Below are 57671 nucleotides of genomic sequence, written 5' to 3' on the forward strand. Positions count from 1 at the left end.
TTCAAGATCGTTCTGCAGCTGGACGGCTTTCGCATCGTCGTTACGCAGGGAATCCAGGTAGTCGAGATACTGCTGGTCAACGTCTTTGGTCACGTACACGCCGTTAAACACTGAGCATTCGAACTGCTGAATGTCCGGGTTCTCGGCACGCACCGCGTCGATCAGATCGTTCAGATCCTGGAAAATCAGGCCGTCAGCACCGATGATCTGGCGAATTTCGTCCACTTCACGACCGTGAGCGATCAGCTCCGTCGCGGTTGGCATGTCGATGCCGTACACGTTCGGGAAGCGAATTTCTGGCGCCGCAGACGCCAGGTACACTTTCTTCGCACCGGCTTCGCGTGCCATTTCGATAATCTGCTCAGACGTCGTACCGCGAACGATGGAATCATCCACCAGCAGTACATTCTTGTCGCGGAACTCGGCGCGGTTGGCGTTCAGCTTACGACGTACGGACTTACGGCGCAGATGCTGGCCCGGCATGATAAAGGTGCGGCCAACGTAGCGGTTCTTCACGAAGCCCTGGCGGTAAGGCTTATCCAGAATACGCGCGATTTCCAGCGCGATATCGCAGGAGGTTTCCGGGATAGGGATTACGACGTCGATATCGAGATCGTCCCACTCGCGGGCAATCTTCTCGCCGAGCTTCGTACCCATGTTCACGCGCGCGCTGTAGACGGAAATCTTGTCGATGAAGGAATCCGGACGGGCGAAGTAAACGTATTCGAACAGGCACGGGTTGCTGACCGGATTGTCAGCACACTGGCGGGTAAACAGCTGGCCCTTCTCAGTGATGTAGACCGCTTCACCGGGCGCAACGTCACGCAGGAATTCAAAGCCCAGCGTGTCCAGCGCCACGCTTTCAGAGGCGACCATATACTCCGTACGACCATCGCCGAGCTCACGTTTGCCGAGCACCAGAGGACGAATGCCGTTTGGATCGCGGAAGGCGACCATGCCGTGACCGATAATCATCGCCACGCAGGCATACGCGCCGCGGATCTGACGATTTGTTGCGGCAATGGCGGCAAAGATGTTGTCTGCTTCCAGCGGGTAGTGACGGAAGTTATCCAGCTCGCTGGCGAACACATTGAGCAGGATTTCAGAATCAGAGGTGGTGTTAATGTGGCGACGTTTCTCTTCGAACAGCTTTTTACGCAGCTCGTGCGCGTTGGTCAGGTTGCCGTTATGAGCAAGGGTGATGCCATACGGTGAGTTGACGTAGAAAGGCTGTGCCTCAGAGGCGCTGGAACTGCCAGCAGTAGGATAACGAACGTGACCGATCCCCATATTACCTTGCAGACGCTGCATATGGCGGGCTTCAAACACATCGTTTACCAGGCCATTCGCCTTGCGTAAACGGAAGCAGTTGTTTGCATCAATGGTGATGATACCCGCAGCATCCTGCCCACGGTGCTGAAGCACCGTTAACGCGTCATAAATCGACTGGTTTACCGGCATGAAACCGGCGATACCGACAATACCGCACATTCGTCTTTTCCTCGTTAAGCCACATCTCAGGGTTTATGCCCTGGGCAAAAAACTCGACGAGCTTTGCAGATAGTCAAAGAACCATCTGATGATGAAGCTGAACTCTGGAATGAGCTGCGATTTCTGCCAGTCTTCGCTTTTGGAGAACCCGGTGAAGGTATCCAGGAAGAACAGTATCGCGGCCACAATCAGCACGCCTCGCAACGCACCGAAACAGATCCCGAGCACCCTGTCCGTTCCTGACAGACCGGTTTTCTCGACCAGCTGACCTATCACGTAATTGACGATAGCGCCAACAATCAGCGTCGCGATAAACAGCACCGCGATGGCGATTCCGTTTCGGACCAGTTCATCTTCAAAGCCCGTGAACCAGACAGACAGGTAAGTGTAGTAATGACTGGCAACAAAGAAAGCACAACCCCATGTCACCAGCGATAACGCTTCACGAACAAAGCCACGGATCAGGCTAACCAGACAGGAAAAACCAATCACCGCAATGATGGCGTAATCAATCCAGACCATATGTGTCCCACGATTTAACGCCCTGTCATCCAGTTCGGGGCGAATTCTAACAGAAAAAGAAAACGTTTGCGTAGGGATTTCCTTCCCGCGCGTAAATAAAAAAGGCGCTGAAAAAACGCTCAACGCCATGGGCCTTTTGACGCCTCTGTGGACGTCTGTTCCCCCTCACCCCAGCCCTCGCCCCGTTGGGGAGAGGGTTAAGGTGAGGGGCAAGATCGTGTCAGTTCGCGCTGTAGTTCATCACCACACCGCTCAGCCCGGAGATCTGCTTCAGCTCACCCAGTGACCCTTTCAGCTTGTCTTTCGACGCTTCCGGCCCCACCAGGATACGGGTAATTTTACCCTGCACCGGCGTGGAAGGTGAAGTGTAAACACGGTATCCCGCGCCGCGCAGTTTACTCACCACCTCGTTGACTTTATCGGCGTTTTTCAATGCGCCAAGCTGAACAACGTAGGCTTTACCGGTCGGTGCCGCGTCTTGTTTCGCCGGTGGTGGGGTTTCTGACGCTGCAGCCAGCTGCTCTGCCGCTTTATCCCGCTGCGGCTTCGGCTGCGGTTTCTCGACAGGCTTCGGTTTTTCAACAGCCTTAGGCTGTTCCACCGGCACCGGATCGATTTCGATATTGTTATTCGCAGCCAGGCGAGAAGGGTCGAGCGACGGTGCGGCAGCATCACCTGCGCGCACCTCTTCCGCTGCGCCCTCTGGCGGCTGAGCAGGCAGCGCCTGCGTCGCGGCGGGCAGCATGTCTGGCTCATCGCGATCGCCCGGTTTCGGCACCAGCGGAATGGCCGCAAATTCGTCCTGATAATGCTTTTTCTGCCCGTCGAGCAGTCCCGGAAGAATAATCACTCCGAGCGCGACCAGCACAATGGTTCCTGTTAAACGGTTCTGAAACTTACTCGCCACCGGTTCTCCCCGCGTCCATCACTTCCATGACATGTGCCACCGTGTGGAATGAACCACACACCAGCACGGTATCTTCTGGTTTAGCATCCGCCATCGCAGCATGCCAGGCCTGAGCCACGCTACTATAGATTGCGCCTGTGCCGAGATGTTCCATCAACTGCTCAGCCGTCGCGCCGCGCGGCCCCTCCAGAGGAGCACAATACCAGCTATCGACCACACTCTCCATGCAGGCCAGCGTCCCGCTGATATCTTTATCATGAAGCATACCGATAACCGCCAGCACGCGCCCGGTTTTTGGTAACGATTTGAGACGTCCTGCCAGATACGCCGCCGCGTGCGGGTTGTGAGCCACGTCCAGAATAAGACGCGGCGACTCGCTGACAATCTGGAAACGCCCCGGCAGGATCGCGTTCTGGATACCGTCGCGGATCGCCTGCTCGCTCACCGTCAATCCACTGGCACGCAGTGCCGCCAGCGCGGTGGCGGCGTTCGGCTGCGGTACCTGCGGCAGCGGCAGGTCGTCCAGCGCACCCAGCGCATCGCTAAAGCGCCAGCCGTTGTCCTGCACCTCATAGTGCCAGTCCACGTCGCGGCGCATTAAATCAGCGCCCTTCTCGTTTGCCACGTCGGCGATGGTATGCGGCATGTCCGGCTCGCCGACCACGGCGGGCTTATTGGCCCGGAAAATACCGGCCTTTTCACGGCCAATGCTTTCACGGTCTGGCCCCAGCCAGTCGGTATGATCCAGCGCAATGCTGGTGACGACGGCGACATCCGCATCCACCATATTGGTGGCGTCAAGACGACCACCGAGCCCGACTTCCAGAATCACCACGTCAAGCTGCGCCTGTTTGAACAGCCACAGCGCTGAAAGCGTACCGTATTCAAAATAGGTTAATGAGATCTCACCGCGTGCAGCTTCAATTTCCGCGAATGACGCCGTATGGGCAGATTCCGGCAGTTCGCGGTTCTGCACGCGCACCCGCTCGGTGTAGCGCACCAGGTGTGGAGAGCTGTAAACGCCTACCTTGTAACCCGCCGCCATCAGGACAGATTCCAGCGTGCGGCAGGTTGTGCCTTTCCCGTTGGTGCCCGCGACGGTGAACACGAACGGAGCCGGTTTGAGCACATCAAGACGCGCGGCGACCTGGCTTACGCGTTCAAGCCCCATATCGATGGTTTTACTGTGCAAGTTTTCCAGATAAGAAAGCCACGCGGCCAGGGGCGACGTGGCTTGGGGAATGCTTTTATTTTCCATAATGCCCGGTTGTCATTAACAGATTAGAAAGCAAAAGGGCAGCGCCAACCGGCCCTGCCCTTTTCAGTTATCAGGCCTCGGGTTCCTGATCCGGTACGATCACGCCTTCGCGTGGCTCATCCGGGTTCGGCGCGGGCAGATTCATCAGCTTCGCCAGGACGCTTGCCAGTTTCAGGCGCATTTCCGGGCGGCGAACGATCATGTCGATAGCGCCTTTCTCGATGAGGAACTCACTGCGCTGGAAGCCCGGCGGCAGTTTTTCACGTACGGTTTGTTCGATAACGCGAGGACCGGCAAAGCCAATCAGCGCTTTTGGCTCAGCGATGTTCAGGTCGCCCAGCATCGCGAAGCTTGCAGAGACGCCGCCCATGGTTGGGTCGGTCAGTACAGAAATGTACGGCAGACCGCGCTCCTGCATTTTCGCCAACGCTGCAGAGGTTTTCGCCATCTGCATCAGGGACATCAGCGCTTCCTGCATACGTGCGCCACCTGAAGCGGAGAAGCAGATCAGCGGGCAGTTGTCTTCCAGCGCCTGCTCAACGGCACGCACGAAGCGCGCACCAACCACGGAGCCCATTGAGCCGCCCATAAAGGAGAACTCAAACGCAGCGGCAACAACCGGCATCTCATGCAGGGTGCCTTTCATAACGATCAGCGCGTCTTTCTCGCCGGTCTCTTTCTGTGCAGAGGCCAGACGATCTTTGTATTTTTTGGAATCGCGGAACTTCAGCACGTCTTTTGGCTCAAGTTCGCTGCCCAGCTCTACCAGAGAGCCTTCGTCCAGCAGGCTATGCAGGCGGTTGCGCGCCGACATACGCATGTGGTGGTCACATTTTGGACACACTTCAAGATTGCGTTCCAGTTCTGCACGATACAGAACCTGGCCGCAGCTATCACACTTCGTCCATACCCCTTCAGGAATGCTCGCTTTACGCGTTGGGGTAATGTTGCTTTTAATTCGTTCAATCCAGCTCATTGATAACCTTTCTGCCTGAACCTGGTCGTATGCCAGTTTTGCTATAAGAGGCGAATAATGCCATTTTTGCCTCCAACAGACCATGAATGTTGCACATTAAAACATAACAGCCCGAAACTTTGGATAAAAAAGTGGTCGAACCGCCAGCGTGCATTTACTTCGCTTGTTTAGCTGCCGCCCGTTTGTGACGGATGATTTCGATAACGCCCGGCAGTACGGAAAGCACAATAATCGCTACAATCAGCAACTTAAGGTTTTCCTGAACCACTGGCAGATCGCCAAACAGGTAGCCTGCGTAAGTAAAGAGCAGTACCCACAGCAGCGCACCGACAACGTTATACATCGCAAAATGACGATAGGACATATGCCCCATTCCTGCCACAAACGGTGCAAAGGTACGAACGATGGGGACAAAACGGGCAAGAATAATGGTTTTGCCGCCGTGACGCTCGTAGAAGGCATGCGTTTTATCTAAATAGCTGCGGCGGAAAATTTTGGAATCCGGATTACTAAATAACCGTTCTCCAAACACGCGCCCGATGGTGTAATTGACCGCGTCTCCCACAATGGCGGCGATGATCATCAGCACAACCATTAGATGGACATTCAGGTCATTGGTCGGCAGAGCGGACAACGCACCGGCCACAAACAGCAGCGAATCTCCGGGCAGGAACGGCGTCACCACCAGACCCGTTTCACAGAACAGGATCAAGAACAGAATGGCATATACCCAGACGCCATACTGCGCGACCAGTTCCGCCAGGTGAACATCAATATGCAGAATGAAATCAATCAGAAAACGTATTACGTCCATATTGTCTAAGCCTTAATTGCACCTTTGTTTAGTCCGCTAAAAACAGCGGGCCCATTGGCGGTTTTGGCAGGTCAAACCGATCCGGATAATCCACCGAGACCAGATACAGCCCTTCCGCTTTCGCCGTTGCTGCCGCAAGCGTTCTGTCCTTCGCTGCCAGCAGTTCTGCAATCCAGCTCTCCGGCTGGTGTCCGGCACCCACTTCCATCAGGCTGCCAACAATATTCCGCACCATATGATGTACAAAGGCATTGGCTTTGATATCGACCACCACATACGCGCCATAACGACTGACGTTAATGTGCATGACGTTACGCCACGGCGTACGGGACTGACACTGCACCGCACGAAACGACGTAAAGTCATTTTCTCCAATCAGACACTGCGCCGCACGCTGCATGCGTTCTGCATCAAGCGGCTCATAAAAATGCGTCACGCCCTGGCTTAACACTGCCGGACGCAGACGCTGGTTGTAGATGACGTAGCGGTAACGGCGCGCAGTGGCGCTGAAACGCGCATGAAAATCATCCGGCACAGCTTTCACCCAACGCACGGCAATGTCACCAGGTAAATTCGCATTTACACCCAGCGTCCAGGCAGCATCCTTGCGCACGGCGGTGGTTTCAAAGTGCACCACCTGCCCTGTGCCGTGAACACCGGCGTCGGTTCGGCCTGCGCATAAGACGTTAATCGGCTCATTCGCTACCTGAGAAAGCGCTTTCTCCAGCTTTTCCTGAACGCTGCGCACTTCGTTCTGACGCTGCCAGCCATAATATTTACTGCCATCGTACTCAATGCCGAGGGCAATTCTATGGACCGGCTTTTGTTCCACTTCTGACATCAGTACAGATACTCCTGCACCAGCTTCTCGGCGATTTTAACTGCCATCAGCGCGCCGCCAAAGCGTACGTTATCGGCAACGGACCAGAACTGAACCTGCTCCGGCATGCCGTAATCGTTGCGCACGCAGCCAACGGAAAGATGCGCGCTACCGGTGGCATCGCCCACCTGGGTCGGGAATTCGCTCTCTTCGGAAAGGACGATATCTTCACCGCGGCCAAACGCATCGCGCGCTTCTTCCGCCGCCAGCGGGCGCAGGGCTTCAAAGCCAACCATCTGCGCGTGGCCGTAGAAGACAGGCGACTGCACAACGTTGGCGGAGATCATCAGGCCATCGTCCTGCAAAATTTTACGCACTTCATCGACGATACGACGCTCTTCGCGCACGGAACCTTCACGATCCGGCAGCAGTGGCAGCATGTTGAATGCCAGCTGGCGACCAAAATAATCATCTTCATCAATCGGGATACCGTTCAGCAGCTTCGCACTCTGCCCGGCCAAAGCATCGACCGCTTTTTTACCGTTAGCGGAGGCCGACAGCAGGCTGGTCACATTTATACGAGACAGGCCGCCGTCGTCGATCAGCGGTTTCAGCGCAGTCAGCAGTTGGCTGGTCAGGCTGTTCGGTACCGCGATGACGTTGCGGTTGCGGTAGTCAGCCAGCACGAACGGGTTCACGTCCGGCACCACCAGCGGCACATCCGGCTCCATTGAGAACAGGCCGCTCAGGTCGATTACCAGGCAGCCTGCGTTGGTCGCCTCTTCAACGTACGCAGCAGTCGCTTCAACGCCCGCGGCGAAAAATGCCAGCTGCGCCTGCGTCCAGTCGAACGCTGCCGCGTCCTGGACCATGACGGATTTACCGTTAAAACGCAGATGCTCGCCTGCGCTGTCGGTGCGCGCCAGCGCATAAATGTCGCCCACCGGGAACTGACGCTCAGCAAGGGTTTCGAGCAGGGCTTCGCCCACGGCACCCGTGGCACCTAAAATGGCAATGTTCCAGCCTTCAGACATGGTGGTTTACTCCAGAAATAAAAAAGCGTCCCTGTCGGAGTTTCCGACAGGGAGCATTAAGAAGACATTAACGTGCCGGGTGATGAACGGCGTTAAACCCGAGTTTATGCAGCAGCGTCGCCGCCGACGCATCGTCGCACATCACATACAGGGAAGACCATTCACGGCGCTCAACATAGTTTTTGCGCAGCTTATCAAACTCACCCGGCAAACCCGCTGATTTACGCAGCAGCGCGTCATCGCGGCGCACATCATACACCAAATGCACCAGCCTTTTCAGCGTTGCCTGATCGAGCGGGCCGTGCAGAGTGATGCGACCAAATTCTGGCGCGGGGAGTAAGGTATCCAGCGCTACCTGCTGCAGATGACCGATAAAGGCGCTAAAGGCTTCAAACACCTGCGTCGTGCCGCGCGCTTTGCCTTCAAGCGTATAGCCAGCGATATGCGCGGTGCCCACGTCCACCTTGTTGAGTAGCTCAACGTTGAGTTCCGGCTCGGGTTCCCAGACATCCAGCACCACACTGAGGTTTTGTCCTTCGTTCAGACATGTCAGCAGCGCGGCGTTGTCCACGACCGGGCCACGGCAGGCATTTATCAGAATAGTGCCAGCCTTCAGACGGCGGATCAGCGTTTCATCGGCCAGATGAAGAGACTTATACGGCCCCTCTTTAAACAGCGGCGTGTGGAAGGTGATCACATCACACTGTTCAACCAGCTCATCCAGCGAGCGGAAGTCGCCTTCATCGCCTTTATCTTTGCGCGGCGGGTCGCACAGCAGGGTGCGGATCCCTAACGCTTCAAAACGCTTTTGCAGGCGACCGCCCACGTTGCCCACACCGACAATCCCCACGGTGCGGTCTTTCAGCGCAAAACCATCGCGCTCGGCCAGCATCAGCAGCGAGGAGAAAACGTATTCCACAACGGCAATGGCGTTACAGCCCGGCGCGGCGGAAAAACCGATCCCCGCCTGCTTAAGCCACTTGTCATCCACATGATCGGTCCCTGCCGTTGCGGTGCCGACAAACTTCACCGTTTTGCCGGAAAGCAACGCCTCATTTACTTTGGTCACCGAGCGCACCATCAGGGCATCGGCATCATCCAGTTCATTGACCGGGATTGGGCGACCAGGGACAGCCTTTACGTCACCAAGGCGGCTAAACAGCTCGCGGGCGTAAGGCATATTTTCATCAACGAGGATTTTCACGTCTGAGTACCTGTTTGAGAGGAAGAAAACCTGCCAAGTGTGCCATAATCTCGCCGCCAGGCATATATGTCAGCCGGGTTAACGCTGAGTTTTGACTTTAAGGATTCCGACGATGCAGCCTATTTCAGGTACGCCGCCGCGCCCTCCGGGTGAAGGCCCCTTAACGCCGCCGAGTGTCGCAGGCGAACAGCCGCTCTCCACGCAACAGCGCACCGTGCTGGAGCGACTGATCACGCGCCTGATTGCGCTGACGTCGCAACAAAACGCGGAAGTCTGGGCCGGGGTGAAGCATGACCTGGGCGTGAAGAACGACGTACCGCTGCAGTCGCGCCACTTCCCTGCCGCAGAGCAGAACCTGAACCAGCGAATCAACGCCGCGCAGCAAAATCACACCACTCGACAGATTGTGTCGCAGTTGACCGAGCTCCTGGGCCAGGGGAACAATCGCCAGGCGGTCAGTGATTTTATTCGCCAACAGTATGGCCAGACTGCCCTGAGCCAGCTCACGCCCGATCAGCTCAAAACGGTGCTAACGCTGCTGCAAACCAATCAGCTGTCGATTCCACAGCCTCAGCTGCGCCCGGCGACCGAACGCCCGCTGCTGCCTGCTGAGCACAACACGCTTAATCAGATGGTGACCAAACTGGCCGCCGCCACCGGTGAGTCGACAAAGCTCATCTGGCAATCCATGCTGGAGTTGTCCGACGTGAAAAGCGGCGAGTTGATCCCGGCCAGACAGTTTACGCATCTGGTCACCTGGCTGCAGGCGCGCCAGACGCTCAGCACGCAAACTACCCCGACCCTGCACACGGTTCAGGCAGCACTTAAGCAGCCGCTCGAACCGCACGAGTTTGAGGCGGTGCGGGATTATGCCCAGCAGACCTGGCAGGCCACGCCGCAAACGGTGCTGACCACCGCGCAGGTGCAGGATATATTGAATCAGATCTTTGTTCGTCGCGCCGAGCGCGAAGGCGGCATTCCTGAAGCACGGAACATTCAGCCAATTTACAGCCCGCTGTTTGCGCCCGTCGTGGAAACCTTCAAAACGCTGTCCGCCCGTCCGGGGCTGATGTTCATTGCGTTGCTGATTGTGCTGGCGATTTTCTGGCTGGTTGCCTGACCTTTTTGCCCGGTGGCGCTCCGCTTACCGGGCCTACAACGGCTCGAACCGTAGGCCGGGTAAGGCAGAGCCGCTACCCGGCAATAACAGCTCAAGTCCTGCGAAACGCCACCAGCGTCACCACGATCCCCACCACCGCTGAAACGGCCCCGGCAAGAAATACGGACGGATAGCCAAAGGATGTCGCCACCAGCCCCGCCAGCGGCGCAGTAACCCCGTAGGAGATATCCTGAAACGCGGCATACCCACCGAGCGCCGTGCCGCGTACCTGCGGGGCCACGCGTTTCACCACCTCAACGCCCAGCGCCGGGAAGATCAGCGAGCAACCGCAGCCGGTCAGCGCCGCCCCCAGCAGCGCAACGTAGGCATTGGGTGCCTGCCAGAGCAGCAGCAGACCAATGGTCTCAATGACCAGCGAGGCCACCGCCACCTTCACGCCGCCTAAGCGATCCGGCATCCAGCCAAAAAGCACGCGCATCAGTACGAACGCGCCGCCAAACGCAGTGAGCGTAAAGCCCGCCATTGCCCAGCCACGGCTCATAAAGTACAGGGAGACGAAGGTACCAATCACCGCGAAGCCAACGCCCTGTAGCGCCAGGCCGAGACCCGGCTGCCAGATTTGACCGACCACGCTCCACAGGGATGGGCGTTCGCCTTTATGGGCCGGGACTTTTCGCACCGAACCATTAAATGCCCACGCCAGCAGCGGCAGCACCATGGTGGTACCCGCCAGTGCCGCAAAACCAAAGTGGCTGTGGATCAGCAGACCCAGCGGAGCACCTGCTGCCAGGGCACCGTAGATGGCCATCCCGTTCCAGGACATGACCTTGCCCGAACGCGCAGGGCCAACCAGCCCCATCCCCCAGGTCAGGGTCCCGGTCAGCAGCTGACTTTCACCGAATCCCAGGATTAAACGCCCCACCACCAGCAGCGCAAATTTATACACGGCGTCTACCGGCAGGAGCGCGGCCAGCAGCCATGCGCCGCCCGCCAGACCGCAGGCAAACATGCCCTGCAAAGCTGACCGTTTTGCACCGCGCTGATCCGCCAGGCGTCCGGCATAGCCACGCGTTAACACCGTCGCTAAAAACTGAATACCCACGGCGATGCCAACCAGGGTGTTGCCATAGCCCAACTCCTGGTGAACAAACAGCGGGATCACCGGCAGTGGCAGGCCGACGGTCATGTAGGTAAGAAATACCGCAAAAGCGATGCGGAACAGCGAGGTGTTCCCGGACGTGGCGTTTATATCTGATGTAGCGGCCGTCATGCATAACTCCGAATTCAGGCATAAAAAAAGGGAGCCATCAGGCTCCCTTCTACTATACATTCAAACGCTTATGCTTTCAGCTTACGCATTACCAGCGTGGCGTTGGTGCCGCCGAAACCGAAGCTGTTAGACATAACGGTCGTCAGCGTCGCATCCATTGGTTTGGTTACGATGTTCAGACCAGCAGCCTGCTCATCCAGCTCTTCCACGTTGATGCTTGGCGCGATAAAGCCATGTTCGAGCATCAGCAGAGAGTAGATCGCTTCCTGCACGCCAGCCGCACCCAGAGAGTGACCGGTCATGGCTTTGGTTGCAGAGATCGCCGGGCTCTTATCCGCAAAGACTTCGCGGATCGCACCCAGTTCTTTCACGTCGCCTACTGGAGTAGAGGTACCGTGGGAGTTCAGGTAGTCGATTGGGGTATCAACGCCGTGCATCGCCATCTTCATGCAGCGCACTGCGCCTTCGCCGGATGGAGCAACCATGTCTGCACCGTCGGACGTTGCGCCGTAACCCACGATCTCAGCGTAGATGTGAGCGCCGCGAGCCAGAGCGTGTTCCAGCTCTTCAACCACAACCATACCGCCGCCGCCCGCGATAACGAAACCGTCGCGGTGTGCGTCATAGGTACGGGACGCTTTATCTGGCGTCTCGTTGTATTTGGTGGACAGTGCGCCCATTGCGTCGAACTCACAGGCCATTTCCCAGCCCAGCTCTTCGCCGCCGCCAGCAAACACGATGTCCTGTTTGCCCAGCTGGATTTGCTCAACCGCGTTACCGATACAGTGCGCGGAAGTCGCACAGGCGGAGCTGATGGAGTAGTTCACACCGTGAATTTTGAACGGTGTCGCCAGGCAGGCAGAAACCGCTGAACCCATGGCTTTGGTCACAACGTATGGACCTACCGCTTTCAGGCCGCGCGGGCTACGCATGGCATCCGCACCGAATACCTGCGCTTTAGACGAACCGCCGGAACCGGCAATCAGACCCACGCGCGGGTTGTTCTGATAAACGTCTTCGCTCAGGCCAGCATCAGCAATCGCTTCCTGCATGGAAAGATAGGCGTAAATAGAGGCATCGTTCATGAAACGAACCACTTTACGGTCGATCAAACCGGTGGTGTCCAGTTTGACGTTACCCCATACGTGGCTACGCATTCCCGAATCTTTAAACTCTTCAGAGAAAGTGATCCCGGAGCGTCCTTCACGCAGAGATGCCAGGACTTCCTGCTGGTTATTACCGATGCTGGAAACGATGCCCAGGCCAGTAATCACTGCACGTTTCATTCAATACCTCTGTAAGTCGCACTATAGTAAGTTTCGAGTCGCACAATAGCGTACACTTGTACGCCGAACAAGTCCGATCAGACAATTTCTGAGGAAATTTGCACCGATGGACTCACATCGTTAAGATCGTGCCACTGCCTGTCGGACGAGTAACTTACGTGAAACAAAACGCTATACAACCCGCCAACCTCGAATTCAACGCTGAGGGTACACCTGTTTCCCGAGATTTTGATGACGTCTATTTTTCTAATGATAACGGACTTGAAGAGACACGTTATGTTTTTCTCGACGGAAACCAGCTCGGCGCCCGATTCCCCGCGCATCCGCGCAGCCTGTTCGTGGTGGCGGAAAGCGGATTCGGTACCGGACTCAATTTTCTGACCCTCTGGCAGGCGTTTGATCGGTTTCACGCTGCACATCCAGAGGCTACGCTCCAAAGATTACATTTCGTCAGTTTTGAAAAATTCCCGCTCACTTTGCACGATTTACAGCTCGCACATCAGCACTGGCCGGAGCTGGCAACCTGGGCAGAGCAGCTTCAGGCGCAATGGCCACCGGCCGTGGGTGGCTGCCATCGCCTGATTCTGGACGGCGGACGCGTTACCCTGGATTTATGGCTGGGCGACATTAACGAACTTACCGATCGGCTCGACGATTCGATGAATCAGAAAGTGGATGCCTGGTTCCTGGACGGTTTTGCTCCCGCCAAAAACCCGGACATGTGGAGTCAGCATCTGTTTAGCGCAATGGCGCGTCTGGCCCGCCCGGGCGCAACGCTCGCTACCTTCACCTCGGCAGGTTTTGTCCGCCGCGGGCTGCAGGAAGCGGGCTTTACCATGCGTAAAACCAAGGGGTTTGGCCGCAAGCGCGACATGCTGGTCGGGACGATGGAACAGACGTTGAATGTCCCCGCTCAGGCGCCGTGGTTTTCCCGTCGCGCCAGTGCAACACGCGAGGTAGCACTCATTGGCGGCGGCATTGCCAGCGCCCTGCTCTCGCTCGCGCTTCTCCACCGTGGCTGGCAGGTCACGCTCTACTGCGCCGATGAGGCACCGGCGACGGGTGCCTCAGGCAACCGTCAGGGCGCGCTTTATCCTCTACTGAGCGCGCACGACCCGGCGCTGTTCCAGTTTTTCCCGGCGGCATTTACGTTTGCTCGTCGTCTGTACGATCTTCTGCCTGTTGATTTTGACCACGACTGGTGCGGCGTGACGCAGCTCGGCTGGGATGAGAAGAGCCAGCAAAAAATCGCGCAAATGCTGTCGCTGGGTCTGCCGGAGGCGATCGCCCATGCGGTCACTGCGCAGCAGGTTGCTGAAACCACGGGCGTCGACACGAGCTGTGACGGTATACAGTATCCGCTCGGCGGCTGGCTGTGCCCGGCCGACCTGACGGCGGCGGCGATGACCCTGGCCCAGTCTCGCGGGCTGACGGTGCACTATGCCCACAAGGTTGAATCGCTTAGCCGGACAGAACGCTGGAATCTGCGTTTTGCTGATGGCAAAGCGGCGCAGCACGCAAGCGTAGTGCTGGCAAACGGACATAACATCAGCCAGTTTATTCAGACAGAAACATTGCCGGTTTATCCGGTCGGCGGCCAGGTAAGCCATATCCCAACCGCGCCCGAACTGAGCAAGTTGCGTCAGGTGCTGTGCTATGACGGCTATCTGACGCCGCAAAATCCGTCTAACGGCCATCACTGCATCGGGGCGAGCTATCATCGTGGCGAAACGGAAATGCGCTACAGCGACGCGGACCAGCAGCAGAACCGCCAGCGTCTGATTGATTGTTTCCCGGATGCGGCGTGGGCGAAAGAGGTTGACGTCAGCGAAGGTGAAGCCCGCTGCGGCGTACGCTGCGCCACGCGTGACCATCTGCCGATGGCGGGGAGCGTGCCGGACTATGAGGCAACGCTTGCGGCCTATCAGGATCTCGCTGATAACCGGGACACGGCGGTAAGCGCACCGGTGTATCAGGAGCTGTTTATGCTCGGCGGGCTGGGCTCAAGGGGATTGTGCTCTGCGCCGCTGCTGGCAGAGGTGTTAGCCGCGCAGATGAGCGATGAGCCGATTCCGCTGGACAGAATTACGCTTGCGGGACTCAACCCAAATCGACTGTGGGTACGGAAACTGCTGAAGGGGAAGAAGGTTAAGTAGGGTGCGGTCTGGTGCCCTGACTCCGTCCCTCTCCCACAGGGAGAGGGTGGTGAAACACTTACTTCGCTTTCGCCTGCTGGAACAAATTGTCCCACATGCCCAGCACCAGAGACTGGTCGCGCGGAGAGAGCTCCCCGGCCTGAATGGCTTTTTCAAGGCTGCGAGTCACTTCTTCGTGAACTGCGTCGGCAGAGTGATCGTCACCAGCCTCCAGCTCGGCTACGGCAAGCGTCAGGTGACCACGCAGATAACCGCTGGCGAACAGCTCATCATCACTGGCGTGTTCCACCATGTCATCAATTAACGCCAGAATGCGTGATTCAAATTCTGCGATCATCTTCTTTCCTCTGTTAAAGATCTTCCGGCCAAGGGAAGCATTCCGCCGTGATCTCCGGCGTGTGGTAATAATTCTGTAAAGCCTCGATCAGGCGCGCCGGACGTTCCGGGATGCCCTTCTCAAGATATTCCATCACCTGCTTGTGAACGCGGCGCTGGAAGACGATACGATCCGGCTCGAAGTCGCCTTCCAGGTTGTCGCAGCTCACGTTGAACGGGAAGCCCGCCGCCACGCAGAACAGCCACTCCAGCGCCTGGGGTTTGACTTCAACATCTTCAAACTGGCCCTGAGTTGCGGCGTCACGCCCGTCCGGGCAATACCAGTAACCGAAGTCCACCAGCTCCCGACGTGCTTTCCCCGCGATGCACCAGTGCGAAATCTCGTGCAAACCGCTGGCGTAAAATCCGTGTGCGAACACGATGCGGTTATACGGAACCTCTGCATCAGCAGGAAGATAGATCGGTTCGTCGTCGCCTTTAATCAGACGGGTATTAAAATCGTCAGCAAAACAGCCGTCGAAAATCTCAATCAGCTGCTCGTATTTATGCGTACTGTTCATTAGTGCATCCCCAACCAGGTGAGGATCTCCTGTCCATGGCTGTCATAAAGAAGTTTGGCACTCATCACCGCAGAGACCACAACAATCATCGGACGGATCAGCTTTTGCCCCTTGCTCAATACCAGACGCGAGCCCACGCGCGCGCCTAAAAATTGGCCCACCATCATTACAAAGCCGGTTGCCCAGATAACCTTGCCGCCAATGATAAACAGCAGCAGGCCGCCGACGTTTGAGGTCGCGTTGAGCACTTTGGCATGGGCAGTGGATTTGGCGAGGTTGAACCCGGCCAGCGTCACGAACGCCAGCGCGTAAAACGAGCCTGCGCCCGGGCCGAAGAAACCGTCATAAAAACCTACACAGCCCCCGGCAACCAGCGCGAACGGCAGGCCGTGCAGGCGACGCTGGCGGTCCTCTTCACCGAGCTTAGGCATCAGCAAAAAGTACAGGCCGATGCAGATAACCAGGATCGGCAGGATCTGACGCAAAATATCGGACTGCACGTGCTGAACCAGCAGCGCGCCCGACGTCGAGCCAATAAAGGTCATCAGAATATTGAGCTTCTGATCGGCCAGGCTCACCACCTTGCGGCGGATAAAATAGAGTGACGCCGAGAGCGACCCACCGCAGGCCTGCAGCTTGTTAGTAGCCAGCGCCTGAGCCGGGCTCATGCCGGCCGCCAGCAGCGCCGGAACCGTCAGCAAACCGCCCCCACCCGCCAGCGCATCGATAAACCCGGCGAGCATCGCAACAAAAAAGAGCACCGCCAGCAGCAGCGGTGACACCATAAACAGATCGACGAAATTATCCATTAAAGTACATGCTCATCCAGTAGCGCCTGGCAGGAAGGCGGCAACGGAGGCGGTGTCTTCTTCTCAGGCTTAGAGGTTCCAGGCTTCGCCGGTTCAAACCAGCTTTGCAGTTCATAACCACAGCCATCACCAGGCGGTGGAAGCGGCTGATCTTCACATTCCAGACTGTTCGCCGGGCAGCGCAGACGAACGTGCATATGTGCACGGTGCTGGAACCACGGACGCACTTTGCGCAGCCAGTCGCGATCCGTTCCAGCATCCAGACAGAGCTGTTGCTTGATGGCCGGGTTAACGAAAATCCGCGTGACGTCGTTATCTTCTGCCGCCAGCTTGATCATGCTGGAGACATCCTGCGTCCACAGGGACGGCACTACGCGCTTACCGTCGCTCGCGACCAAATCCAGCGCCTGCGGTTTCAGCAGCTGCGAAGACGTCCAGCGCGTTTTCGGCAGCTGTAAGAAGATATCGACATCCAGTCCGGTCTGGTGGCTGGCATGACCGCCGTTGAAGCGACCCCCGGCAGGCATCCCCATATCGCCGATCAGCATCGTGCCCAGCCCCAGGTTATGCACCTGATTACCAAGGCGCTGTATAAACAGCACCAGATCCGGATGGCCGAAATAGCGGCGCTGATCGGTACGCATCACCTGATAGGTGTCCGACTGAAGCGGAAGTTCCTGCGCGCCCACGATGCAGCCGTTAGAGAAGGCCCCGATGGACTGCGCACTCCCCGCCACCGGATGGGTGATTTTTTGCCACGGCGTGGCGGCCAGAGAGGCTCCACTGGCGAGCAGCGCCAGCAGAGCAATTGCGGTTTTTTTCATGTTTACCAGCGTGGAATGGTGGTCGTCACATCCGCATTCTGCGCGCGCTGGCGCAGGAAGTGATCCATCAACACGATCGCCAGCATCGCTTCTGCGATCGGCACCGCGCGGATCCCCACGCACGGATCGTGACGTCCTTTGGTGATCATCTCAACTTCTTCACCAGAGCGGTTAATCGTGTGGCCCGGCACGGTAATGCTGGAAGTCGGCTTCAGTGCGATGTTGGCAACAATCTGCTGCCCGCTGCTGATACCGCCCAGAATGCCGCCCGCATGGTTGCTCTGGAAGCCCGCTTTCGTGATTTCGTCGCGGTTCTGGCTACCGCGAAGTTGAACCACGTCAAAACCGTCGCCAATCTCGACGCCCTTCACCGCGTTGATACTCATCAGCGCGTGGGCGATGTCAGCGTCGAGACGGTCAAATACCGGCTCGCCCCAGCCAGCCGGGACGCCGTCAGCCACCACGGTGACTTTCGCACCGATGGAGTCACCCTCTTTTTTAAGGCCGCGCATCAGTTCGTCGAGCGCCTCTAGCTTGTCGGCATCCGCGCAAAAGAACGGGTTTTGCTCGACCTGCTCCCAGTCTTTGATCGCCAGTGGAATGTCGCCCATCTGGGTCAGGCAGCCGCGGATAACGATGCCAAATTTCTGCTGCAGGTATTTCTTGGCAATCGCCCCTGCCGCCACGCGCATCGCGGTTTCACGCGCGGAAGAACGTCCACCACCGCGATAGTCACGGAAGCCGTACTTTTGTTCGTAGGTGTAGTCGGCGTGGCCCGGACGGAAAACGTCTTTGATGGCGCCGTAGTCCTGGGAGCGTTGATCGGTATTTTCGATCAGCAGGCCAATGCTGGTCCCGGTGGTGCGCCCTTCAAAGACGCCGGAAAGAATTTTGACCTGGTCCGGCTCGCGACGCTGCGTGGTGTAGCGAGAGGTGCCCGGACGTCGACGGTCGAGGTCGTGCTGTAAATCTGCTTCGGTCAGTTCGATGCCCGGCGGTACGCCGTCGACAATACAACCGAGTGCCAACCCGTGCGACTCCCCAAAGGTGGTCACGCGGAATACCTGTCCAATACTATTTCCTGCCATCACGGCTCCGATGTTGTTGTTTGTGTTTGAGCGTTGTGAAACGGGCCGAAGCCCGCTGGATTAATCTTTATAGATGCTGAAGTGTTCGCGCGCGTCGAGCAGCTGCGCTTTGGTCAGCATAAAGACGCCGTCACCGCCGTTGTCAAACTCAAGCCAGGTGAACGGCACATCCGGGTACTGCTCTATCAGATGTACCATGCTGTTGCCCACTTCACAAATCAGAACGCCGTCGTCGGTCAGGTAATCCGGCGCGCAGGCCAGAATGCGGCGGGTCAGCTTCAGTCCGTCAGAGCCTGATGCCAGGCCCAGCTCCGGCTCATGGCGATATTCGTTTGGCAGATCGGACATGTCTTCTGCATCGACGTACGGCGGATTGGTGACGATCAGATCGTACTGCAGCGTCGGCAGGTCGCGGAACAGATCGGAGCGAATTGGCGTAACGTGATGGATCAGGCCGTGCTCTTCAATATTGTGCTCGGTTACGGCCAGCGCGTCGGTGGAAATATCGACCGCGTCCACTTCCGCTTCCGGGAAGGCGTAGGCGCAGGCGATGGCGATACAGCCGCTGCCGGTACACATATCCAGAATGTGCTGCGGCTGATGGTTAATCAGTCCTTCAAAGTGGTTGTTGATCAGCTCGCCAATCGGCGAGCGCGGCACCAGCACGCGTTCATCAACATAGAACTCGTGGCCGCAGAACCAGGCTTTATTGGTCAGGTAGGCGACCGGGATACGCTCGTTCACGCGGCGGATCACGCGCTCAACGATGCGGTGCTTCTCGCTGGAGGTCAGGCGCGCGGTACGCATGTCTTCCGGAATATCCAGCGGCAGGTAGAGGGACGGCAGCACCAGTTGAACGGCCTCATCCCACGGGTTATCGGTACCGTGACCGTACCAGATGTTGGCGGCGCTGAAGCGGCTAACCGACCAGCGCAACATGTCCTGTATGGTATGCAGCTCGTTTACTGCTTCATCGACAAAAATTTTATCCACTCTTTCCTCCAGGGCATGCTCGCATAATTTTCGGCGGCTAGTTTGCCATGAAGACGGCGATAAATCAGCAATGACGCGTACCGCTTGAGGTTAAAAAATGCGTTTAGTCGGGTACACTATCGGAAATACGAGATGAGAATGCCAAATGAAAAAGAAAACATCGCTCAGCGAGGAGGATCAGACACTCTTCCGACAGCTGATGACCGGGACGCGTAAAATCACGCAGGACACCATCGTTCATCGTCCTCAGCGCAAAAAAATCAGTGAAGTGCCGGTCAAACGACTGCTCCAGGAGCAGGCCGATAACAGCCACTATTTTTCAGATGAATTTCAGCCGCTGCTCAACACGCAGGGGGCTGTGAAGTACGTACGTGAAGACGTCAGCCATTTTGAGCTGAAAAAATTACGCCGTGGGGACTATTCACCGGAACTGTTTCTCGATCTGCACGGGTTAACCCAAATGCAGGCGAAACAGGAGCTGGGGGCGTTGATTGCGGCATGTCGTCGCGAACACGTTTTTTGCGCCTGCGTGATGCACGGTCACGGCAAACATATTCTCAAGCAACAGACGCCGCTGTGGCTGGCTCAGCATCCACACGTGATGGCGTTTCATCAGGCACCGAAAGCGTACGGCGGAGATGCCGCATTGCTGGTGTTGATTGAAGTCGAGGAATGGCAGCCGCCAGAGTTGCCCTGACAGGATGGCGGGAAGCACATTGCACCCCGCCATATCGCACGTCACGTCAGATCGCTTTTGCCATCTTCAGGTTGCACGGACTCATTTGCCAGTTAAAGACACCTTTGCCGGTTTCGTCGAGGGTGACGTTGGCAATGGCGGAGGTCGTGAACATAGGCGGCGTTTCGCCAGGGCACAGCTCAGATACCAGATAGCCGACCAGCGGCAGGTGGGAAATGACCAGTGCGGAAGCGACACCTTCATTGCACAGCGCCTGGAGATAAGCGCTGACAAGGCCTACATCGCCACATGGGGTGAGTTCAGGGAGAACATCCACACTGGAAGGCAGGTTCATACACTCCCCCACCACATCCAGCGTCTGTTCTGCACGCAGGAACGGACTCACCAGAACGCGTTCGATGTCCACTTTTTGACCTTTAAGCCAGGTAGCCATTTGACGGGATTCGTCGCAGCCACAGACTGTCAAAGGACGTACTGAGTCACTGGCGGCATCGAGTGCCGCGTCGCCGTGACGCATGATAAAAACTTGCATATTGCACCGCTTTTGTTAACCAGAATCACCGGCGTTGACTACCCGCGATTAAAGCTGGGAGGTAGAAAACCCGATGGCCGGGCATTGTGCCTGATCCATTCGGTGAATGAAACGCTGTTTTTTACCTCAATGGCGTAAGTATAGTCAATCTCTGTTTACAAATTCGCCAAAACAGGTCTCTTCACCGAAGGATTTACCCTTCTTTGACCTCAGCTTACGAGGACAGTTTCCCTTGCAGGCCAGAATGTCTGGCCCCGTTCCGCCATCTGCAATAATTCGTCACAGGGTGTAAACCGTGGACCATATTGCGAAGCCAGACGTTGCAGAATTGCAACCACTTCACCCGCCCCGAGGGTGTCCATATACCGGAACGGGCCGCCAAGGAACGGCGGGAAACCAATACCAAATACGGCACCGATGTCACCATCACGTGCGCTTTTGATCACCTGTTCGCCGAAACAGCGCGCCGCTTCGTTGAGCATCATCATCACACAACGCTCAGCACACTGCGCTGACGACAGTTTTCCCTGACCGGTAACAGAAATAAGCCCATAAACCGCAGGGTCGACCTGTTTCTTGCTTTTACGCCCTTTTGCCCCGTAAAGATAGAAACCGCGTTCATTTTTTCTGCCTTTGCGATCGTCCTTCAAAATTGCAGAAACAATATTTGCAGGGGGGCTAAAACGGTCTCCGTAAGCAGCTTCCAGTACAGGTATAATTTTAGTGCCGGTATCTATTCCTACCTCATCCAAAAGTTGGATTGGGCCGACAGGGAAACCAAACTTCACCAGCGCCTCATCGACGTGCTCAATCTTCTCCCCTTCCGTCAGCAACCGCATTGCTTCATTAATGTAGGGAGCCAGAATACGATTGACGTAGAAGCCTGCTTTATCTGCCACGACAATCGGCGTTTTGCCCTGCTTTTTCGCGAGCTTGACCACCGTGGCAACGGTTTGCGGACTGGTGGTCGCGTGTGGAATAACCTCCACCAGCGGCATTTTTTCAACCGGGCTGAAAAAGTGCAGACCAATTACCTGCTCCGGTCGTGCGGCTTTCGCCGCGATGTTGCCAATCGGCAATGACGAGGTGTTTGAAGCAAAGATGGTATGCGGGGCGCAATGCTGTTCAACGTCTGCCACCATTTGCTGCTTGAGCGCCAGATCTTCAAACACGGCTTCTATCACCAGATCGCGATGTGCAAAACCGCGGTAGTCCGTGGTGCCAGTGATCATCGCGAGTGTTTTATCGCGCTCGCTTGCTTTGATATGGCGGCGTTTAACCTTCTGATCAAGGTTCTGCCAGCTGTACTGAAGCGCGTGGTTGATTCCCTTAGGATTAATGTCTTTGATACGCACCGGCAATTTGCCTTTGCTGGCAGTGACAAACGCAATTCCACCGCCCATCAGCCCGCCCCCCAGCACCCCAACGGCGCGCAGCGGCGCAGGCTCAGCTTCGCTTCCCGGATCTTTTTTAACGTCAGTGCTGGCAAAGAAGATGCTGCGCAGCGCCTGAGACTGCGGCGTCATTGCCAGTTCACCAAAGGCTTTTGCCTCGGCGGCATAACCGCTGCTGCTGCCCTGTGACAAGCCGATTTCAATCACTTCAAGAATGCGCTTCGCCGCCGGGTAGTTGCCTTTGGTTTTTTGCTCGGTCTTTTTGCTTACCATGTTGAACAGGAGCGCGCGCCCCAGTGGCCCTGCCAGCACGCGCTCACGCACAGGAAGAGGACGTTTTGCCTGACGCCCTTTCAGGGCCAGTTCAACGGCGGCCTCCAGCAAAATCGAGTGGGGAACCACTTCATCGACCAGTCCCACTTTCAGCGCCTGACGGGCGCGCAGCTGCTTGCCGGTTAAGATCATCTCCAGCGCGGTACTCACCCCCACCAGACGCGGTAAACGCTGCGTTCCACCCGAGCCAGGTAACAGGCCTAACTGCACTTCCGGCAGGCCTAACACCGTTTTTGCATCATCGGTACAAATGCGGCTATGGCAGGCCAGCGCCAGCTCTAAACCGCCCCCCAGACAAGCGCCGTGAATGGCAGCAATCACCGGGAACGACAGGGCGTGGATCTCAGCCATCACCTGCTGCCCCTGACGCGCCAGCTCTTCGGCTTCCTGGGCGCTTTGCGCGCGGGCAATCATGTTGATATCGGCCCCGGCAATAAAGTTATCCGGCTTGGCCGAGATAAACACCAGACCGCGAATGGCTTTGTTTTCGCGGAGCTGCTTTAGCATCGCGCGTACCTGAACACCAAATTCGGCCTTCAGGGTATTCATCTTTTCATCAGGCACATCAATAGTGATAACGGCCACGTTATCGAGGCGAACCGTCAGATTGAATGCAGTTGGCATGTCCATTATTCAGCCTCCAGAACCATTGCTGCGCCAAGACCGCCTGCCGCACAGGCGGTAACGAGACCAAACCCACCGCCGCGGCGACGAAGTTCATGTAACGTTTGGGTAATCATACGCGCGCCCGTTGCCGCAAACGGATGGCCGTAAGCGATGGATCCGCCAAGCACGTTAAACTTACTCTGATCCACTTCGCCGGTCGCGTGGGCACGGCCCAGTACATCGCGCGCGAAGCGTTCGCTTGCCAGCAGCTGGATGTTTGCCAGGGTTTGTGCGGCAAAGGCTTCGTGCATATCGATCAGGGTTAAGTCAGCCAGCGTCAGCCCCGCGCGCTCCAGCGCCAGCGGCGTGGACCAGGCTGGACCTAACAACATGTCCTGCCAGACATCAATCGCCGTAAACGCATAGCTTCGCAAATAACCCAGCGGGGTGATGCCCAGCTCCTTCGCACGGGATTCGGTCATCAGGATCACGGCCGCAGCACCGTCCGTCAGAGGCGTACTGTTGGCCGCCGTAACGGTGCCATGTTTACGGTCAAACGCCGGGCGCAGTTTTGCGTAATCCGCCAGCGTCGAGGTGCCACGGATATTGTTATCTTCCACCAGAGGTTCGCGGAAAGGTGGGATGTAAGCCGTCATCACCTCGTCGGCAAGTTTACCTTCCGACCAGGCCTTCGCAGCGAGCTGGTGCGAACGATGCGCCAGGGCATCCTGCTGTTCGCGGGTGATGCCGTAGGTTTTCGCCATCTGCTCAGCGGTATCGCCCATGCGCAGGCCGGTTGAATATTCAGCCACCGCGGGCGGAACAGGCATCAGATCGCGCAGGCGTAAACGCGAGAAGAGTTTAAGTTTCTGGCCGGTCGTGCGGGCTTTGTTCGCATCCACGAGGATACGTGCCAGCTTTTTGCTGACCCCAATCGGCAGAACTGAAGAGGAGTCCGCCCCGCCCGCGATACCCGCGCGAATAGTCCCCGCCATCAGGCTTTCGGCCACGTTAGCCACCGCCTGAAAGCTGGTCGCGCAGGCGCGACTGACGCTGTAGGCATCGGTGTGCACATTCATTCCCGTGCCGAGAACAATTTCACGTGCAATGTTGGGGGCTTCAGGCATCTGCACGACCTGGCCGAAGACCAACTGTTCGATGACCTCAGGCGGAATTTCGCTGCGAGCCAGCATCTCGCCTACGACCATTTTTCCCAGATCGACGGCCGGTATACCATGAAAGGCAGTTGCCTGACGCGCAAACGGCGTTCGCAACCCGCTAACAATGGCAATGCGATCACCTTGTCGGGTGATAAGCGGTAATGCCTGACTCATAACATTCCCCTGTAAAAAACTTTACACAAATATAAAGTGGTCTGACCTGATAACAGTCTTAACCATTTTTTTACATTCAGCCAATCGGGGAAGCATAAAAATGCGAGCTAAAACACAGAGAAGAAAAAGAAAATGCCCCGAGGTAAAAGCAAAACGGTAACCCTGAGGTTACCGTTTTTGATGTTTGCGCCCTCTCCCGTGGGAGAGGGTTGGGGTGAGGGCACCAGACCGCTGGAATTAGCGCAGGCCCAGCTGGAAAATCAGCGTTTCAGCTTCGCACGCAAAAACAAAATCGATGTCCAGCTTCACGCCACCTTCCACTTCGGTAAAGGTCGACTTGATTTCGCACGGATCGGATTCGACTTCACGCGCACGCTGACTCAGCGCGGCCAGGGTTTCTTCCGCTTCGGCACGGCTAGTGAATACACGGCTGTAAGACGCGGTGCAATCGGTGTTGTCCATGATGGTGCCAACATCCATACAGCAGCAAACCGGGGTTTCATCAGCACTGCATTTACTCATAGCTCAATTTCCTCTGTATTCGCGCAAAGCGCGAGATAAACACGATGCTGATATTTTACGCCCCGCCGCTGGCTCTCTCCAGCCGTTAATGACGCAAAATCGGATAAGTGAGCAATATCACACTAAAAAATGATCTAAAACAAAATTCACCCTTTCGGGTGAGTCTCGCTGGTCACAATTTTGCCAACCAGATCTCGTTTCAAGAAACATGTTTGAAAATATTAATAAACAAACTTGCAACATATTGGCTGGTCAGACCTATACTCACGCCACTGGTCTGATTTGTATGTCATACCTCAGACCCTACACTTCGCGCTCCTGTTACGGTATGTAACAATTATTGAATAAAAATAACTCAATGAGGTTATGGTCATGAGCCAGAAAACCCTGTTCAAAAAGACTGCGCTGGCAGTCGCAGTGGCAATCGTCTCAACGTCCGCCTGGTCAGCGGGCTTCCAGTTAAACGAATTTTCTTCCTCTGGCCTTGGCCGTGCATATTCCGGGGAAGGCGCTATTGCTGATGACGCAGGTAACGCAAGTCGTAACCCTGCGCTTATCATGATGTTCGATCGTCCGACCTTCTCTGCTGGTGCGGTTTACATCGATCCTGATGTCAATATTTCCGGCAAATCGCCTTTCACTGGCGCGAGCCTGAAAGCGGATAACATTGCGCCGACAGCGTGGGTACCTAACCTGCACTTCGTTGCGCCGATTAATGAACAATTTGGTTGGGGTGCATCAGTCACCTCTAACTATGGTCTGGCAACCGAGTTCAATAACAATTACCCGGCAGGCGAATACGGGGGCAAAACCGATTTAACTACCCTCAACCTGAACCTGAGCGGCGCGTATCGTCTCAATGACAACTGGAGCTTCGGCCTGGGCTTTGATGCCGTCTACGCTGATGCCAAAATTGAGCGTTATACCGGTGAACAAACTGCCGCTCTGCCGAAAAACAGCAACAAGATCGCCAGCCTGAAGGGCGATGAGTGGGGCTACGGCTGGAACGCGGGTATTCTATATGAGCTGGACAAAAATAACCGCTGGGGTCTGACCTATCGCTCAGAAGTGAAAATTGATTTCGATGGCGATTACAAAAGCGGCATCCTGAGCCCTGTAAACGGCATGGTTCCGGGTGCAGGCACCACCATCCCGTGGGGCACGTCAAACCAGACCGTACCAGGTTCACTGTCACTGCATCTGCCAGAAATGTGGGAAGTCTCCGGTTACAACCGCGTCGCACCACAATGGGCTATTCACTATAGCCTGGCATACACCAGCTGGAGTCAGTTCGAAGAGTTGAAAGCGACCGGCAGCAATGGTCAGACGCTGTTCTATAAGGACGAAAGTTTCCACGACGCATACCGTATTGCGCTGGGTACAACCTACTATATGGACGACAACTGGACATTCCGTACCGGTATCGCGTTTGATGATAGCCCGGTTCCGGCTGATAAGCGCTCCATCTCCATCCCGGATCAGGACCGCTTCTGGCTGAGTGCTGGTGCAACCTATGCATTCAACGAGAATGCGTCAGTCGACGCTGGCGTCTCTTATATGCACGGTCAGAAAGTGACGTTCCAGGAAGGCCCTTACGAGTTCACCTCTGAAGGTAAAGCCTGGCTGTTCGGTACCAACTTCAACTACGCGTTCTAATCGCGCAGGGATCAAAAAAGGTGAGCATCGCTCACCTTTTTTATTTATTCCGAATCGATATCTTTGAGTTCGTTCTCGATGGCTTTCGCGTTCGGATTATCTTCCGGCTTCAGCTTGCCGCCATTGGCGATGAAGTCATGGTTCTGGAAGTACGCCTCACGCACCATGATATACGGATCGGAAGACTGGCGCAGCAGACCGTCAGAGTCCAGCAGTTGCGCACGCGTTTCGATCCCTTCCACCGTCCACTTACCAATCGACAGCGGCCAGGTCAGCCATGACAGCACAGGATAAAGCGTATCCACCATATCGCCGCCATCATCACGCACGGTGAAACTGCCATAGAACGGCAGATGCACATACGGACCATAACCGACACCGTAATGCCCCAGCGTGCTGCCGAAACGGTGCGGCTGTTCACGCTGCAGTTTTGTGTTTGCCATGCCAGCGACATCAATGAAGCCGCCCATACCCAGCAGGGAGTTCAGGAAGAAGCGCGTAAAGTGCACCATCCCCTGATACGGATCACCTTGCAGGAAATAGTTCACCATTACCGCAGGCTCTTCCAGGTTGCTGGTGAAATTGCTTAATCCATTACGCGCAGGTTGTGGAACATAATCGCGCCATGCCACCGCTACCGGGCGGACCACATACGGATCCAGCACGTTATAGTTGAAGCTGTACATCGAGCGGTTAAATCCTTCAAGAGGATCGGAGCGTCCCGTTTGCTCCCCGGAGCTGGCGCAGCCCACAAGCATCGTCGCGCCCAGCGCAAGCGCCGACAGCCGAAGTTTCATAATTATCTCCCTGTTCAGTATGGCTATCGTTGATTGCCATCCGTAACGGAGCATCTGTCGCTCCGTATGAAAACGTGCAAGTGATTGTAACAGCACGTTTCCCGATGTCTATGAGCACAATTACGGGCAGTAACCACCGTCACTCTGATCTCAGCATAGCCTGGCTTTAGGAATTCGTTTCGCTGGCAATTTTATAATGTCTTTGAAAGAGATGTATCACCTTTGTTGCCATTGCCACCAATTTAAGAGCATCCCCACAGGCATCACGATAAAAGCCGCTACGCTTTAAAGAAAGTTCATCCTCCAGGAGCGGTTATGAAAGAAGTGGGCGAAGAAAAAATTGGCGAGAACAATCAGGACGTAGAAATTGAGAGTGAAGAAAAAGAGCGTGGCGAGAAGATAGAAATTGACGAAGATCGCCTGCCCTCCCGTGCGATGGCGATCCACGAACATATACGCCAGGATGGCGAAAAGGAGATGGAACGCGATGCCATGGCCCTGTTCTGGTCGGCGATTGCCGCGGGTCTCTCGATGGGGGCGTCGCTGCTGGCCAAAGGCATATTTCATGTCCAGCTGGAGGGCGTGCCGGGTGGCTTTTTACTGGAGAATCTTGGCTACACCTTCGGCTTTATCATCGTCATCATGGCGCGCCAGCAGCTCTTTACTGAAAACACCGTCACTGCCGTGCTGCCCGTGATGCAAAACCCTACCCTGGGCAATTTCGGCTTGCTGATGCGGCTCTGGAGCGTGGTATTGCTTGGAAATATCATTGGTACAGGCATCGCAGCCTGGGCCTTTGAGTATATGCCGATATTTGATGAGCCCACCCGGGATGCGTTTGTAAAAATTGGCATGGATGTGATGAAAAACACGCCCTTAGAGATGTTCTCGAATGCGATTATCTCCGGCTGGATCATCGCCACCATGGTGTGGATGTTCCCCTCGGCAGGCAGCGCAAAAATTGTGGTGATCATCCTGATGACCTGGCTGATTGCGCTCGCCGATACCACGCACATCGTGGTAGGTACCGTTGAAATTCTCTATCTGGTCTTTAATGGCACGCTACACTGGAGCGATTTCTTCTGGCCGTTCGCCCTGCCAACGCTGGCGGGCAATATTTGCGGCGGGACCTTTATCTTCGCGCTGTTGAGCCACGCGCAAATCCGCAATGATATGTCGAACAAGCGTAAGGCCGAGCTCAAGGCGCAGGAAGATAATGAAAAATCGGCAAAAAAATCGGCCTGAATGGTGACTCTTTGAGCAGTCAGGCGGCAATGCGCTTAACGCAAAGTGTAAATAACGCTATACTCGTGCCGCCTCGTCCCCTTAGTTAAATGGATATAACGAGCCCCTCCTAAGGGCTAGTTGCAGGTTCGATTCCTGCAGGGGACACTTTCGTTCTTCCTGACTTCATAAAAAATCACTGCATTTTCCACAACTCTACACAGTTCCGCCCGCGTCGTTTTGCACCATACAGCGCTTCATCCGCTGCCTGTATCAGACGTTCGTTAGCACAATTAAAAACTCATCGCCACCGTAGCGAAATACGTAGTCGCAGGCGCGAACGTTGTTATAAAACGCACCCGCCACTTTTCGCAGGATTTCATCACCCATATTGTGGCCCCAGGTATCATTGATTTGCTTGAATTTATCAACATCGATCAGTAGCGCCGACAGCGGCGTACCGACACGGGTGGCATGGATGATTTCACGTTCAAAAATGGTCGGCAGGAAGCGACGGGTCAGCAGTCGGGTGAGCCCATCTCATGGCGGGAAACCTCATCAAACAGCTCACGCAGCAGGGTAACGATTTGCGAGAGGGTGTTAAGCACCTGCCGCAAAAATTTGACCTGCCGGGACCTGTCACGAAGCGCATCGTCAGCATGGCGAACCTCATTAAAGGCCTCGTCAAACTACGTTGATGAATGTGTGAGTCAGTTTCATTGAGCAGTTGCACCCACTCATCTTTCACCGTTTGCAGATATGTATCCATCGTCAACGCCCTCAAAAGAGTGACTTTCGCTTATTTATAACAATAGCAAAATCAAGCCTCTCGGAAATCGCCGCTTTTTTAATCAAAAACGAGTAATAGCACATAACGTATAAGGGTGCTACATTATACCGCCCATCCAATGTCAGCTATGGCCAGGTAACGCCGTAAAGATCGGTAAAGCCTGCAACCATGACCTTGCACTACGGTCTAATAGGCACGTGGTATCGCTAAGCGCGCTACTTTTACCGGTTTTACAAAGGTTCCTCTAATTTGTCTGAATCCTCATTCAAACGCGCGTTCTTGCACCCGCGTTACTGGTTTACATGGTTTGGTCTTGGCGTACTTTGGTTGCTGGTTCAGCTTCCTTACCCGGTGATCCGCATACTGGGCTCAAGACTCGGCAGCGCATCGCGCTATTTCCTTAAACGTCGCGAGTCTATCGCACGTAAAAATCTTGAACTTTGCTTCCCGCACTACAATGCGCAGCAGCGCGAAAAGCTGATCGCTGAAAACTTTAAATCTATCGGCATGGCATTGCTGGAAACCGGTATGGCCTGGTTCTGGCCTGATGAACGCGTGCGTAAATGGTTTGATGTAGAAGGTCTGGATAACCTGAAGCGTGCCCAGGCACAGAATCGGGGCGTGATGGTCGTCGGGGTTCACTTTATGTCCCTCGAACTCGGTGGACGCGTGATGGGGCTTTGCCAGCCGATGATGGCTACCTACCGTCCGCACAACAGCGCGCTGATGGAGTGGGTTCAGACTCGCGGCCGTATGCGCTCAAACAAGGCGATGATCAGCCGTAACAATCTGCGCGGCATGGTCGGTGCGCTGAAAAAAGGTGAGGCCGTGTGGTTTGCACCCGATCAGGATTATGGCCGTAAAGGCAGCAGCTTCGCGCCTTTCTTCGCGGTTAAAGACGTTGCCACGACCAATGGCACCTTTGTGATTTCACGCCTTTCCGGTGCCGCCATGCTGACCGTAACGATGGTCAGAAAAGCGGATAAATCAGGTTATCGCTTGCACATCTCTCCGGAAATGGCGAACTACCCGGAAAATGAGTGTGAAGCCGCCACCTTTATCAACAAGGTTATCGAGTTCGAGATCATGCGTGCACCTGAGCAGTATTTGTGGATGCACCGCCGCTTCAAAACCCGTCCGCTGGGCGAAGCCTCTCTCTATATCTAAGCCTTCCAGAAGGTTAGTTTCGCTAAGAAACTAACCTTTTCAATCACCTGTAATTCCCCTGAGTAACCGTCTTTTTTCTGCGTCGCTCAACGGGAATTTATTGCGTACTGAAATCAAACTGTCGCCGTTCCACGACACTCGTAAGTATCGGAAATTATTTAGAAAAATCCCACTTGTCACCCCCCATTTTTAGGCGTACATTAGCGCCGTCTGACAATGGGAAGCGCAGAATTCTGAGGTGGAGTCTGAGGCGTAGCGGGATAATTCCGATTTCCGTTTTAGCCCGATTTCAACTCTCTATAATCAGGTGGACTCTGTTTTTGAATGCGTACCACAAGATACGCGGAGTGATGAAACGTGAAATATTTCTTTATGGGCATTTCGGTGATTGTTTTAGTCTGGGCCGGAACCTTTGCCCTGATGATCTAGCAAAGAACATGCAGTCAAAAAAACAGGCGCTCAAGGCGCCTGTTTTTTTTGTGTCGTCAGGTTTCAGGCTGTTCAGCCACATTTTTTGATGAGAGAAGCCCGTCAGCCCGGAACATGCTCTTAATCCCTCTGACCGCCTGACGAATGCGGTCGCTGTTTTCAATCAACGCGAACCGCACGTGGGTATCGCCATAATCGCCAAACCCGATGCCCGGCGAGACGCACACCTTCGCATCCTGCAGGAGCTTCTTGGCAAACTCCAGCGACCCCATTGCCGCATAGGGCTCAGGAATTTTAGCCCAGACGTACATGGATGCCTTCGGCATTTCCACCATCCAGCCCGCTTCATGCAGACCTTTCACCAGCACATCGCGACGCCGCTTATACTGGGCAGCAATATCCTGTACACACTGCTGATCGCCTTCAAGCGCAGCAATTGCAGCAACCTGTAGCGGCGTAAATGTGCCGTAGTCGTGGTAACTCTTTATACGCGCCAGCGCATTTACCAGCGTCTTGTTACCCACCATAAAGCCAATGCGCCAACCCGCCATGTTGTAACTTTTCGACAGCGTGAAGAACTCGACCGCCACATCGCGTGCGCCCGGCACCTGCATAATGGAAGGCGCCTTCCATCCGTCGTAGACAATATCCGCATAGGCGAGATCGTGAACCACCAGCACGTCGTAACGTTTTGCCAGGGCGACCACTTTCTCAAAGAATTCGAGCTCAACGCACTGGGCCGTTGGGTTCGAGGGGAAACCGAGGATCATCATCTTTGGTTTCGGGTAGCTTTCACGAATCGCGCGTTCCAGTTCGTTAAAGAAGTCTACGCCTTCCACCAGCGGCACAGAGCGAACCTGCGCGCCAGCAATCACCGCACCGTAGATATGGATCGGATAGCTGGGGTTTGGCACCAGCACGGTATCACCGTGATCCAGCGTCGCCAGCATCAGGTGTGCCAGCCCTTCTTTCGAGCCAATGGTGACAATGGCTTCACTTTCAGGATCGATGTCCACCTGGTAGCGATCCTGGTACCAGCGGGAAATGGCACGACGTAATCGAGGAATACCGCGAGACGTTGAGTAACCATGCGTATCAGGGCGCTGGGCAACCGTACAGAGTTTCTCAACAATATGCGGCGGCGTTGGGCCGTCAGGGTTACCCATGCTGAAATCGATGATATCTTCGCCGCGCCGACGCGCAGCCATCTTCAGCTCAGCAGTGATATTGAAAACATAAGGGGGGAGACGATCGATACGCGTGAAACGGCGTTCAGGACTGAATTCAGCCATAGATTCCTCAGATTAACGTTAGCGCCCGGACCGTCCGAGCGACGCTGCCACCGATGTGGCGTGCTTAGAAAATAACCTGAAAAAAAACATGCTGTCGAGAGGGAAAGTAAAAAAAAGATATCGCGTTAAAACAGGAACCCTGCTGTCGCTAAAAGCGGAAGGCTGATGACGTAAAATGGTTTTTTAATACCCGTTATTTAACATGGTGTTATCATAACCATTACCTCGCTGCGCTTCGTTCAGAAAAATTCAGCCGGACAGAAGAACTTTCCGAACAATCCCCTTTGTAAATTGTGGCTTTTCCTCATTTGATAAACCTGACGGATAGCTGGTCAATACGCGCCAGGTTTTTTATCATGGTTCTTTCCCGATTCTCCAGGTTCACTTGTGCACGAAATATTCGATATGCTGCTGGCGGTATTTGATCGCGCAGCGCTAATGCTGATTTGTCTGTTTTTCCTCATTCGCATTCGCCTGTTCCGCGAGCTTCTGCACAAGTCAGCGCACTCGCCAAAAGAGCTGCTGGCCGTCACTGCCATCTTTTCGATGTTTGCCCTTTTCAGTACCTGGTCCGGCGTGCCTGTCGAAGGGTCGCTGGTCAACGTGCGCATTATCGCCGTGATGTCAGGCGGGATACTGTTTGGCCCCTGGGTTGGGGTGATCACCGGATTGATTGCCGGTACACACCGCTATTTGATTGATATCGGCGGCGTGACGGCTATTCCGTGCTTTATTACCAGCATTATCGCCGGGATCCTGTCCGGCTGGATTAACCGTAAATTCCCCAAAAAGCAGCACTGGCGCGCCGGGATCATCGCGGGCATGGTGTGTGAAACCTTGACCATGATTTTGGTTGTGGTGTGGGCACCCACGACCGCTCTTGGGCTGGATATTGTTTCGAAAATCGGTATTCCGATGATCCTCGGCAGCGTCTGCATCGGCTTTATTGTCCTGCTGGTGCAGAGTGTCGAAGGGGAAAAAGAGGCCAGCGCCGCACGTCAGGCCAAGCTGGCACTCGATATTGCCAACAAAACGCTGCCGCTTTTCCGCCACGTTAACGTTGAGTCTTTACGCCAGGTCTGCGATATCATCCGTCGCGATATTCACGCCGATGCCGTCGCCATCACCAATATCGACCACGTGCTGGCCTACGTGGGCGTCGGGGAGCACAACTATCGTGACAACGACGACACCATCAGCCCAACCACCCGACAGGCGATCAACTACGGTAAAATCATCATTAAAAACAATGATGAAGCCCACAGGACGCCCGAAATACATTCCATGCTGGTGATCCCATTGTGGGAGAAAGGGGTCGTCACGGGCACGCTGAAGATTTACTACTGTCATGCGCACCAGATCACCTCCTCATTGCAGGAAATGGCGATTGGTCTGTCGCAAATCATCTCAACTCAGCTGGAAGTCTCGCGCGCGGAGCAGCTGCGCGAAATGGCAAATAAGGCAGAGCTACGCGCGCTGCAAAGTAAAATTAATCCTCATTTCCTGTTTAACGCGCTGAACGCCATCTCCTCCTCCATTCGCCTTAATCCGGACACCGCCCGCCAGCTGATTTTCAACCTGTCACGCTATCTGCGCTACAACATTGAATTGAAAGATGACGAGCAGATCGACATCAAAAAAGAGCTTTATCAAATCAAAGATTACATCGCGATCGAGCAGGCCCGCTTTGGCGATAAGCTCACCGTCATTTACGATATTGATGAAGAGGTCAACTGCGTGATCCCAAGCCTGCTGATCCAGCCGCTGGTGGAAAACGCCATTGTCCACGGAATTCAGCCGTGCAAAGGCAAAGGCGTAGTGACCATTAGCGTGACCGAGAGCGGGAATCGCGTGCGCATTGCGGTGCGCGATACCGGCCACGGTATCGACCCAAAGGTTATTGAACGCGTGGAATCTAACGAAATGCCGGGCAATAAGATTGGCCTTTTGAATGTCCACCACCGGGTCAAACTGCTGTACGGCGACGGGCTGCACATTCATCGCCTGGAGCCGGGCACAGAAATCGCGTTTTACGTGCCGAATGAACGCACCCCCGTTCATGCACCGATATCCCTGATGCCATAGGCCGGAGTTACAGATGAAAGTCATCATTGTGGAAGATGAGGTTCTGGCTCAACAGGAGCTGAGCTGGCTTATCAAAACGCACAGCCAGATGGAGATTGTAGGCACCTTCGAAGATGGCCTGGACGTGCTGAAATTCCTCCAGCACAACCGGGTCGATGCCATTTTTCTCGATATTAATATTCCGTCGCTGGATGGCGTGCTGCTGGCGCAAAATATTAATCAGTTTGCCCACAAGCCCTTTATTGTCTTTGTTACCGCGTGGAAAGAGCACGCCGTGGAGGCCTTCGAGCTGGAAGCGTTTGACTACATCCTCAAGCCTTATCAGGAGTCGCGTATTATCAGCATGCTGCAAAAGCTGGAAGCGGCATGGAAACAGCAAGCCGCACCTGCGACCGCAAGCCCTGCTATCCGGGAGAATGACACCATCAATCTGGTGAAGGATGAAAGGATCATCGTCACGCCTATCGACGATATTTATTACGCCGAAGCACATGAAAAGATGACGTTTGTCTATACGCGACGTGAATCGTACGTGATGGCGATGAACATCACCGAGTTTTGCAGCAAGCTACCTGCGGCGCACTTCTTCCGCTGCCACCGTTCGTTTTGCGTCAATTTGAACAAGATCCGCGAGATCGAACCCTGGTTTAACAACACGTATATTTTGCGTCTGAAGGATCTCGACTTTCAGGTGCCGGTGAGCCGCAGCAAGGTAAAAGAGTTTCGCCAGCTGATGCACCTGTGAGCATTCCCCTCTCCCGCAGGAGAGGGGAATGACCATCAGAGAATGTGTCCCAGAACCTGACGCAAATGCGCACCCGATCCCAGCAGCCCTGGATTATCGTGCACAATCAGGTAAACAGGGATGTCCTGCACGTAGCTTCTGAAGCGCCCTTTATCTTCAAACCCGCCGCGGAAACCAGAGGCTTTAAAGAACTCGAGGAAGCGCGGCATGATACCGCCCGCAATATAGACGCCGCCAAAGGTGCCCAGCGTCAGCGCCAGGTTGCCGCCGAAACGCCCCATAATCACGCAGAACAGGGACAAGGCCCGACGGCAATCGATGCAGCTGTCCGCCAGTGCGCGCTCTGTCACGTCTTTAGGCTGCAGATTTTCAGGCAGACGACCATCAGATTTCACAATCGCACGGTACAAATTGACCAGCCCGGGACCCGACAGCACGCGTTCGGCAGAAACGTGGCCGATCTCAGCACGTAACTCTTCGAGGATAATGCCCTCTTCTTCACTGTTCGGCGCGAAATCCACGTGGCCGCCTTCGCCTGGCAGACTGACCCAGCGCTTATCCACGTGGACAAGGTGAGAGACGCCCAGCCCGGTTCCCGCGCCGTAAACCGCAATTGGCTTGCCTTCAACCGGCGCCGTGCCGCCAAACTGGATCAGGTGTTCCGGCTTCAGCATCGGGATCGCCATCGATACCGCCGTGAAGTCATTGATGATTTCAAGATGCGCAAAGCCGAGGTTTTTTTTCATTTCGGCAATGGAGAAGGCCCAGGTGTGGTTGGTCATCGCCACCCAGTCACCGGTAATCGGGCACGCAATAGCGATACAGCCGTCTTCGACGCTGACCTTATGCTCTTCAAGATAGACGCGAACCACGGCTTCCAGACTTGGATAATCCAGCCCTGAATAGGTTTTCGCCTGGGAAATGTCACCGCTATTTACATCGCAGAGTGCAAGGCGCGCGTTCGTGCCGCCCACATCACCTACCAAAGCATACTTTGTCATTCTTCTACTGCTCCGCTAAAGTCAGAATAAATCTTTGGAACACTGTAAATTCAAGGCGTGATAACAACAACGACCAGAAAGTGAATGCCCCAGGATTATCGATCTTCGTCACAGAATAACTTTACCGTTTCAGCACCTTTTGCACTATTGCCATAAAGCTGATTGTGCAAAGTAACGTTATACCGTTTTGTACAAGGAAATCATCATGCTCCACCCGCGAGCCAGAACCATGCTGTTATTAGCAATACCGGCGCTCGTTATTGGCGTTGCTTCAAGCCTGGTGCTCATCGTCGTGATGAAAGTCGCGTCGGTACTGCAAGCGATGTTATGGACCGCCCTGCCTGCCAATATTGGCTTCAGCCCTGATTCTCCTGTATGGATTATCGTCATGCTGACGCTCACCGGTATTGTGGTGGGTTTGGTGATTCGTTTCAGTCCGGACCATGCCGGGCCCGATCCCGCGCAGGAACCGCTGATCGGCGCGCCCGTCAGCCCGGCAGCGCTGCCGGGACTGATCGTTGCGCTGATCGTGGGTCTGGCGGGCGGCGTCAGCCTGGGGCCTGAACATCCGATCATGGCGGTCAATATCGCGCTGGCGGTTTTCCTGGGTTCGCGCATTTTACCGCGCGTCAACGCGCTGGACTGGACGATCCTGGCCTCTGCGGGCACCATCGGCGCGCTGTTCGGCACCCCCGTCGCCGCCGCGCTGATCTTCTCCCAGACGCTGAGCGGTAATAATGACGTCCCGCTCTGGGACAAACTCTTTGCGCCGCTGATGGCCGCCGCTGCCGGTGCGTTGACCACCAGCCTGTTTTTCCATCCCCACTTCTCTCTCCCTCTCCCCCACTATGGCCAGATGCAGGTCGCGGACATTTTTAGCGGCGCAATTGTGGTCGCCATCGCCATTGCGCTGGGCATGGTCGCGGTATGGTGTCTTCCGCGCCTGCATCGGCTGATGCATAAGCTCAAACATCCGGTGCTAATTTTGGGTATCGGGGGGCTGCTTCTCGGCATTCTGGGCGCTATCGGCGGCAAAGTGACGCTGTTTAAAGGCCTGGAGGAAATGCAGCAGTTGGCATTCAGTCAGGTGTTTAGCGTGTCGGATTATCTGCTGTTTGCGGTGATAAAGCTGGCGGCGCTGGTCGTGGCCGCCGCGTGCGGTTTTCGAGGCGGACGCATCTTCCCGGCGGTGTTTGTCGGGGTAGCGTTAGGTCTGATGTTGCACGAGCATGTGGACGCCGTTCCGGCTGCGATAACCGTTTCGTGCTCGATTCTGGGGCTGGTACTGGTAGTGACGCGGGATGCATGGCTAAGCCTGTTTATGGCCGCCGTCGTGGTGCCTGACTCTACCCTCTTCCCTCTGCTCTGTATCGTGATGTTGCCCGCCTGGCTCCTGCTGGCGGGCAAACCGATGATGATGGCCTGGCGAAACGATAAGTGATCAGGCGCTATTTCGCGCCTCCAGCGCTTTGGTTATCGCGCCCAACAGCGGGGGAATATCCGCTTTGGGCAGCATGACCTCAATGAGCGAAAGCCGCTCATGGTGCGCCACTTTTTCCAGCACGTCCGCCAGCTGATCGACTTCACTGACCCGCCAGCATTCGGCCTGAGGATCCAGGCTCAGTGCCTGCGGGATCTGCGTCCAGTTCCACAGGGCGATATCGTTGTACCGCTGTTCAGGTCCGTGTATGGCCCTCTCAACCGTGTACCCTTCATTGTTGAGCACCAAGATAATCGGGTGCTGCTTATCGCGCAGCATTGAGCCCATTTCCTGAATCGTCAGCTGTGCGGCACCATCCCCGGTCAGGACAATCACGCGCCGGTCCGGGCATGCCGTCTGCGCGCCAAAGGCCGCCGCCAGCGTGTAGCCAATCGACCCCCAGAGCGGCTGAACGATAAAATTAACGTCCGCAGGTAAGCGAAGATCGATCGCGCCAAACGCCGAGGTACCCTGATCGGCAAGAATAATGTCGCCGGGGCGAATGAAGGTTTGCAGCGTGCTCCAGAAGTTCTCCTGCGTGAGTGAAGCGCCCTCTGCAGGCCAGGAAAAACCACTGTGTGTCGAGGGTGCAGGGCTTTCATGCACATGTTGTTTGCATAACTCTGCCAGCGTCTCAATCGCCTGCAGCATGGGAATGCCCGTAAACCAGACGTCGCCCACGCGGGAAGCATGAGGCTGCACTTCGATGGTCTGAGCGGGAGTGAGCTGGTGAGTGAACCCGGCGGTCAGGGTATCGGTAAACCGCGTACCAATGCACAGCACTGTGTCAGCTCTTTCAATCGCCTCTTTGACCGGCTCCGCGCTCGCTGAACCACTATAAGTACCGTAAAAACCCGCCTGACGCTCATCAAAAATCCCTTTCCCCATCAACATGGTGGCGTGTGCCATCGGCACCTCTTTCACCCATTTCTGCAGCGCAGGTTTTAGCCCATGGCGGAGCACCAGAAAATCGGCCAGCAGCGCGGTCCGTTTGCTCATGGCCAGGCGACTCCGGGCGGCATCACGAAACGCTTTGAGACAGGCATTGTCCGCGTGAACAGGCTTAACGGTGAGAGCGCTTACAGGTGGCGTCGCGGCTTTTTTCGCCACATCCGCAGGCAACATTAAATAGCCCGGACGGCGTTCGCGCAGCATGGTGGTCAGCACGCGGTCAATTTCGTAGCAGGCATTTTGTTCGGTCAGTATCGCCTGCGCGACGGTGATGGGTTCGCTCATATGGTAAAAATGACGGAACTCACCGTCACCTAAGGTATGGTGCAATAACTCGCCTTTTTGCTGCGCCGCCATTCCCGGCGCCCCCACAATATGCAACACGGGAACGTGTTCGGCAAAGCTACCCGCCACCCCGTTCATGGCGCTTAGCTCTCCGACGCCGAATGTGGTTAACAGCGCGGCAAAGCCCTTACATCGGGCATAGCCGTCTGCGGCATATGACGCGTTAAGTTCGTTGGCACAACCCACCCAACAGATATCCGGGCTGTCTATTACATGGTCGAGAAACTGCAGGTTATAGTCGCCCGGCACGCCAAACAGATGATCGGTTCCACAATCAGTCAGACGGTCCAGCAGGTAATCGGCGACGCAGTATGGGGTACGCATAAACAGGTATCCTTCTAATGTTGTTCTCACCTTGAGTATTAAATAAGCGTGATGGCTGTCCAGAAAAGGCAGTAAGAAGGAGTTGGAAAGAATGCTTTACAAAAAATGCTGCGCTATTCTCTCTTTTTTCGCGCTAGTGTAACCGTATACACACGTTTTTCTTATCAGCGTCAGAGGTCACGATCATGCGTTATCAGCCGGATAAAAATCGTTATCAGACAATGGAGTATCGCCGCTGCGGACAAAGCGGACTGAAATTGCCCGCCATCTCGCTTGGGCTTTGGCATAACTTTGGCGATGCCACACTCATCGAAAACAGCCGTCAACTTTTACAGCGCGCGTTCGATTTGGGGATTACGCATTTCGACCTTGCCAACAACTATGGCCCTCCTCCCGGTTCAGCTGAACGTAATTTCGGGCGCATTTTGCTGGAAGATTTTCTCCCCTGGCGCGATGAGTTAATTATCTCGACGAAAGCAGGATATACCATGTGGGACGGTCCCTACGGCGACTGGGGCTCGCGTAAATACCTGATATCGAGTCTGGATCAGAGCCTGAAACGCATGGGGCTGGAGTATGTCGACATCTTCTATCATCACCGCCCGGACCCGGAAACACCGCTTCAGGAAACAATGAAAGCGCTCGACCATCTGGTGCGACAGGGCAAGGCACTGTACGTCGGGTTATCCAACTATCCTGCGGAACTGGCGCGCCAGGCAATTGAAATCCTTCACGACCTCGGTACGCCTTGTCTTATCCACCAGCCTAAATATTCGATGTTTGAGCGTGCCCCTGAAGCGGGTTTGCTGGATGTACTGCAGCAGACAGGAGTGGGATGTATTCCCTTCTCTCCTCTCGCGGGTGGTCAATTAACCAACCGTTATCTGAACGGCATTCCAGCGGACTCCCGTGCGGCCAGCGGCAGCACGTTCCTGAACCCGGATCAGCTCACCGACGAAAAGCTGGAAAAAGTGCGTAAGTTAAACGCCCTGGCCGAAAGCCGCGGTCAGAAGCTATCGCAGATGGCTCTGGCCTGGATTTTACGCCACGATACTGTGACGTCTGTACTGATTGGGGCCAGTAAAACCGCGCAAATTGATGACGCGGTGGGCATGCTGGACAATCGCCATTTCTCGGAAGATGAATTGACGCGGATCGACGATATTCTGGCCTGAACAAATTAAAGCCGACTTTAGCAAAAAGTGCTCTTATCTGTGAATTCGGAGTTGAGGCGATGAAACGAGGCTTTACCAACTCGTAATATTGCGTTAACAGGCCCACAAGGCCCCGATCGTGAAGGAGAAGAGTATGTTCAGGTCACTGATTTTAGCAGCGGTATTAATGGCTTCTGCCCCGCTGGTCGCCAATGCTGGCGAGATCACCCTGTTGCCATCAGTAAAATTACAAATTGGCGATCGTGATGACTACGGCAGATACTGGGACGGTGGCTACTGGCGCGACCGTGATTACTGGAACCGTCATTATGAATGGCGTGGTGACCGCTGGCGCAAGCATGATAATGGTCGGCATCGCGGCTGGTATAAAAACAACGCCTATGAACGCGGCTACCGTGAAGGCTGGAACGATCGCGATGACCGTCGTGGCGGCTGGGGCGGACACGGTGGTAAACATGGTCACGGTGGTCACGGCCATCGTCACTAACGTAAAAAGGAGCCTTTTGGCTCCTTTTTTTGTTTTAAAGACCCAGCGCGGTTCCGACTAACAACCACAGATTCAGCGTCACCACCACGACCACAATCGCCCACCCGGTCCTTTTCACCAGCGTCGAGTTCACGAGATCGCCCATCAGTGTTTTATCGCTGGTAAAAATCAGCAACGGCACCAGAGCAAGGGCAATACCAAAACTCAGCAGGACCTGGCTCATTACCAAAATGCGGGTAGGATCCAGTCCCATCAGAATCACAATAAACGACGGCAGCATGGTGACGGCGCGACGCACCCACAGCGGAATATGAAAACGCACGAATCCCTGCATCACCACTTGTCCCGCCAGCGTGCCTACCACCGTGGAAGAGAGGCCAGCAGCCACCAGGCTCAGGCCAAATATCGTTGCTGCGGCATGGCTCAGTAACGGTTCCAGCGTCAGATAAGCCTGATCGAGATCGGCAATCCCCGTGTGACCATTAAAGTGGAAAGCGGCAGCGGCGGTGGCCATCATCGCCAGATTCACAAAACCGGCAATCGTCATGGCAAACGCGACATCCCATTTTGTCGCGGAATAGCGTTCCTTACGGGTTCCACCGTGCAGATGTTGTGTCAGGGAGGAGTGCAGGTAAATCACATGCGGCATAATGGTCGCCCCGAGGACGCCAGCAGCCAGGAATACCGCTTCGGAGGTGGGCAGACTTGGGATCACCATCCCTTTACTCAGCTGCACCAGATTCGGCTGGGAGAAGATCAGCTCCACAATATAGGCTGCAGCAACAAACAGCAGCAGACCACCGATGACTTTTTCCAGCGGCTTCTGTCCCCGGCGCTGCAGCATCAGAATAAGGAAAGTCGCAATCCCGGTCAGCACAGCCCCTTGCAACAGCGACACGCCGAGGATCAGTTTAAATCCAATCGCAGCCCCTATGAATTCGGCCAGGTCGGTTGCCATGGCGATAATTTCAGCCTGGACCCAGTACAGCCAAACCGCCGGACGCGGGTAATGGTCGCGGATCTGCTCTGCCAGGTTTTTGCTCGTGGCAATGCCGAGCTTCGCTGAGAGCATCTGAATCAGCATGGCCATCAGGTTAGCCCAGACGACCACCCACAGCAATGTGTAGCCGAAGCTGGCTCCGGCCTGAATGTTGGTCGCAAAATTACCCGGATCGATATAGCCAATGGCAGCAATGAACGCAGGTCCCATTAATGCGAACCGCAACTTGCGCGCTGCTCTGCCACTGCTACCCTCTACGCGACTGTTTGTCATTTCTGCCTCTGAAATATAGCCTTTGCTATGTTTAATGCTATCAAAATGAGAATGATTATCAAGATCATTTGTAAGGTTTGTAATGATTTCTCTGATAGCTTTTGACGATAGATGGGCAGGTGAGATGCGGGTGCTCTAAATGAAACAGAGTTAGCGCACACTTTTGTGAAGCCTAGCACACAAACTTAACTTTTCACTCATTTACCTAACATAACAAAAATGTATTGTTGATCACTATTTTTGAGACTCGTCACAGGATGTAACTATAGTGTGTTCTTGATCTCGTTTTCTTTTCGCTTGTTACATAGAATGTGCACGAAAATTAAACCTGCCTCATATTTGGAGCAAATATGGACCGCGTCCTTCATTTTGTCCTGGCACTCGTTGTCGTTACTGCACTCGCATTGCTGGTCAGCACAGACCGCAAAAATATTCGTATTCGCTATGTTGTCCAACTGCTGGTCATTGAAGTATTACTTGCGTGGTTCTTCCTGAACTCCAACGTGGGCCTCGGCTTCGTGAAAGGCTTCTCCGAGATGTTCGAAAAACTGCTCGGGTTTGCTAACGAAGGGACTAACTTCGTCTTTGGCAGCATGAACGATCAAGGTCTGGCCTTCTTCTTCCTGAAGGTGCTGTGCCCTATCGTCTTCATCTCTGCACTGATTGGTATTCTGCAACACATCCGTGTTCTGCCGGTGGTTATCCGCGCGATTGGCTTCCTGCTGTCCAAAGTGAACGGCATGGGCAAACTGGAATCCTTTAACGCCGTGAGCTCACTGATCCTCGGTCAGTCTGAGAACTTCATCGCGTACAAAGATATTCTGGGCAAAATGTCCCGCAACCGCATGTACACCATGGCGGCAACCGCAATGTCTACCGTATCCATGTCTATCGTGGGCGCATACATGACCATGCTGGAGCCAAAATACGTGGTGGCGGCGCTGGTCCTGAACATGTTCAGCACCTTTATTGTGCTGTCGCTGATCAACCCTTACCGTGTTGACGCAAGCGAAGAGAACATCCAGATGTCAAACCTGCATGAAGGACAGAGCTTCTTCGAAATGCTGGGTGAATACATTCTGGCTGGCTTCAAGGTCGCCATTATTGTTGCCGCTATGCTGATTGGTTTTATCGCGCTGATCGCCGCCCTGAACGCCCTGTTCGCAGCGGTGCTCGGTATCTCCTTCCAGGGCATCCTGGGCTACATCTTCTATCCAATTGCATGGGTGATGGGTGTTCCGGCTCATGAAGCACTGCAGGTTGGCAGCATCATGGCAACCAAACTGGTTTCTAACGAGTTCGTGGCAATGATGGATCTGCAGAAAATTGCCAGCACGCTCTCTCCACGTGCGGAAGGCATTCTGTCCGTGTTCCTGGTTTCCTTCGCAAACTTCTCTTCCATCGGTATTATCGCCGGTGCGATTAAAGGCCTGAACGAAGAGCAGGGTAACGTGGTTTCTCGCTTCGGCCTGAAGCTGGTGTACGGTTCTACGCTGGTGAGCGTACTGTCTGCCTCTATCGCAGCGCTGGTACTCTAACTCGCAGAGTGAAAAAAAACCGGGAGCATGAAAGCTCCCGGTTTTTTTATACCCGTAATTCGGCAAGCGGTCTGGGTTTACCTAACAGGTAGCCCTGCAGATAATCGACACCAAGGTGCAGCAACATATCCCGCTGCGCCGGGGTTTCCACATATTCCGCAACCACGCAGAGCGATTTTGTTTTCGCCAGATTACAGATTGACTGCACAATCATCGCATCCATGTTGTCGCTGCAGATATCCTTTACGAAACAACCATCAATCTTGATGATGTCGGCCTGCAGGCGCTTCAGACGCTCAAAGTTGGCATAGCCTGTTCCAAAGTCGTCAATAGCAATACGGAACCCATGATCCCTCAGCTGCTGGATATTGTTAATGCTACTGCCCGAATTGGAGAAAGCCTGTTCTTCGGTAATCTCGATGACCACAGCCTGGGGCGGGACGGTATAGCGAGCGAAGAGCGCGATAATCTCCGTGGCAACCTCTTTTTGCATCAAGGTCATCGGCATCAAATTGACGGAGAAGCGGGTGCCAGCATGTGTGGCGGGATTATCCCGCAGCCAGACCAGTAACTTCTCAACCACATTCAGATCAAAACGATGGCTCAGGTTAAACTGGGCAATCAGCGGAATAAAGCGATCGGGGGTGATCATCTCTCCCTCGCTTTCCAGGCGCGAGAGGATTTCGTAATATCCTTTCCCCTCGGCATTCTGAATCGACTGGGCATACAGCTGGAGCCCGTCAGCATCAAGCGCACGTTTAATACGCCCTAACATCAGCACCCTGTCGGTGGTTTGTCCGGAGACGTCCTCAATGCTGTTCGTCAGAGCAAGCACATTATGCGCAGCACATGACTGCTCCGCCAACCAGCTAAGCTGCCCAAGCGTATGGTGCAGGTTCTCACCATCTTCAACCTCTCCCCAGGACGCCCCAAACTCTATATCCAGCCCAGTGTTGTTCCAGTAAATCTTGCGGCTATTCAGTTGGTCGACCATATGTTGCAGGCGCTCTGACGTTCCCGGCCCCAGCAATACCAACACCAGCTCACTGCCGGGCAACTGGAAAAGCTGCTCATCTTTTTGCAGTAAGGGCTGGAGCGACGCGGTAATCATCCGCTTGCAGTGAACCCGCATCAGAATGCCGTAGTGGCGGCTAAGAAACTCCAGATTATCCATTCGCAGACAACACACCTTGGCGTCAGGGTGGATCAGGAGAAAGTCATCCAGCGCGCGAATGTTAGGCAAACCGGTCAACGGATCGGTTAACGCCCTGTCCTGCCAGCCCTTCTTCATCCATTCGCTTCGCCGGTAAATCCGCGACATATAAAGCAAACAGATGGCAAAAGAGATGAGTACAGACAGGATAAAGGAGAGCGAGTGACCCGACTCCACCCCGTTCAGAAAGTTGTCGTTGTAGGTCAGTAGCAGGAGTGCGGATGCCGCCCAGAGCAATGACATAAGCGCATAACTTAAACAGCTGATGCCCAACGTAAAAAGAATAAAAATAATGGGTACAAGATATCCTGCAATTATAGGTGACTCTAGCGGTGCACATAAAATTGCCATGAGGGCAATCAGAAGCGTCAGCCAGACAAATATAAACAATGATTTCTTGTGAAAAAACACCGGCTTCACGCTCCGCAGCCAGAAGGTTCTGGCGTAGCGAGGATTAATAATCATTCTTAATGGATAATAGAACATCATGGTGAAAATCAACGCCGCGCAGATCAGGCTTTGAATATCCACAACGCTGTAAATAAGGGTGCCTTCACCGAAGTAAGTGGAGATTGTTACCGGGAAATCGAATAAATATCCTGCCAGATACATTGATATTTTGATACCTATCGGCACCATAAAACCCAGCCAGAAAATACGGATCCCGATGTATTTATTAGGCATGCTGTGGCGCCAGCGCCTGCCCAGCACAAGACGGATAATGCCACACACAGCGAAAACTGAAAAAGTCTGACAAAACAGCAGAACTGCATATTGTAGCGGTGCTAAATCAACAACAAATATATTAGTAATAGTAAAACCTAACAGAACGGGAATAATTGCCCGACGGCCAAACAACAAAATAACGGCCAGCATAACGCTTAAGGGTAGCCATGCTAAATAGACATCATGCCCGTTAACAATAGCGCGCGGGGAGATATAACGGGAAAATGGCACCGCAATCAGGCATAGCGCGAGGGCAATCATAAATATTTTTACATTATTGTAAGTTTTTCTATTCATTCAGTCAGAGAATCTATTTTACCATCATATCATTGACCGGATGGATAATAGGTTTATTAATTGCTCGAATCAAGTTCAAGTCTATTTATAGACTCGTTTATTGATTTGAATTGAGGTGAGGTATAGAAAAAGCGTTTTATCGCAACAAAAGCAGTATAAATATTTTACAAAGGCATAAAAAAAACCCCCGTCTTTCGACGAGGGTTCAAATTTTGGTGGAGCTAAGCGGGATCGAACCGCTGACCTCTTGCATGCCATGCAAGCGCTCTCCCAGCTGAGCTATAGCCCCACATGTTACTTTACTTACCGCACTCTGTTGGGTTCAGAGTTTGGTGGAGCTAAGCGGGATCGAACCGCTGACCTCCTGCATGCCATGCAGGCGCTCTCCCAGCTGAGCTATAGCCCCGTCGTAAAGCTGTCATGTTGACGGGCGGCATAATATGAATTCCGCCGCTGAGTGTCAACGGCAAAATCAGTCCCCACCTTTCAATCGCTGAAAAATCATGCAAATGAATCACTTTGCGAGCCTGCTCGCAGTCAGGAGTTAAGCCTGTCACGTTTTCGCGTAAAACGGTGCTATAAGATGAACCACTAATTAACCCTATGAACACTCAGGAAATTGCATGATCAAGGAACGAATGACGCCAGAAGAGTTAGCCGCGCTCACTGGCTATAGCCGTCAGACCATCAATAAATGGGTACGTAAAGAAGGTTGGATTACATCGCCAAAACCAGGCGTTCAGGGTGGTAAGGCGCGTCTGGTGCATGTGAATGAAAAGGTACGGGAGTTTATCCGCAGTGCCCGCAGGGCGTCTGAGACGCCTGAAATGCCAGACAGCGCTGGCTACGAGGGTTCACTTCATACTTTACTTCTGACACTGGCAAATGAAATGACGCCGGATGAGCAAAAGCAGCTGACATCGCTGTTACTGCGGGAAGGGATTACCGGATTGTTGCAACGTTTAGGGATTCGCGACCAGAACTAATATGAAAAGATTACGCAGCAAAATGACCACGGATGAACTGGCTGACTGTCTGGGCGTCGCCAGGCAAACCGTTAACCGCTGGATACGCCAGAAGGGATGGAAGACGGAGGGTGTTAACGGCGTAAAAGGTGGAAGAGCAAGACTGATCCATGTCGATGCGCGAGTGAAGGAACATATTATTAGCCTTCCTGCCATCCGTCACCGGCAGGCGATTTACCAGGTGGCCGAAACGCCCTCTCTTTATGGGATACCGTCATCGTCTACCCTGCTCCCACAAATCATCGACTCGCTGGAGAACATGACGCAGGTTGAACAGGAGCGTCTTCTCGTATTGCTGAAGCGCGAAGGCGTAAAAGGATTTCTTTCACGTCTCGGTATTGCTGAATAGCAGACAAAAAAAACGGCAGGTTCCCCTGCCGTTTGATTCACTGGCGATTGATTACTGCTGGCTTTCACGCTCAGCAATAAAACCCAGTGCCTTATTGATCCGCGCCACGCTACGAGACTTACCAATAGCATGCACGGTAACGTCCAGCGCTGGAGACTGGCCTGCACCGGTCACGGCGACGCGCAGCGGCATCCCCACTTTGCCCATACCGACCTCAAGCTCATCTGCGGTTGCCTGAATCGCGTGATGCACATTCTCCGCGGTCCATTCCGTGATAGCGGCGATTTTGTCACGCACCACTTCCAGCGGCTGGCGGGCAACCGGACGCAGGTGTTTCTTCGCCGCGTCGGCATCAAACTCATCGAATTCTTCGTAGAAGTAACGGCAGCTTTCGGCGATCTCTTTCAGCGTTTTGCAACGCTCACCGAGCAGTTTCACCAGATCGGCCAGTTCAGGACCGGTACGGGTATCGATATTCGCCTGCTCAATGTGCCACTGCAGATACGTCGCGACATATTCTGGCTGCATGGTGTTGATGTAATGATGGTTCAGCCACAGCAGCTTATCGGTATTGAATGCGCTCGCTGATTTGCTCACAGAGTTCAGAGAGAACAGTTCGATCATCTCTTCGCGGCTGAAGATCTCCTGGTCACCGTGGGCCCAGCCCAGACGCACCAGATAGTTCAGCAGCGCTTCCGGCAGATAACCGTCGTCGCGATACTGCATCACGCTCACGGCACCATGACGTTTAGACAGTTTTTTACCGTCGTCACCGTTGATCATGGACACGTGTGCATACACCGGCACGGGCGCATTCAGCGCCTTCAGGATGTTGATTTGACGTGGCGTGTTGTTGATATGGTCTTCACCACGGACAACGTGGGTGATCTCCATATCCCAGTCGTCCACCACCACACAGAAGTTGTAGGTTGGTGAGCCGTCGGTACGGCGAATGATCAGATCGTCCAGCTCCTGGTTGCTGAATTCAATCGGGCCACGGATCTGGTCATCAAAGATGACAGAACCCTCTTGCGGGTTAGCAAAACGCACAACGCAAGGCTCATCAGCCGCATGCTCGCTATGGTCGTGGCGGCAACGACCGTCATAACGCGGCTTATCACCGTTCGCCATCTGCTCTTCACGCAAGGCATCCAGACGCTCTTTGGAGCAATAGCACTTATACGCCGTGCCCGCGACCAGCATTTCATCAATGACAGCGTTATAGCGGTCAAAACGTTTGGTCTGGAAATACGGGCCTTCATCCCATTCCAGATTCAGCCAGTTCATACCATCCATAATGGCTTCGATTGCTTCCGGCGTGGAGCGCTCAAGATCGGTGTCTTCAATACGCAGCACGAACTCACCTTTGTTGTGGCGTGCAAAAAGCCAGGAATAAAGAGCGGTACGTGCACCACCGACGTGCAGATAGCCTGTCGGGCTCGGCGCGAAGCGAGTTTTGATTTTCATGAAATGGCCTTACGTTATAAAGATGCCGGCAATCGGCAAATCCTGGGGAAAAAACAATGGGCAATATTCTATCACTGTGCGGCGATTCCTCAATGTTGTTCCCTGAATCAGGCCTGAGTTTACTGTTTTTGTTTAGAAATCATGCACCATCGCCCATTTCACGATCGTTTTGTCTAATTTTACGACGAACGAATAAAAACTTTAGAAAATGCGTTGACTCATTTTCAACTCTCCCTATAATGCGACTCCACACAGCGGGGGTGATTAGCTCAGTTGGTAGAGCATCTCCTTTACACGGAGGGGGTCGGCGGTTCGAGCCCGTCATCACCCACCATCTACTTTAAGTAGGCTCGCAGTGTAGATAAGAATTGAGATTGGGCGATTAGCTCAGTTGGTAGAGCATCTCCTTTACACGGAGGGGGTCGGCGGTTCGAGCCCGTCATCGCCCACCATTCTCACCTTATCGCAGCAGTTCCGAAATGGGCGATTAGCTCAGTTGGTAGAGCATCTCCTTTACACGGAGGGGGTCGGCGGTTCGAGCCCGTCATCGCCCACCATTTCGGGTCGTTAGCTCAGTTGGTAGAGCAGTTGACTTTTAATCAATTGGTCGCAGGTTCGAATCCTGCACGACCCACCAATGTAAAAAAGCGCCCTAAAGGCGCTTTTTTGCTATCTGCGATTTAATCAATTCGAACCTGCCAGATATGGCAGTTTTGCTCAAGCTAATCCTTTCCTTGCCGATACCTCTGTTTTATGGCGAAAAGGATCTCATTATGACAACCCTCAATGCAGTTTCTCTGTCGGCGATGGAAATCGGCAGTGCTGATAACAGTTCTGGTAGCAATGACATTGCCTCCCAGATCAATCGGCTGATGAAACAGATAACAAAAGCCACTCAGCAACTCAAAGAAGTGGCACTGAGTGATGCAACAACAGAAGAAAAACAAAAGCAGCAGGAGTTACTCGAATCTCAGTTGACTATGCTGCAGGCACAGTTGGCGCAATTGCAGCGCCAGCAGGCAGAAGAAGAGATGCCAAAACAGGAAAGCAGTCAGTCAGTGGCGGAAGGCGTCAACAACCCTTCCGCTGAGCACAAGATTGATATCTATATCTGATCGTTAAACAGGGGATCGCGCGTGCGGGCTTCCATTAAGCGCTGAGCCTGCATGCGCACCACGTCCCAGCAGGCGTGAGCCGCCCCTGAGAGAGAACGGTTTTTACGTCGAACCAGCATCAACTGGCGTTGAACGCAGGGCGTAAAACGCCTCACCGTTAAGCGACTCCCCTGCGGCAACGGCAGCGCAAGCGCCGGTAGTACGCTTATCCCAATCCCGGCTTCGACCATGGGGAACAGCGTGGCCGGGTGCCCTATCTCCTGCACAATGGTTGCCTTCACACCTTGAGCGACAAGCGCGGCATCAATCAATGGCCGGCTTCCTGAAGCATAATCCTGTAGCACCAGATTTGCCCCTTGCAACGCCTGCCATGTCACGTGCGGCAGCGATGCCAGCGCGTCGTCATCGCGACAAAGCAACAAAAAGGGTTCTGAGAGCACCGCTTCACATTCCAGGTCGCTTACCGCACCAGGGTCAATAACAATGCCGAAATCCACATCCCCCTGACGGATACTCTCCAGCACCCACTGCTGCGGCCTGTCATGCAAAACAAAATCAATATCCGGATAGCGATGATTACTTTCGGCAATACACTGAGGAATAAGATGCGCAGAAATGGTCTGGCTCGCCGCCACCCTCACCGTGCCGGAAAGCTGTTGTCCGAGTCGCCCCACATCCCTGAGCGTACTGTTCAGTTCGTCCAGCACCCTCTCCAGACGCGTCGCCAGCTGCTGCCCCGCTTCGGTAAGCACCACCTCACGCGTCGTTCGGTCAAGCAGTTTCACTCCCGTCTGCGTTTCCAGCTCCTTAACGCTATGGCTGACGGCCGACTGGCTCAGGCCGATCATCTCCCCCGCCCGGCTAAAACTGCGGGCCTGCGCCACGGTGACAAAAACACGAAGCTGACGTAATGAATAATTCATCTGTTTAATTCATGAATGGATGCAATAAATCAATTTTATTTCTCAAACGGAAGAAAGCACAATAGCGACATCTGCTTTCAGGAGTGATTATGAAACTTTTTCGTATCCTTGATCCGTTCACGCTTACCCTGGTGGTGACCGTTTTATTGGCCTCGTTTTTCCCGGCTCGCGGCGGTTTCGTCCCCTTCTTTGAAGGGCTGACCACGGCGGCCATCGCCCTGCTGTTCTTTATGCATGGCGCCAAACTCTCCCGCGAGGCCATCATTGCAGGCGGCGGACACTGGCGACTGCATCTGTGGGTGATGTGCAGCACCTTTATCCTCTTCCCTGTGCTAGGCGTACTGTTTGCCTGGTGGGCTCCGGTGAATGTCGATCCAGCCCTGTATACCGGATTCCTGTATCTGTGCATTCTCCCCGCGACCGTGCAGTCTGCCATCGCCTTTACCTCGCTGGCAGGCGGCAACGTGGCGGCGGCAGTTTGTTCAGCATCTGCCTCCAGTCTGTTAGGGATTTTCGTCTCACCGCTGCTGGTGGGCCTGCTGATGAACATGCACGGTGCAGAGGGCAACCTGGAGCAGGTCGGAAGAATTTGTCTGCAGTTGCTGCTGCCGTTTGTGCTTGGGCATCTTTCCCGACCGTGGACCGGCGCGTTTGTGGCGAAGCATAAAAAATGGATTTCAAAAACCGACCAGACGTCGATTCTGCTGGTGGTTTACTCCGCCTTCAGTGAAGCGGTGGTCAATGGCATCTGGCATAAGGTTGGCGCAGGTTCACTGCTATTTATCGTGGTCGTCAGCATTATCCTGCTGGCGATAGTGATTGCGGTGAATGTGTTCGTGGCGCGCAAATGCGGCTTTAATAAAGCGGATGAAATCACGATTGTCTTCTGCGGCTCGAAAAAGAGCCTGGCGAACGGCATCCCGATGGCGAACATTCTGTTCCCGACCTCGGTGATTGGGATGATGGTGCTGCCGCTGATGATTTTCCACCAAATCCAGCTGATGGTCTGTGCGGTGCTGGCGCGTCGTTACAAACGCCAGACCGAAAAGCTGGCGCAGGAAGAGACCCGCGCCGCGAAGGCTTAAGGACGTTTCAGGGGCTGAACCAACTGGGTCAGCCCCTCGGTTTTAATCAGTAACGTGATAGCCATCAGCTCACCCAGTCGCCCGGCCGGGAATTCATCCTTACGGGCAAACCACAGCAGATACTCTTCCGGCAAATCGATCAGCCTGCGGCCCTTGTATTTACCGAACGGCATCTCCGTATTGGCGATCTCAACGAGCTGCTCTTTCTCCACGTTACTCTCCTAACAGGCGCATCATTTCGGCTTCGTCGATAACGTCAATGCCAAGCTCCTGGGCTTTCGCCAGCTTCGAACCGGCCGCTTCCCCGGCGATCACCAGGTCGGTTTTCTTCGATACGCTGCCTGCCACTTTGGCCCCCAGCGCCACCAGGCGCGCTTTAGCGTCGTCGCGGGAAAGCTGGCTCAGGCTGCCGGTCAGCACCACGGTTTTACCGGCAAACGGACTGTCGATCTCTTCGGCGTTAACTACTACCGGCGCGGGCCATTTGATGCCCTCTTCCAGCAGTTTGCCGATGACCTCACGGTTGCTCTCTTCAGCAAAGAAGTTAAAGACGTGCGTGGCGACCACAATGCCGACATCCGGTACTTTTTGCAGCTCGTCGATGCTTGCCTTTTCCAGTGCCTCCAGCGTACCAAAGTACGCCGCCAGCCCTGCCGCTGTCGCTTCGCCGACTTCACGAATGCCCAGCGCGTACAGGAAGCGGGCGAAAGTGGTCTCTTTCGCCGCTTCCAGCGCGTTAACGACATTCTGCGCTGACTTCGGCCCCATGCGGTCCAGGCCGGTCAGTTTACCCGCGGTCAGTTTGAACAGATCCGCTGGCGTGTGAACGTACTCTTTCTCAACCAGCTGATCGATAATCTTATCGCCCATGCCGTCGACGTCCATCGCCCGACGAGAGACGAAGTGCTTCAGTGACTCTTTACGCTGCGCGCCACAAATTAAGCCGCCCGTACAGCGCGCCACCGCTTCACCTTCCACACGCTCAACGTCCGAGCCACACACCGGGCAGTGGGTCGGGAAGACGATCTCGCGCGTTTCGGCAGGACGTTCTGACTCCACGACGTTAACCACCTGCGGGATCACATCGCCCGCGCGGCGGATCACCACTTTGTCCCCAATGCGCAGGCCCAGGCGTTCGATTTCATCGGCGTTATGCAGCGTTGCGTTACTCACCAGCACACCAGCAACATGTACCGGCTCCAGACGCGCAACGGGAGTAATTGCCCCCGTACGGCCGACCTGGAACTCTACGTCACGAACGAAGGTCATCTGCTCCTGAGCAGGAAACTTAAACGCCACCGCCCAGCGCGGCGCGCGCGCCACAAAGCCCAGCTGTTCCTGCAGCGCCAGTGAATTGACCTTGATGACAACGCCATCAATATCAAAGCCGAGCGTTGGGCGATCCTCTTCCACTTTGTGGTAGAACGCCAGGACCTCCTCCGGAGAGTCGCAGAGCTGAACGCGGTTACTGACCGGCAGACCCCACGCCTTAAACTGCAGTAGGCGTCCGAGGTGCGTATCCGGCAGTTCGCCACCCTCAAGAATACCGACACCGTAGCAGAAGAAAGTAAGCGGTCGCTTCGCGGTGATACGCGGGTCAAGCTGGCGCAGAGAGCCTGCCGCCGCATTACGTGGGTTAGCAAACACCTTCCCGCCGGTGCGGCGTGCCTCTTCGTTTATTTTCTCGAAGCCCGCCTGAGGCAGGAACACTTCACCGCGTACTTCCAGACGCGCAGGAATATTCTCGCCGTGCAGCTTGAGCGGGATCGCGCGGATGGTACGCACATTGGTGGTGATGTCTTCGCCCGTCGTACCGTCACCACGCGTCGCGGCACGCACCAGCACGCCGTTTTCATAAAGAATGCTGACCGCCAGACCGTCCAGCTTCAGCTCGCAGCACCAGCTCAGCGAATCACTGCTTTTCAGACGATCCTGGACGCGCTTGTTAAACGCCAGGAAACTCTCTTCATCAAAGACGTTATCCAGAGACAGCATCGGGACTTCGTGGCGTACCTGACTGAAAGCACCGAGCGGTTCCGCACCGACGCGCTGCGTCGGGGAGTCCGGCGTGATGAGATCCGGATGCTGAGTTTCCAGCTCGCGCAGCTCGCGCATCAGGCGGTCATACTCCGCATCCGGAACTTCCGGCGCGTCCATAACATGATAGAGGTATTCATGATGGCGAAGCGTGGTTCGCAGTTCAGTGAGTTGTTGTTCGATTGAGTCCATATCGCACCATCAATGAGAAAAAACCCCCGACAGGCGGGGGTTGAGGAGGAGTTGAAGTAAACGCGACGATTACGCGTTGGCTTCCTTAACTTCGCGGATGCGGTCCTGATACTCGCGCAGCTTCTGCGGGGTCATCATTCGACGCTGATCGTCGAGTACCACACCACCCACTTCGTCAGCAATGTGCTGAGCGGATTGCAGCATCAGCTTGAAGTTTTGCAGCTCGTCACCGTAGGACGGAACCTGCATAAAGATGGTCACACCCGGCGTCACGAAATCACCGGTCATTTCCGGGTCAAAGGTACCTGGGTTGACCATATTTGCCAGACTGAACAGCGCCGGGCCGCTCCCGTCAGGGCTCAGGTGACGGTGGAAAATATTCATGTCGCCAAATTTGAAACCTGCCTGCTCAATGCTGTTGAGCAGCACGTCACCATTAAGGTGGCTACCATGATGGGCGCCAACGTTCATGATGATTACCGCTTCTTTGCGCTGCGGTTTTTCGACAACCGGTTCCGGCTCTACAACGGGCTCTGGCTCAACGTGTGGCGCGGGAGCTGGCTGAGGCGCAGGCTGCACGTGGACAGGCTGCTGTTGCGGTTGCTGAATTGGCTGCACTGGCTGCTGTACAGGTTGTTGCACAGGCTGTTGAGGCACAGGTTGCGGCGCAGCGGGCTGCTGATGAACCGGCTGTTGCGGCGGCTGACGCACCGGCTCTTCCACAGGCTGTGGCGCTGACTGGCGCGGCTGTGCGGAAGCATACGGCGGTTGATACTGGTGCTGCGAAGGACGAGGCGCTTCTTGCTCCCCATGTCCTGCGCCGGGCGCAGTATTGACCCGATGAACACGAACTTCACCCACGCCGTCGTCGTCGCTACCGTCGATGTCGTCTTCAACGTCATCGTCATCACGACTGGACTTCATGCGCTTCAGTGGGCGATCGCGAAACATAGAAGAACGCTCTTTACGGCTGGTCCAGAAACCATGTACCAGTAAAGCGATTATGGCGATCGCGCCAACAATGATTAATATCAGACGCAAATCCTGCATCATTATATTCTCTGTTGTTCTAACACCTTGCCACCACGGCAAACATTTACTCACTAAGAGTATTTGCCGTTTAACTCAAGTGCAAGTGTATGCAGAGCATTCACAGCATAAAGATGCGCTAAAACGTGCTTTTTGCTGTTTTTTCGAACATTTCCGAACTGGTCATTGGTCCGTAACTGGATAATATAGGCGGGCAATTCCACTGGTTGTGTAAAAAGGAGTACAGCCTGGTTATGGTTTCAACATCTTCTTCATCCCCGCGCAGCGGTGTCTGGTATTTTTCTCAGGGCTGGAAACTGGTCTCTCTACCGGGTATTCGCCGCTTCGTCATACTGCCCCTGCTCATCAACATTGTGCTGATGGGCGGCGCGTTCTGGTGGCTGTTCACAAAGCTCGAGAGCTGGATCCCGTCGCTGATGAGCTACGTGCCGGACTGGCTGCAGTGGCTTGACTACCTTCTCTGGCCGGTGGCGGTGATCTCCGTGCTGCTGGTGTTTGGCTATTTCTTCTCGACGATTGCGAACTGGATAGCCGCCCCGTTTAACGGCCTGCTGGCAGAACAACTCGAAGCACGGCTCACCGGTGCGACACCGCCGGATACGGGCGTACTGGGGATCATGAAAGATCTCCCGCGCATCATGAAACGCGAATGGCAGAAGTTTGCCTGGTACCTTCCCCGCGCGATTGTGTTGCTTATTCTGTATTTCGTGCCCGGTATCGGCCAGACGGTAGCGCCCGTGCTGTGGTTCCTGTTCAGCGCCTGGATGTTGGCTATTCAGTACTGCGACTACCCGTTCGATAACCATAAGGTGCCGTTTAAAGAGATGCGCACCGCCCTGCGCACGCGGAAAGTGACCAATATGCAGTTTGGCGCGCTGACCAGCCTGTTCACCATGATCCCGTTCCTGAATCTGTTCATCATGCCCGTCGCCGTTTGCGGCGCGACGGCAATGTGGGTGGACTGCTACCGTGCTAAGCACGCGTTATGGAAATAATGCAAAAATGTGTAAAGCAGGGGTGGCTTATGCCGCCCCTTATTCCATACTGATCCCCATTATTTCCTTGCAGTATATAGATATGCGAATTCCTTACTTCCCCCTACCTGTTCAACAGGTATGCTGGGTCGGTATCCCAATTTCATACAGTTAAGGACAGGCCATGAGTAAGATTTATGAAGACAACTCGCTGACTATCGGTCACACGCCCCTGGTTCGACTGAACCGTATCGGTAATGGACGCATTCTGGCGAAGGTCGAATCACGTAACCCAAGCTTCAGCGTAAAATGCCGCATCGGTGCAAACATGATTTGGGATGCGGAAAAACGTGGTGTGCTGAAACCAGGCGTAGAGTTGGTTGAGCCGACCAGCGGCAACACCGGTATCGCTCTGGCCTATGTCGCTGCGGCGCGCGGCTACAAGCTGACGCTTACCATGCCTGAGACCATGAGTATTGAACGTCGCAAGCTGCTGAAAGCGCTGGGTGCAAACCTGGTTCTGACCGAAGGCGCGAAAGGCATGAAAGGTGCAATTCAGAAGGCCGAAGAGATTGTGGCCAGCGATCCAGCAAAATATCTGCTGCTGCAGCAGTTTAGCAACCCGGCTAACCCGGAAATTCACGAGAAAACGACCGGCCCGGAAATCTGGGAAGATACGGACGGTCAGGTTGACGTGTTTATCTCCGGCGTAGGTACCGGCGGTACGCTGACCGGCGTGTCACGCTATATTAAAGGCACGAAAGGTAAAAAAGACCTGATTACCGTTGCCGTCGAACCAACTGACTCACCGGTGATCACTCAGGCTCTGGCAGGTGAGGAGCTGAAACCAGGCCCGCATAAAATTCAGGGTATCGGCGCAGGCTTCATTCCAGGCAACCTGGATCTGAAGTTGATTGATAAAGTCATGACCATTACCAACGAAGAAGCGATCTCAACCGCACGTCGTCTGATGGATGAAGAAGGCATTCTGGCGGGGATCTCTTCCGGTGCTGCCGTTGCGGCCGCACTCAAACTTCAGGAAGATGAGACCTTTACCAATAAGAATATTGTGGTTATCCTTCCTTCTTCGGGTGAGCGTTACTTGAGCACTGCACTGTTTGCCGATCTCTTCACTGAGAAAGAACTGCAACAGTGATGCCAGCATGTTAAAAACGCGTAAAAAAGCACCTTTCCAGGTGCTTTTTTGTGGCCTGCTTCAAAGTTTTACCCCTCCTGGCATTGCTTCACCCCGTTGTGTCTGGTATTTAAACCAGCAATTATTTTGAAGCGTGAAATTAATCAGTGAACGAAATAGGCTTGCTGAATCGATTTTATGATTTGGTTCAAGTCTTGCTTTCGCTGCATAATGTTTAATGACGCTTGAAACGTCAGCGCTAACAATACAGGCTAAAGTTAAGCCGCCAGGCTAGACTTTAGTTCCACAACACTAAACCTATAAGTTGGGGAAATACAATGTTCCAGCAAGAAGTTACCATTACCGCTCCGAACGGTCTGCACACCCGCCCTGCTGCTCAGTTTGTTAAAGAAGCGAAAGGCTTCACTTCTGAAATCA

Annotated in this window: 52 protein-coding genes, 7 tRNA genes and 1 pseudogene (2 of these 60 running past the window's edge); 25 read left to right on the top strand and 35 right to left on the bottom strand. The window is 54.6% G+C overall.

The window, feature by feature from the left end:
* The 9 genes from purF to pdxB form a co-directional block, all read right to left on the bottom strand.
* On the bottom strand, window positions 1–1491 hold the 5' portion of the coding sequence (gene purF / locus ACTJJA_RS14025; protein WP_010433256.1) for an amidophosphoribosyltransferase. 27 nt of this gene lie to the left of the window's left edge; 1491 of the gene's 1518 nt are visible here — the first part of the coding sequence; the start codon lies at window positions 1489–1491; its stop codon lies beyond the left edge, outside the window.
* Window positions 1492–1524: 33 nt separating this feature from the next.
* The gene (gene cvpA / locus ACTJJA_RS14030; RefSeq protein ID WP_000262116.1) at window positions 1525–2013 is read right to left on the bottom strand and encodes a colicin V production protein; all 489 of its coding nucleotides are present in this window, start codon (window positions 2011–2013) and stop codon (window positions 1525–1527) included.
* A gap of 220 nt (window positions 2014–2233) precedes the next feature.
* Window positions 2234–2920, bottom strand: coding sequence for a cell division protein DedD (dedD, locus tag ACTJJA_RS14035; protein WP_126544345.1), 687 nt, complete (start codon window positions 2918–2920; stop codon window positions 2234–2236).
* Window positions 2910–4178: a bifunctional tetrahydrofolate synthase/dihydrofolate synthase gene (folC, locus tag ACTJJA_RS14040; RefSeq protein ID WP_440668486.1), complete on the bottom strand. Its 1269-nt coding sequence runs from the start codon at window positions 4176–4178 to the stop codon at window positions 2910–2912. Before folC ends, dedD begins: the two co-directional genes overlap by 11 nt.
* A 70-nt stretch (window positions 4179–4248) precedes the next feature.
* Window positions 4249–5154, bottom strand: a complete 906-nt coding sequence (gene accD, locus ACTJJA_RS14045; RefSeq protein WP_010433245.1) for an acetyl-CoA carboxylase, carboxyltransferase subunit beta — start codon at window positions 5152–5154, stop codon at window positions 4249–4251.
* 154 nt (window positions 5155–5308) lie between these two features.
* Entirely contained in the window at window positions 5309–5968 is a 660-nt protein-coding gene (locus tag ACTJJA_RS14050) for a DedA family protein (protein ID WP_003861406.1), read from the bottom strand.
* 28 nt (window positions 5969–5996) lie between these two features.
* The gene (gene truA, locus ACTJJA_RS14055) at window positions 5997–6809 is read right to left on the bottom strand and encodes a tRNA pseudouridine(38-40) synthase TruA (protein WP_042716992.1); all 813 of its coding nucleotides are present in this window, start codon (window positions 6807–6809) and stop codon (window positions 5997–5999) included.
* On the bottom strand, window positions 6809–7822 hold the full coding sequence (locus ACTJJA_RS14060) for an aspartate-semialdehyde dehydrogenase (RefSeq protein WP_420984519.1): 1014 nt from the start codon (window positions 7820–7822) through the stop codon (window positions 6809–6811). Before ACTJJA_RS14060 ends, truA begins: the two co-directional genes overlap by 1 nt.
* A gap of 67 nt (window positions 7823–7889) precedes the next feature.
* Window positions 7890–9026: a 4-phosphoerythronate dehydrogenase PdxB gene (gene pdxB, locus ACTJJA_RS14065; protein ID WP_440668487.1), complete on the bottom strand. Its 1137-nt coding sequence runs from the start codon at window positions 9024–9026 to the stop codon at window positions 7890–7892.
* 112 nt (window positions 9027–9138) lie between these two features.
* On the opposite strand from pdxB, the gene flk reads away from it, so the two are divergent.
* Window positions 9139–10146: a flagella biosynthesis regulator Flk gene (flk, locus tag ACTJJA_RS14070; RefSeq protein WP_440668488.1), complete on the top strand. Its 1008-nt coding sequence runs from the start codon at window positions 9139–9141 to the stop codon at window positions 10144–10146.
* A gap of 91 nt (window positions 10147–10237) precedes the next feature.
* On the opposite strand, the gene ACTJJA_RS14075 is transcribed toward flk, so the two are convergent.
* Both ACTJJA_RS14075 and fabB read right to left on the bottom strand, forming a co-directional pair.
* On the bottom strand, window positions 10238–11416 hold the full coding sequence (locus tag ACTJJA_RS14075; protein WP_440668489.1) for an MFS transporter: 1179 nt from the start codon (window positions 11414–11416) through the stop codon (window positions 10238–10240).
* A gap of 68 nt (window positions 11417–11484) precedes the next feature.
* Window positions 11485–12702: a beta-ketoacyl-ACP synthase I gene (fabB, locus tag ACTJJA_RS14080; protein ID WP_089597894.1), complete on the bottom strand. Its 1218-nt coding sequence runs from the start codon at window positions 12700–12702 to the stop codon at window positions 11485–11487.
* Window positions 12703–12860: 158 nt separating this feature from the next.
* Between fabB and mnmC the strand changes: the two genes are divergently transcribed.
* The gene (gene mnmC / locus ACTJJA_RS14085) at window positions 12861–14858 is read left to right on the top strand and encodes a bifunctional tRNA (5-methylaminomethyl-2-thiouridine)(34)-methyltransferase MnmD/FAD-dependent 5-carboxymethylaminomethyl-2-thiouridine(34) oxidoreductase MnmC (RefSeq protein WP_440668490.1); all 1998 of its coding nucleotides are present in this window, start codon (window positions 12861–12863) and stop codon (window positions 14856–14858) included.
* 58 nt (window positions 14859–14916) lie between these two features.
* On the opposite strand, the gene ACTJJA_RS14090 is transcribed toward mnmC, so the two are convergent.
* Genes ACTJJA_RS14090 through prmB form a run of 6 tightly spaced genes read right to left on the bottom strand, consistent with a single transcriptional unit; the run spans window position 14917 to window position 19468 of the window.
* Window positions 14917–15195: a YfcL family protein gene (locus tag ACTJJA_RS14090; RefSeq protein WP_048029667.1), complete on the bottom strand. Its 279-nt coding sequence runs from the start codon at window positions 15193–15195 to the stop codon at window positions 14917–14919.
* A 13-nt stretch (window positions 15196–15208) separates the two neighbouring features.
* Window positions 15209–15754, bottom strand: a complete 546-nt coding sequence (locus tag ACTJJA_RS14095; RefSeq protein ID WP_238458825.1) for an elongation factor P hydroxylase — start codon at window positions 15752–15754, stop codon at window positions 15209–15211.
* Window positions 15754–16563, bottom strand: a complete 810-nt coding sequence (locus ACTJJA_RS14100) for a sulfite exporter TauE/SafE family protein (protein WP_089597892.1) — start codon at window positions 16561–16563, stop codon at window positions 15754–15756. Before ACTJJA_RS14100 ends, ACTJJA_RS14095 begins: the two co-directional genes overlap by 1 nt.
* Window positions 16563–17387, bottom strand: a complete 825-nt coding sequence (gene mepA, locus ACTJJA_RS14105) for a penicillin-insensitive murein endopeptidase (RefSeq protein ID WP_010433221.1) — start codon at window positions 17385–17387, stop codon at window positions 16563–16565. Before mepA ends, ACTJJA_RS14100 begins: the two co-directional genes overlap by 1 nt.
* Window positions 17388–17389: 2 nt before the next feature.
* Window positions 17390–18475, bottom strand: coding sequence for a chorismate synthase (aroC, locus tag ACTJJA_RS14110; protein WP_421510800.1), 1086 nt, complete (start codon window positions 18473–18475; stop codon window positions 17390–17392).
* A 60-nt stretch (window positions 18476–18535) separates the two neighbouring features.
* Entirely contained in the window at window positions 18536–19468 is a 933-nt protein-coding gene (gene prmB, locus ACTJJA_RS14115; RefSeq protein WP_023312578.1) for a 50S ribosomal protein L3 N(5)-glutamine methyltransferase, read from the bottom strand.
* Between the two features lie 145 nt (window positions 19469–19613).
* Here prmB and smrB point away from each other — a divergent pair, with 145 nt between their 5' ends.
* Window positions 19614–20165, top strand: coding sequence for an endonuclease SmrB (gene smrB / locus ACTJJA_RS14120; protein WP_440668491.1), 552 nt, complete (start codon window positions 19614–19616; stop codon window positions 20163–20165).
* A gap of 46 nt (window positions 20166–20211) precedes the next feature.
* Here the strand turns inward: smrB and sixA are convergent, their stop codons facing one another.
* The 4 genes from sixA to ACTJJA_RS14140 form a co-directional block, all read right to left on the bottom strand.
* Window positions 20212–20697, bottom strand: a complete 486-nt coding sequence (gene sixA, locus ACTJJA_RS14125) for a phosphohistidine phosphatase SixA (protein WP_003861375.1) — start codon at window positions 20695–20697, stop codon at window positions 20212–20214.
* A gap of 209 nt (window positions 20698–20906) precedes the next feature.
* Entirely contained in the window at window positions 20907–23054 is a 2148-nt protein-coding gene (gene fadJ / locus ACTJJA_RS14130) for a fatty acid oxidation complex subunit alpha FadJ (RefSeq protein ID WP_440668492.1), read from the bottom strand.
* Window positions 23054–24364: an acetyl-CoA C-acyltransferase FadI gene (gene fadI / locus ACTJJA_RS14135; protein ID WP_089597890.1), complete on the bottom strand. Its 1311-nt coding sequence runs from the start codon at window positions 24362–24364 to the stop codon at window positions 23054–23056. The genes fadJ and fadI overlap by 1 nt, the downstream gene beginning before the upstream one ends.
* A 237-nt stretch (window positions 24365–24601) precedes the next feature.
* On the bottom strand, window positions 24602–24886 hold the full coding sequence (locus ACTJJA_RS14140; RefSeq protein ID WP_010433204.1) for a YfcZ/YiiS family protein: 285 nt from the start codon (window positions 24884–24886) through the stop codon (window positions 24602–24604).
* Window positions 24887–25258: 372 nt separating this feature from the next.
* Between ACTJJA_RS14140 and fadL the strand changes: the two genes are divergently transcribed.
* Window positions 25259–26542: a long-chain fatty acid transporter FadL gene (fadL, locus tag ACTJJA_RS14145; RefSeq protein WP_120157765.1), complete on the top strand. Its 1284-nt coding sequence runs from the start codon at window positions 25259–25261 to the stop codon at window positions 26540–26542.
* Window positions 26543–26586: 44 nt separating this feature from the next.
* Here the strand turns inward: fadL and mlaA are convergent, their stop codons facing one another.
* The gene (mlaA, locus tag ACTJJA_RS14150) at window positions 26587–27339 is read right to left on the bottom strand and encodes a phospholipid-binding lipoprotein MlaA (protein WP_010433199.1); all 753 of its coding nucleotides are present in this window, start codon (window positions 27337–27339) and stop codon (window positions 26587–26589) included.
* Window positions 27340–27654: 315 nt separating this feature from the next.
* On the opposite strand from mlaA, the gene ACTJJA_RS14155 reads away from it, so the two are divergent.
* Window positions 27655–28584 carry a formate/nitrite transporter family protein gene (locus tag ACTJJA_RS14155; RefSeq protein WP_440668493.1) on the top strand — a complete coding sequence of 310 codons (930 nt, stop codon included), beginning with the start codon at window positions 27655–27657 and terminating at the stop codon, window positions 28582–28584.
* Between the two features lie 75 nt (window positions 28585–28659).
* Window positions 28660–28731, top strand: a tRNA-Arg gene (locus tag ACTJJA_RS14160).
* Between the two features lie 28 nt (window positions 28732–28759).
* Here ACTJJA_RS14160 and ACTJJA_RS14165 read toward each other — a convergent pair.
* Window positions 28760–29252 (bottom strand): annotated as a pseudogene (locus ACTJJA_RS14165) (diguanylate cyclase); the annotation flags it as partial.
* A gap of 350 nt (window positions 29253–29602) precedes the next feature.
* Between ACTJJA_RS14165 and lpxP the strand changes: the two are divergent.
* Together lpxP and ypdK are read left to right on the top strand one after the other, a co-directional pair.
* Window positions 29603–30520 (top strand): kdo(2)-lipid IV(A) palmitoleoyltransferase, encoded by a 918-nt coding sequence (gene lpxP, locus ACTJJA_RS14170; protein ID WP_010433190.1) that lies wholly within the window; start codon window positions 29603–29605, stop codon window positions 30518–30520.
* A 357-nt stretch (window positions 30521–30877) separates the two neighbouring features.
* A complete protein-coding gene (ypdK, locus tag ACTJJA_RS14175) occupies window positions 30878–30949 on the top strand; it encodes a membrane protein YpdK (protein ID WP_099458937.1) in 72 nt (23 codons plus the stop codon).
* A 56-nt stretch (window positions 30950–31005) separates the two neighbouring features.
* Here the strand turns inward: ypdK and alaC are convergent, their stop codons facing one another.
* On the bottom strand, window positions 31006–32241 hold the full coding sequence (gene alaC / locus ACTJJA_RS14180; RefSeq protein WP_108416665.1) for an alanine transaminase: 1236 nt from the start codon (window positions 32239–32241) through the stop codon (window positions 31006–31008).
* Between the two features lie 387 nt (window positions 32242–32628).
* On the opposite strand from alaC, the gene ACTJJA_RS14185 reads away from it, so the two are divergent.
* Both ACTJJA_RS14185 and ACTJJA_RS14190 read left to right on the top strand, forming a co-directional pair.
* Entirely contained in the window at window positions 32629–34326 is a 1698-nt protein-coding gene (locus ACTJJA_RS14185; protein WP_174340867.1) for a sensor histidine kinase, read from the top strand.
* Between the two features lie 13 nt (window positions 34327–34339).
* On the top strand, window positions 34340–35071 hold the full coding sequence (locus ACTJJA_RS14190) for a LytR/AlgR family response regulator transcription factor (protein ID WP_010433183.1): 732 nt from the start codon (window positions 34340–34342) through the stop codon (window positions 35069–35071).
* 35 nt (window positions 35072–35106) lie between these two features.
* Here ACTJJA_RS14190 and glk read toward each other — a convergent pair whose 3' ends face one another.
* Window positions 35107–36072 carry a glucokinase gene (gene glk / locus ACTJJA_RS14195; RefSeq protein WP_440668494.1) on the bottom strand — a complete coding sequence of 322 codons (966 nt, stop codon included), beginning with the start codon at window positions 36070–36072 and terminating at the stop codon, window positions 35107–35109.
* Between the two features lie 205 nt (window positions 36073–36277).
* Between glk and ACTJJA_RS14200 the strand changes: the two genes are divergently transcribed.
* Entirely contained in the window at window positions 36278–37513 is a 1236-nt protein-coding gene (locus tag ACTJJA_RS14200; RefSeq protein ID WP_440668495.1) for an ion channel protein, read from the top strand.
* Here ACTJJA_RS14200 and ipdC read toward each other — a convergent pair whose 3' ends face one another.
* Window positions 37514–39172 carry an indolepyruvate decarboxylase gene (gene ipdC / locus ACTJJA_RS14205; protein ID WP_214598013.1) on the bottom strand — a complete coding sequence of 553 codons (1659 nt, stop codon included), beginning with the start codon at window positions 39170–39172 and terminating at the stop codon, window positions 37514–37516.
* A 185-nt stretch (window positions 39173–39357) separates the two neighbouring features.
* On the opposite strand from ipdC, the gene mgrA reads away from it, so the two are divergent.
* Both mgrA and ACTJJA_RS14215 read left to right on the top strand, forming a co-directional pair.
* Window positions 39358–40347: an L-glyceraldehyde 3-phosphate reductase gene (gene mgrA / locus ACTJJA_RS14210; protein ID WP_440668496.1), complete on the top strand. Its 990-nt coding sequence runs from the start codon at window positions 39358–39360 to the stop codon at window positions 40345–40347.
* A 133-nt stretch (window positions 40348–40480) separates the two neighbouring features.
* Window positions 40481–40834: a DUF2502 domain-containing protein gene (locus ACTJJA_RS14215; RefSeq protein WP_148400472.1), complete on the top strand. Its 354-nt coding sequence runs from the start codon at window positions 40481–40483 to the stop codon at window positions 40832–40834.
* A 34-nt stretch (window positions 40835–40868) separates the two neighbouring features.
* Here the strand turns inward: ACTJJA_RS14215 and ACTJJA_RS14220 are convergent, their stop codons facing one another.
* Window positions 40869–42107: an Nramp family divalent metal transporter gene (locus ACTJJA_RS14220; protein WP_440668497.1), complete on the bottom strand. Its 1239-nt coding sequence runs from the start codon at window positions 42105–42107 to the stop codon at window positions 40869–40871.
* A 350-nt stretch (window positions 42108–42457) separates the two neighbouring features.
* Here ACTJJA_RS14220 and nupC point away from each other — a divergent pair, with 350 nt between their 5' ends.
* Complete coding sequence (gene nupC, locus ACTJJA_RS14225) at window positions 42458–43645, top strand: nucleoside permease NupC (RefSeq protein WP_010433166.1); 1188 nt, start codon at window positions 42458–42460, stop codon at window positions 43643–43645.
* Window positions 43646–43691: 46 nt separating this feature from the next.
* On the opposite strand, the gene ACTJJA_RS14230 is transcribed toward nupC, so the two are convergent.
* From ACTJJA_RS14230 to ACTJJA_RS14240, 3 genes are all read right to left on the bottom strand, one after another.
* Entirely contained in the window at window positions 43692–45881 is a 2190-nt protein-coding gene (locus ACTJJA_RS14230; protein ID WP_440668498.1) for an EAL domain-containing protein, read from the bottom strand.
* 213 nt (window positions 45882–46094) lie between these two features.
* Window positions 46095–46170 (bottom strand) — tRNA-Ala (locus ACTJJA_RS14235).
* A gap of 41 nt (window positions 46171–46211) precedes the next feature.
* Window positions 46212–46287, bottom strand: a tRNA-Ala gene (locus ACTJJA_RS14240).
* 217 nt (window positions 46288–46504) lie between these two features.
* On the opposite strand from ACTJJA_RS14240, the gene ACTJJA_RS14245 reads away from it, so the two are divergent.
* Both ACTJJA_RS14245 and ACTJJA_RS14250 read left to right on the top strand, forming a co-directional pair.
* Window positions 46505–46867 carry a YfeC-like transcriptional regulator gene (locus tag ACTJJA_RS14245; protein WP_348556426.1) on the top strand — a complete coding sequence of 121 codons (363 nt, stop codon included), beginning with the start codon at window positions 46505–46507 and terminating at the stop codon, window positions 46865–46867.
* A gap of 1 nt (window position 46868) precedes the next feature.
* A complete protein-coding gene (locus tag ACTJJA_RS14250) occupies window positions 46869–47255 on the top strand; it encodes a YfeC-like transcriptional regulator (RefSeq protein ID WP_089597879.1) in 387 nt (128 codons plus the stop codon).
* A gap of 51 nt (window positions 47256–47306) precedes the next feature.
* Here the strand turns inward: ACTJJA_RS14250 and gltX are convergent, their stop codons facing one another.
* On the bottom strand, window positions 47307–48722 hold the full coding sequence (gltX, locus tag ACTJJA_RS14255) for a glutamate--tRNA ligase (RefSeq protein WP_089597878.1): 1416 nt from the start codon (window positions 48720–48722) through the stop codon (window positions 47307–47309).
* A gap of 258 nt (window positions 48723–48980) precedes the next feature.
* On the opposite strand from gltX, the gene ACTJJA_RS14260 reads away from it, so the two are divergent.
* The 5 genes from ACTJJA_RS14260 (at window position 48981) to ACTJJA_RS14280 (ending at window position 49837) form a co-directional block, all read left to right on the top strand.
* Window positions 48981–49056: transfer RNA gene (locus ACTJJA_RS14260), tRNA-Val, on the top strand.
* Between the two features lie 42 nt (window positions 49057–49098).
* Window positions 49099–49174 (top strand) — tRNA-Val (locus ACTJJA_RS14265).
* A 29-nt stretch (window positions 49175–49203) separates the two neighbouring features.
* A tRNA-Val gene (locus tag ACTJJA_RS14270) sits at window positions 49204–49279 on the top strand.
* 4 nt (window positions 49280–49283) lie between these two features.
* Window positions 49284–49359 (top strand) — tRNA-Lys (locus tag ACTJJA_RS14275).
* Window positions 49360–49495: 136 nt separating this feature from the next.
* Window positions 49496–49837: a FlxA-like family protein gene (locus tag ACTJJA_RS14280; RefSeq protein ID WP_108416674.1), complete on the top strand. Its 342-nt coding sequence runs from the start codon at window positions 49496–49498 to the stop codon at window positions 49835–49837.
* Here ACTJJA_RS14280 and ACTJJA_RS14285 read toward each other — a convergent pair.
* On the bottom strand, window positions 49828–50760 hold the full coding sequence (locus tag ACTJJA_RS14285; RefSeq protein ID WP_421510811.1) for a LysR family transcriptional regulator: 933 nt from the start codon (window positions 50758–50760) through the stop codon (window positions 49828–49830). The genes ACTJJA_RS14280 and ACTJJA_RS14285 overlap by 10 nt on opposite strands.
* 89 nt (window positions 50761–50849) lie before the next feature.
* On the opposite strand from ACTJJA_RS14285, the gene ACTJJA_RS14290 reads away from it, so the two are divergent.
* Entirely contained in the window at window positions 50850–51845 is a 996-nt protein-coding gene (locus ACTJJA_RS14290; protein ID WP_010433751.1) for a bile acid:sodium symporter family protein, read from the top strand.
* On the opposite strand, the gene ACTJJA_RS14295 is transcribed toward ACTJJA_RS14290, so the two are convergent.
* From ACTJJA_RS14295 to zipA, 3 genes are all read right to left on the bottom strand, one after another.
* A complete protein-coding gene (locus ACTJJA_RS14295) occupies window positions 51842–52057 on the bottom strand; it encodes a DUF3820 family protein (protein ID WP_003861328.1) in 216 nt (71 codons plus the stop codon). The genes ACTJJA_RS14290 and ACTJJA_RS14295 overlap by 4 nt on opposite strands.
* A gap of 1 nt (window position 52058) precedes the next feature.
* The gene (ligA, locus tag ACTJJA_RS14300; RefSeq protein ID WP_440668499.1) at window positions 52059–54074 is read right to left on the bottom strand and encodes an NAD-dependent DNA ligase LigA; all 2016 of its coding nucleotides are present in this window, start codon (window positions 54072–54074) and stop codon (window positions 52059–52061) included.
* 69 nt (window positions 54075–54143) lie between these two features.
* A complete protein-coding gene (gene zipA, locus ACTJJA_RS14305) occupies window positions 54144–55127 on the bottom strand; it encodes a cell division protein ZipA (RefSeq protein ID WP_010433757.1) in 984 nt (327 codons plus the stop codon).
* Window positions 55128–55357: 230 nt separating this feature from the next.
* On the opposite strand from zipA, the gene cysZ reads away from it, so the two are divergent.
* From cysZ to ptsH, 3 genes are all read left to right on the top strand, one after another.
* Entirely contained in the window at window positions 55358–56119 is a 762-nt protein-coding gene (gene cysZ, locus ACTJJA_RS14310; RefSeq protein WP_221550927.1) for a sulfate transporter CysZ, read from the top strand.
* Between the two features lie 163 nt (window positions 56120–56282).
* Window positions 56283–57254: a cysteine synthase A gene (gene cysK, locus ACTJJA_RS14315; protein ID WP_440668500.1), complete on the top strand. Its 972-nt coding sequence runs from the start codon at window positions 56283–56285 to the stop codon at window positions 57252–57254.
* Window positions 57255–57571: 317 nt separating this feature from the next.
* On the top strand, window positions 57572–57671 hold the 5' end (the start) of the coding sequence (ptsH, locus tag ACTJJA_RS14320; protein WP_000487600.1) for a phosphocarrier protein Hpr. It continues 158 nt past the right edge of the window; the window shows 100 of its 258 coding nt (coding positions 1–100); its start codon is at window positions 57572–57574; its stop codon lies beyond the right edge, outside the window.

This window comes from Enterobacter sp. 22452, assembly GCF_052045065.1.
Classification (GTDB): Bacteria; Pseudomonadota; Gammaproteobacteria; order Enterobacterales; family Enterobacteriaceae; genus Enterobacter; species Enterobacter mori.

Bases quoted from the DNA above. Each gene is read 5' to 3' on its own strand.
- cvpA (WP_000262116.1), bottom strand. From the start codon at position 2,013: ATGGTCTGGATTGATTACGCCATCATTGCGGTGATTGGTTTTTCCTGT.
- folC (WP_440668486.1), bottom strand. From the start codon at position 4,178: ATGGAAAATAAAAGCATTCCCCAAGCCACGTCGCCCCTGGCCGCGTGG.
- accD (WP_010433245.1), bottom strand. From the start codon at position 5,154: ATGAGCTGGATTGAACGAATTAAAAGCAACATTACCCCAACGCGTAAA.
- ACTJJA_RS14050 (WP_003861406.1), bottom strand. From the start codon at position 5,968: ATGGACGTAATACGTTTTCTGATTGATTTCATTCTGCATATTGATGTT.
- truA (WP_042716992.1), bottom strand. From the start codon at position 6,809: ATGTCAGAAGTGGAACAAAAGCCGGTCCATAGAATTGCCCTCGGCATT.
- ACTJJA_RS14060 (WP_420984519.1), bottom strand. From the start codon at position 7,822: ATGTCTGAAGGCTGGAACATTGCCATTTTAGGTGCCACGGGTGCCGTG.
- flk (WP_440668488.1), top strand. From the start codon at position 9,139: ATGCAGCCTATTTCAGGTACGCCGCCGCGCCCTCCGGGTGAAGGCCCC.
- ACTJJA_RS14075 (WP_440668489.1), bottom strand. From the start codon at position 11,416: ATGACGGCCGCTACATCAGATATAAACGCCACGTCCGGGAACACCTCG.
- fabB (WP_089597894.1), bottom strand. From the start codon at position 12,702: ATGAAACGTGCAGTGATTACTGGCCTGGGCATCGTTTCCAGCATCGGT.
- ACTJJA_RS14090 (WP_048029667.1), bottom strand. From the start codon at position 15,195: ATGATCGCAGAATTTGAATCACGCATTCTGGCGTTAATTGATGACATG.
- ACTJJA_RS14095 (WP_238458825.1), bottom strand. From the start codon at position 15,754: ATGAACAGTACGCATAAATACGAGCAGCTGATTGAGATTTTCGACGGC.
- ACTJJA_RS14100 (WP_089597892.1), bottom strand. From the start codon at position 16,563: ATGGATAATTTCGTCGATCTGTTTATGGTGTCACCGCTGCTGCTGGCG.
- mepA (WP_010433221.1), bottom strand. From the start codon at position 17,387: ATGAAAAAAACCGCAATTGCTCTGCTGGCGCTGCTCGCCAGTGGAGCC.
- aroC (WP_421510800.1), bottom strand. From the start codon at position 18,475: ATGGCAGGAAATAGTATTGGACAGGTATTCCGCGTGACCACCTTTGGG.
- smrB (WP_440668491.1), top strand. From the start codon at position 19,614: ATGAAAAAGAAAACATCGCTCAGCGAGGAGGATCAGACACTCTTCCGA.
- sixA (WP_003861375.1), bottom strand. From the start codon at position 20,697: ATGCAAGTTTTTATCATGCGTCACGGCGACGCGGCACTCGATGCCGCC.
- fadJ (WP_440668492.1), bottom strand. From the start codon at position 23,054: ATGGACATGCCAACTGCATTCAATCTGACGGTTCGCCTCGATAACGTG.
- fadI (WP_089597890.1), bottom strand. From the start codon at position 24,364: ATGAGTCAGGCATTACCGCTTATCACCCGACAAGGTGATCGCATTGCC.
- ACTJJA_RS14140 (WP_010433204.1), bottom strand. From the start codon at position 24,886: ATGAGTAAATGCAGTGCTGATGAAACCCCGGTTTGCTGCTGTATGGAT.
- fadL (WP_120157765.1), top strand. From the start codon at position 25,259: ATGAGCCAGAAAACCCTGTTCAAAAAGACTGCGCTGGCAGTCGCAGTG.
- mlaA (WP_010433199.1), bottom strand. From the start codon at position 27,339: ATGAAACTTCGGCTGTCGGCGCTTGCGCTGGGCGCGACGATGCTTGTG.
- ACTJJA_RS14155 (WP_440668493.1), top strand. From the start codon at position 27,655: ATGAAAGAAGTGGGCGAAGAAAAAATTGGCGAGAACAATCAGGACGTA.
- alaC (WP_108416665.1), bottom strand. From the start codon at position 32,241: ATGGCTGAATTCAGTCCTGAACGCCGTTTCACGCGTATCGATCGTCTC.
- ACTJJA_RS14190 (WP_010433183.1), top strand. From the start codon at position 34,340: ATGAAAGTCATCATTGTGGAAGATGAGGTTCTGGCTCAACAGGAGCTG.
- glk (WP_440668494.1), bottom strand. From the start codon at position 36,072: ATGACAAAGTATGCTTTGGTAGGTGATGTGGGCGGCACGAACGCGCGC.
- ACTJJA_RS14200 (WP_440668495.1), top strand. From the start codon at position 36,278: ATGCTCCACCCGCGAGCCAGAACCATGCTGTTATTAGCAATACCGGCG.
- ipdC (WP_214598013.1), bottom strand. From the start codon at position 39,172: ATGCGTACCCCATACTGCGTCGCCGATTACCTGCTGGACCGTCTGACT.
- mgrA (WP_440668496.1), top strand. From the start codon at position 39,358: ATGCGTTATCAGCCGGATAAAAATCGTTATCAGACAATGGAGTATCGC.
- ACTJJA_RS14215 (WP_148400472.1), top strand. From the start codon at position 40,481: ATGTTCAGGTCACTGATTTTAGCAGCGGTATTAATGGCTTCTGCCCCG.
- ACTJJA_RS14220 (WP_440668497.1), bottom strand. From the start codon at position 42,107: ATGACAAACAGTCGCGTAGAGGGTAGCAGTGGCAGAGCAGCGCGCAAG.
- nupC (WP_010433166.1), top strand. From the start codon at position 42,458: ATGGACCGCGTCCTTCATTTTGTCCTGGCACTCGTTGTCGTTACTGCA.
- ACTJJA_RS14230 (WP_440668498.1), bottom strand. From the start codon at position 45,881: ATGAATAGAAAAACTTACAATAATGTAAAAATATTTATGATTGCCCTC.
- ACTJJA_RS14245 (WP_348556426.1), top strand. From the start codon at position 46,505: ATGATCAAGGAACGAATGACGCCAGAAGAGTTAGCCGCGCTCACTGGC.
- ACTJJA_RS14250 (WP_089597879.1), top strand. From the start codon at position 46,869: ATGAAAAGATTACGCAGCAAAATGACCACGGATGAACTGGCTGACTGT.
- gltX (WP_089597878.1), bottom strand. From the start codon at position 48,722: ATGAAAATCAAAACTCGCTTCGCGCCGAGCCCGACAGGCTATCTGCAC.
- ACTJJA_RS14280 (WP_108416674.1), top strand. From the start codon at position 49,496: ATGACAACCCTCAATGCAGTTTCTCTGTCGGCGATGGAAATCGGCAGT.
- ACTJJA_RS14285 (WP_421510811.1), bottom strand. From the start codon at position 50,760: ATGAATTATTCATTACGTCAGCTTCGTGTTTTTGTCACCGTGGCGCAG.
- ACTJJA_RS14290 (WP_010433751.1), top strand. From the start codon at position 50,850: ATGAAACTTTTTCGTATCCTTGATCCGTTCACGCTTACCCTGGTGGTG.
- ligA (WP_440668499.1), bottom strand. From the start codon at position 54,074: ATGGACTCAATCGAACAACAACTCACTGAACTGCGAACCACGCTTCGC.
- zipA (WP_010433757.1), bottom strand. From the start codon at position 55,127: ATGATGCAGGATTTGCGTCTGATATTAATCATTGTTGGCGCGATCGCC.
- cysZ (WP_221550927.1), top strand. From the start codon at position 55,358: ATGGTTTCAACATCTTCTTCATCCCCGCGCAGCGGTGTCTGGTATTTT.
- cysK (WP_440668500.1), top strand. From the start codon at position 56,283: ATGAGTAAGATTTATGAAGACAACTCGCTGACTATCGGTCACACGCCC.